Below are 57,671 nucleotides of genomic sequence, written 5' to 3' on the forward strand. Positions count from 1 at the left end.
ACAAAGATCAATACGCCCTAGGACCTGATAAATTTAGTACACTGTTTTCAGCGTGTATTAACCTAAATGTGTAATTATTGGCTTATTGAATACTCTTGTTCTTATTTATAAGTGAAAAGGATTTACTATGGCCATTCAAAAAAAGCTAAAAGAAAAAACACGTAATTTTATTGACTCTAAGCATATGCTTAGCGGTATTACAGTGGCGTCGTTTTTAGAGTCAACCATAGTTCCTATTCCACTTGAAGCAGTGCTTGTGCCTCTTATGCAGGCTCGTCGAGAAAAGCTATGGCTTATAGCATTAATGGCGACCTTGGGCTGCATAGTAGGCGCATTGTTTGGTTATGCGTTGGGTTATTATTTATTTGATGCGGTTGGCGATTGGATTATTAATACGTTTTCGAGCCCGGAGCAATTTGAAAACGTTAAACAGCAAATGCAAGATCAAGGTTTTTGGTTTGTAATAACACTAGGCATAGTGCCTATTCCGTTTCAAATAGCGATGCTTGCTGCAGGCGCGACTAAGTACTCTATTTGGCTGTTTTTGTTGGCCTCAGGTATCGCGCGTTCTATTCGTTATTTTGGTCTGGCTATTGTTGTTTATTATGCAGGTAATGAAGCTGAGCGAATCATTAGTAAACATAAAACTAAGGCAATGGTTTTAATAACCTTACTTGTGTTAGGAGTTTGGGGATTAAGCTTGGTGATTTAAGCTCATTATTAAAGGTTATTAACCACCTTATTCTAATAAGCCTTTTTGGTAATGTGCTATAGTTTTTTAATATAGTATCGAAAAGCTTAGGGTTAATATGATTGAAACTGTAAAGCTCACTATCAGGCTTTCTAATTTTTTTAAAATGAGCTGGAAAAATAAAACTGTAAGCCTATTTTTATTAGCTTATATTGCTATTTTTTCAGCCTACTCCCTAACTAACTTTCCTCCCTTACAAGTTCAAAACAATGTGTACGGTTTTACAACTGATTTTATTAATTTAATTGTTCTTATTTTTTTATTTTGGATGGTTCAGTGCTCCAAACTTTCAAAGCTTGCATATACATTTTCGACTCTCGGATTAATGCTCTGGTCCATGGGTAATACAGCTGATTTAATCGATGAGATAGTGATACAGCCTTACTGGGTAAGTATTTATTTTGAAGATTTATGCAGAACCAGCGGTATGCTTTTAACTTCCTATGGTTTATTTAAAACGATGCGCTTTGTACAAAGTATTAATAATCGATTAGCGCGTGAGCTAATTATTGATGATTTAACCAAGGTACATAACAGACGTTATTTTTATCAGCACGCTAAAGATACTCAGCACTCACCTTACGTTATTTTAATTATCGATATAGACCACTTTAAAGCAATTAATGATGAATTTGGTCATGATATTGGTGATGTAGTGCTTAAAGAACTAGCAACTAAATACGACAATGCTTTTACGCACCAAAACAAGTTTGCTCGTCTCGGTGGTGAAGAGTTTGGTGGCTACTTGCCTACAAATAATATGACGCAAGCGTGTGATTTTTCGCAGCAATTAATTGATCTTGCGCACACCATAAATGTTCAAAATTCTCGCCACTTAACAGTAAGTATAGGTGTTGCAATGCAAACGCCTAATGAGCCTTTAGATAAAGTAATGAAGCGCGCTGATCAAGCTTTATATTTAGCTAAGAAGAGTGGCCGAGATCGTTTTGAAATTGCCCCGTAAGCGTTTTTAATTATATAAAAACACGTCCTTATTGTTTGCACATTTACTACACTTTTTAACGTTTTCGTAAGGAAATGTCAGTGAGGGTAATGCTTTGTAAATCATGAAATTAAAATAGAATGTTTGGGTCATAATGGGGATATTAATAATAAGGAATAACCTTAATGACCAACTCCCTTTTAAAAGCTGCATTACCCTTAAGTCTAATTACTATTTTGTCGGGCTGCGGCTCTGATGATAGCTCAAGCTCTACAGGTTACATCCAATTGTATAACGGCTCTTACAATAGCCCATACACACGTTTGTTTGTTGAAGAAACAGAGCGTTCAGGCGCTGATTTTGCCGATGTAACTACTCGCCATAACTACAGCACAGGCACTTATGATGTAAGTTTTGAGTACCTAGATGCTAACGACAGCTATATAACAATTAGCGACCAAGAAATTTCTATTAAAGGTGACAAAACACAGTTAGTAGTAATGAGCGGCAATTTTGATGAGCCTACATTTACAGAGCTTAGCGTACCTATTACAAGCGATACGGGTGAGTTTAACTTAGGGTTTTATAATATTGCAGGGGAGGATACTAACTACGATATTTACTTAGCAACTGATGATGGCGTATTTGAAAGCGCGACACTTTTTTCATCGGCTCAATATTTAAGTGAGTTAGATCTGCAAAGCGTTGATGAAGGTTATTACACTATTTACATAACCGAAGCGGGCAGCAGTGATGTTGTGTACGAGTCGTCATCTGTTTATTTATACGATGAAGCAAGTTATGTAGCAATGATCCGCCCAAGTTACGCTACAGAAGAAGGCGGTATTACGCTTGATGTAGTAACCGATAATAACTACGTTACTGAGCTTAAACATCAATCTGCCCTGGGGCAATTACGTTTTATAAATACGGTTGATGACTACTCGCCAGTAAGTTTTTCTGCTACACGCGGTACAACTGTAAACACAACAAATACAGTTGCTAGTGACTCTTATACAGATTATGTTGAACTTTCGCCTAATAGTTACAGCGTAGCGATGTACGACGAAGAAGGTACAAAACTAGCTGATAACTTTTTAATGACGCTAGAGCGTGAGCAAAGTGCGGTGGGTATTTTTTATAACGACGCAGATAACGGTTTACGTATGATGAGCGTTGAAGAAAACCTAACACCAAGTAGTTACAGCCATACGGTATCGGTTGTAAACCTAATTGAAAGCTACGCAGGGCAATCGGTTTCAGATGTTGATGTGTACTTTACACTTAACGGCGAAACAGTAGACGACACCAGTAACGTAGTCGATGGCCTAGATAAGTATGACCAAGAAGAGCAGGTTGTAGATAACGAAATTTACACGGTTTATGTTGTATATGAAGATAATGGTCAGCAAATTGTGCTTATTCAACAAAGCGATATGGACTTTACACAAGAGGGTAACTACATATTGATTTTAGAGCATGATGAAACAACAAGCTCAGGTTATAAAATGACCCTAGAGCGCACTATTACCGATAGTGTTGAATAAATCTAAACATATTAAGTAGCATAAAGCCTAAGCACTTTAAGTACTTAGGCTTTTTTATTGAACAAAATTTACCTACTCATTAATAATTAGGTACACTCAGGGCATAATAATTAATAAGAGTGTGCCATGGATGATTTAGTTGGGTTAGCCGTCATAGTAATACTGGTTGTAGTTGCCGGTGCTATTTGCGGCTTAATAGCGCTAGTGCAGTTAAATGGATTAAAACAAGAAGTTGCTGTTTTAAGAGCCAAAATAACACATCTACAAACACATAAATCGATATCGCAAAGTGAACCTCAAAGTGAAGCATCTACGGCTCAGGCAGCGCTTTCAAGGTCTGAGCCAATTGCTCATAAAACACAGCCAAACTTAACGTCCCAAAGCGTGTCGCCACCTGTAATAAATCAGCCATCAGCGCCTCCTAAAAAAGCCAAACCAGCTGAAGCATCAGCCATAGAATTACTATTTAATAAATTACGCGCAGGGTTTGAGCAAAACTGGATGACCTGGATAGGCGCAATAGCGCTTGCGTTTGGGGGCATATTTTTAGCTAAATATAGCCTAGAAGCGGGGTTACTATCGCCTGTAATGAGGCTGAGTTTAGGCGGCTTATTTGGGCTTGGCCTAATTGCAGCCGCGGCTTATTTACACCATAAACGCATTGTATTTGAAGGCTTTAATAATTACATACCCGCAGCGCTTGCAAGCGGCGGGTTTATTACCTGTTTTGCTTTAACGCTTTTAGCTTACAGCAGTTACGACATGCTGAGCCCTACCGTGGCATTTTTTGCGTTAGCTATTATAGCAATTAGTGCAAGCGCGATGGCGCTTAGGTTAGGCCCGCTATTGGCCGTGCTTGGTATTATTGGCGCTTACAGCGTACCAATATGGGTTAGCACTGGCAGTGGTAACTTGTTTGCATTATTTATGTATGTTGGCTTTGTAAGTTTGTCAGCCGCGTTAGTTGCACATAAAGTACAGCGAGCTTGGTTGTGGTATTTATTATGGGCAGGGCACATTGGTTGGTATTTAGTTGGTTTTACGCTACTTAAAGTTAATACCGTTTGGTTAATGGGAACGTTTGCTCTACTGAGTATTATTGGGTTAATTGCTATACCGCGATTGGGCTTAAAATTGAATGTTATAGAGCACCGCCCGCACAGTTTAAAACGTTTAATTAAAGTGCTTCCAGATCATGCATTATTACTCGCCTTTATAGCGCCCTTAATATTTACCATGTTAATAAGTCACTTTGATATGCAGTGGCAAGCAATCGGCGTGTTAAGTATTGTATTGGTGTTGTTTTTAGTCCTTAAAAATAGCCGTTGGGATATTTGGCAGGGCGTAGCGTTAGTTATTTCAACGCTATTAGTGATAGGCGCTGAACGCACGCATCTTTCGCCAAATCTATTTGATGACGCCCTCTTTATATTCAAAAATGAGTATGGTTTGGGTTTATTACTCGGATTGTTACTTACTGCTTTTGGGCTTTATTACGGTAAAAAACAGATTAAGCGTTTAGCGTTTCATATTACGGGGGCATTTAGTGTATTTGTAATGATAGCGACTTTATATACGCTTATTCCTAATTCCGCGTTAAGTACTGCATATCCACTTTGGGCCGTTGTATTGTTTGTAGTGGCAGCTATTTTAATAAAGCTCGCGCAACATAATACAACGCTATTTCAGCGTTTTACTTATTGGGTAGGCGCTAATGCCAATATTACGTTAGCAATTACCATGCTACTAAGTGACAGCGGCCTAACCATTGCTCTTGCTGTACAAGTATTACTTATAAGCGTACTTATTAAACGCTATAGCGTGCCTATGCCACATTGGCCTATAAAAGCCTTGGTTGCTGCGTTATTACTGCGCCTTACGCTTTCACCTTGGACGCCAAGTTACGATGCACTCACGGTATTTGGTTTGCATTGGAGCATAGTGGTTTACCCGTTATGCATTGCGTTATTTTTTGCCGCAGCTAGGTGCTTTAAAGCATCTCAATTAAAAGTATGGTTAGAAGGTGCAGCCCTTCATTGTTTAGCGCTTTTTATTACAACCGAAACAAGTTATCAGTTAGTAGGGCATTATCCGCAATTTGATTCACTTAACTTTTACGAACAAATACTCCTTACCTGTAACTGGCTGGCATTAGGGTGTGTGTATTTACACAGAGCAAAACTTGCCGGTAGTTTAGCTAAGTTATACCAAGTGGCGGGCTTTGCACTTGTAGGGTTAGCAGGGCTTTTTGCTATTAAAACACTGCTTGACGACAACCCATTATTTGAATCACTTTACATAGGTGAGCTGCCAATATTTAACTGGTTATTACTATTGTGGTTAGTACCTGCAGGATTAACGCTTTGGCTGGCCAAGCTTGTAAAACCAATAAACGCTAAAGCTACGCCATTTATATTGGCCGTTGCGGGTGGGTTTATATTATTGGCAATAAACAGCTTTATTCGCCAATACTGGCAAGGGCCTTATATTTACTTATCAAAAGGCGCAAATAATGCAGAGCTTTATAGCTACTCTGTTATTTGGTTAGTAATGGGGGCGGGTACTGTTATTTTTGGTCATTTAAAAAACCAGTTATTAATACAAAAAATAGGCTTAGGCTTACTAGCTGCAGTTATTGTTAAAGTGTTTTTAATTGATATGGCTAACTTGGAGGGCTTACTTAAAGCGCTTTCGTTTATTGGATTAGGACTTTCGTTGGTGGGGTTAAGTTGGTTATTCCAAAAGCTTAGAAGCCGAGTAAATCCAGTTTAACTTTTGAACACTTTATAAAGCAAAGCCCAGTGAAGATACTGGGCTTTTTGTTTTACGCTATTACTTGATAGCTTTTAACTTGATCACTTTTTACTCGCTTATTATGTACTGTGATTAAGCAGTGCTTTTAGTTTGCCCGGTTTAATTGGCTTACTTAAATAATGAATATTAGCGGCTTTGGTTTCTTGTTTAAGCTCGGTGTCGCGTACTGCGGTAATTAAAATAGCAGGTACTTGGCTTTGCCAAATTTCGCGCAGGGTTTTAATTAGCGTTATGCCATCGCAGTCATTGCCTAATTGGTAGTCCATTAAAATAACATCGGGTGCACCGTTTTGCTTAGCGTGCGCCAGTACATTATTTACATTATCAAATAGCGTGTAATTAGCTTGCCACTTTTTAAGTAAGCTTGCCATTGCAGCTAGGTTTTCAGGGTCGTCGTCTACGGCAACAATATTAATTGCTGCACGGTTTTCTATTAGGCTGTTTGTCGTACTTTTTTGTTGTACAAACTGCTCGTCACCATAAGGTACTTCAATGCTAAAACGGCTACCTTTATTGGGCTCAGAATGCACATCAAGCGGCAAACTTAATAAGTCAGCCATACGTTTTACAACACCTAAGCCTAAGCCTACGCCTTTGTTATCGCCCGACTCAACACGGTAAAAGTCGTTAAATATTTTAGCTTGCTCAACTTCGCTAATACCTGGGCCTGTATCCCATACTTCTATTCGTAAATTGTGTTTACGGTTTCTACAGGCAATTAATACACGGCCATTATCGGTGTATTTAACTGCGTTAGAGACCAAGTTTTGAATAATTCGGCGCAAATAGGTTATATCGCTGTGCACAATTTGCTGGTGTGAACGTACACTAAGTTTAAGCCCTTTATCACTTGATAAAATAGCGTATTCACTTTGCAGTGGCGCTAAAATATCTTCGATATAAAAGTGGCGAGGGGTTGGCGTCATAGCGCCTTGTTCTAGCTTGGCTATTTCAAGTAGTGCCGACATTAGATGCACGGTTGAATCGAGACTGTCGCCTAATTTTTCAAAGCTGTTTTGGTTAGTGCTGTCGAGTTGCTTTTCGTCAATGGCAGCAAGGTATAAACGTGCTGCGTTTAACGGCTGTAAAATATCGTGGCTCGCCAGTGCTAAAAAGCGCGTTTTACTGTCGTTGGCTTGCTCTGCTTCTCGTTTGGCTAAAGTAAGTGCTTGCTCGGTTTGTACACGGCTATCTATTTGAGCTTGTAAGTCTCTATTAATGGTTTGCACTTCTTGAGTTCGCGCTTCTATGCGGTTTTCAAGATCCATGTTTACTTCTTCAAGCGCATTTTGCGTACTTATGTGATTGGTAATATCCGAAAAGCTGGTAACAAATCCGCCATCGGGCAGCGGGTTACCAATCATTTCGTATACTTGGCCATTACGACGGTGGCGAATAAAGTGATGTGAGCTGCCGTATTTTAAATGCTGCACACGTTTTTCTACTTGGCGTTCTATTTCGCCAGGGCCACATTCACCACGGTTAGCGTTGTATCTAATAATATCTTCTATGGGTTGGCCTACTTCTAAAAATCCTTCAGGGTAGCCGAACATTTCGCTGTAGCGCTTATTCCAAGCTACTAGCTTTAAATCTTTATCAACAACTGAAATACCATGGCTTAAATTTTCGAGTGAGGTAAATAACAGATTTTGATTAAATTGCAGCGCTTGTGTGGTTTCGTCAAAAAAGTTTACAACTTCTTCAAACGCCATACGCTTACCCGACGATACCGTATGTATTAATGCTTGCGCTGACGATGCGCCAAGCACGCCTGTTAACGCGCGTTCGCAGTAGGCTATAAATTCAGGCTCTGGGTGTGCGTTGTTATCGCTCAAGTGATGGGCGAGCGCGTAATGCGCCAATACTTGTTGGCTGCGCTGAATACCTAAAAAGGTTTGCAGTAGTATTTTAAAGTCGTAAACAGTGGCTTTTACGTCTTTATTTAAACGCCTTGATAAAATAGCCTGATCTTTTGGATTAACAAATGCAGCTGCCTGAATCTTATCAATTAAGCGCTCTTCAGCCCCAAGTGAAAAACTAATATAACACCCAATATTGGCAAACAAAGCTATCAAGGTTCCACGCGTTATAAGCGTTTGTTGTAGCTCGCTATCAAGCGTTGCTCCGGCATCGAGTATTGGCAGCATTAAAAAGAGTACCCAGCAAATAAAGCCCGCTACTAAACCTGCATAAACCCCATAAGCATGGCCTTTTCGCCAGTATAAACCACCCACAATAGCGGGTAATAATTGAGTAACAAGTGAAAAAGCAACTAAGCCCATACTTGCCAGTGCGCTGCTATGGCCAAACCATTGCTGATAGAAATAGGCCAAAATTAATATGCCTGCAATAGCAAAGCGCCTTACAAGTAAAATTCGAGACTTATAACTGGTAGTAATTAAGTTGCGTTTAAATTTACGACGTAGCATTAGGGGTAATACCACATCGTTTGAAATCATCGTGCTTAATGTAAGCGTTGCTACCACTATCATTGCGGTGGCGGCCGATAAACCACCTATAAATACAAAGGTGGTTAAAAAGGCGTTGTCGTTAATTAACGGTAGGGCAAGTACAAAGCTATCTGGCGAATAGCCGCTGCCAATATCAGGATGAATAGCCGCAGTAGCAATAGGTAAAATCATTGCGGCAGTTAATAATAAATACAGCGGAAAAGCCCAGCGAGCGGTAAGTAAGTGGCGTTTGTTTTGGTTGTCGACCACGGTTACATGAAACTGGCGTGGTAAACATATAATAGCGGCCGCAGCCATTAAGGACTGGCCAATAAAGTTAAAGCTAAAAAAGTTAAAGTCGCTCCAATGGGCCCAAATCGACTCGGTTACTTTATTTGAAGTAGGCTCTGGCATATTAAATAAGGTGTAAACAGCAAGTCCTGCTACAGCAATAAGTGCAATAAGTTTAATCATCGATTCAAACGCGACAGCAAGCATTAACCCAGAGCGATACTCTGTTACGTCCACTTTGCGGGTACCAAAAAATATTGCAAATAAGGCCATAATTAATGTGGCAGAAAGCGCGAGCATATCGCCTGATATTTTATTACTGTTTTGCAAAAGTAAAAAGCTGGTACTAAGCGCTTTTAATTGCAGTGCAATGTAGGGAATAGTCGCGAGTAAGGCGATTACAGTAACCATAATCGCGGTAGTTTGGCGTTTGCCGTAACGAGCTGAAATAAAGTCAGCAATAGTGGTTATGTTTTGTTTTTTGCTTACCAGTACCAGCTTACGTAAAAACCCTTGGCCGAATAAAAACAGCAGCGCAGGGCCCAATAATATTGGCAAATAACTCCAACTGCTGGTGGCGGCTGTACCCACTGAGCCGTAGTAAGTCCAAGAGGTACAGTAAATCCCAAGTGAGAGTGAATACACAAAAGGGTGATGGCTAATACGCTTTGCCAAAGGGGTTGTTTTATCGCCCCAATTGGCGAGCCAAAACAGCACACCTATATAACTTAAAGCAACAATAATGAGTACGGCAGTCATGTTGTTATTAAACCTTATTATTTTAAATAGTCCCTCAACCCTATGAGGGATTAACACAATACCAGAACTGAGGTTAAGTGTGAGGCTTGAATTTAAAATAAAACTTTCATTTTATTTCTATCTTATTGAATATTAATAACAAAAATAAAATCATCTCAAGCATTAGACTAATGTCGCATTAATAAACAACTTACCAATTTAATAGTAAAGCCAATTCAAAAAATTAAGCTAACCAATTGAAATAAAATGAAAATGTATAAAGTACGTTTGAATGATAAATACAGTTTACGTAAACGTTAACAGGCTGTTACGACTATGGTCTCAATTCAATATGTAACCAGCGTTGCTAAATTGGTAAGCGAAGATAAAAAACCACTCATCGCGATATTGCGGTGCTTAAAGGGGAAAACAAAAATGGCTTTTAAAGATGAAGAACAAGCAAAAGCTTATTGGGCAGAAAACATTTCGCTGTTATTTAAACTATTAGCAGTGTGGTTTATCGTGTCTTTCGGCTTTGGCATATTACTGGTTGATGTACTTAATGAAGTGCGTTTTTTTGGGTTTAAACTTGGCTTCTGGTTCGCCCAGCAAGGCGCGATTTATACCTTTGTTGCTTTGATTTTTGTGTACGTTTTCAAAATGAATACGTTAGATAAAAAATACGGCGTAGACGAATAGGAGCTAAGCAATGGATGTTCAAACACTCACGTTTATAATTGTTGGTTTAAGCTTTGCGCTTTATATCGGCATAGCAATTTGGGCCCGTGCGGGTTCAACTAAAGAGTTTTATGTAGCAGGTGGCGGCGTACCTCCTCTTGCTAATGGTATGGCAACGGCTGCTGATTGGATGAGCGCCGCGTCGTTTATTTCAATGGCGGGTATTATTTCGTTTGCAGGTTACGATGGCAGCGTTTACTTAATGGGGTGGACTGGTGGTTATGTACTATTAGCCATGTGTTTAGCGCCTTACTTACGTAAATTCGGCAAGTTTACCGTGCCTGACTTTATTGGCGACCGTTACTATTCACGCACCGCACGTTTAGTGGCAATTGTATGTGCCATATTCATTTGCTTTACTTACATTGCAGGGCAAATGCGTGGCGTAGGCGTGGTATTTTCACGCTTTTTAGAAGTAGAAATTGAAACCGGTGTTTACATTGGTATGGTGATTGTATTCTTTTATGCGGTACTTGGCGGCATGAAAGGCATTACCTACACACAAGTAGCGCAGTATTGTGTACTTGTATTTGCCTACCTTGTACCAGCCATTTTTATCTCGATGATGATGACGGGTCACTTCTTCCCACAAACCGGTTTTGGTGCCACATTAATTGGCAGCGATGGCGTGTACGTACTTGATAAACTAGACGGCTTAAGCGCTGAACTTGGTTTTGCGCAATATACCGAAGGCTCTAAGAGCATGATTGACGTGTTCGCTATTACTGGCGCGTTAATGGTAGGTACTGCTGGTTTACCACATGTAATTGTTCGCTTTTTCACTGTACCTCGCGTAAAAGACACGCGTATTTCTGCAGCATGGACACTTGTGTTCATCGCGATTGTTTATACTACAGCACCTGCGGTTGCAGCCTTTGCTCGCGTAAACATGGTTGATACTATTAATGGTAAAGACGGTAGCGGTACAGCTTACGCAGAAGCACCAGGATGGATTAAAAACTGGGAACGCACAGGTTTAATTACATTTGATGATAAAAACGGCGATGGCAAAATGTTCTACACGGCGGGTAAAATCACCGATCCGAACAGTGCTAACGAAGTAAACGTAGACCGCGACATTATGGTATTAGCAAATCCAGAGATTGCTAACTTACCAGCGTGGGTAATCGCACTTGTAGCTGCTGGTGGTATTGCCGCTGCACTTTCTACAACAGCAGGTTTACTATTGGTTATTTCGACCTCCGTTTCGCACGATTTACTCAAGCGAACCCTCAAGCCCGATATTACCGACAAGCAAGAGTTACTTGCAGCGAGGTTGGCAGCCATGGTCGCTATTGTTATCTCCGCGTACTTTGGTATTAACCCGCCTGGATTTGTGGCATCGGTAGTGGCATTTGCATTCGGCTTGGCGGCAGCGAGTTTCTTCCCAGCAATTATTATGGGTATATTCTCTAAAACAATGAACCGCGAAGGCGCCATTGCAGGCATGGTAACGGGTATTGGCTTTACCGCTGCGTATATCATTTTCTTCAAGTTTGTTAGCCCAGAGCTAAATAGCCCTGAAAACTGGTTCTTAGGTATTTCGCCTGAAGGTATTGGCTTAATTGGTATGATTATTAACTTTGCTGTTGCTGCAATTGTTCTTAAGTTTACTAAACCTACACCAGTTGAAATTCAAGAAATGGTTGAAAGCATTCGTAACCCTAAAGGGTCTGCAGAAGCACACGACCACTAGGCTACAATTTATAGATATAGTTTAGAAAACATAAAGCACCAAAAGCCCGACTTTAGTCGGGCTTTTTATTTGTTTAATAAATAAGTACATTAGATTGGTACATCACCATTTAAAGAGCGAATACAATGAGTGTAGAACAACAAGAAATAGCCCAATACGTTTGTTTGCAAGCACCTTTTACTATGCTTGATAGCAGCGCATACGAATATTTTGTAAATCATCTTGATATTATTTACCTCACCCGCGAAAACCAGACTCAGTGGTTACAAAGTGAAAACCCTAAACTGTTTTTAATTCGCTCTGGTTTGTATGACCTAGTTGATGGTAAGGGCGATGTTGTTACACGCTTAGCGCAAGGTGACTACTTTGGTTTTCCGTCGCTGTTAACCGGTGAGGCAATTCAAAATAGGTTGGAAGTACAAAAAGAGGGCATAGTGTATATGCTCTCTCAAACGCACTTTGATTTTTTACGCAGAGAATATAAATCGTTTGAGCAATACTTTGTACGCGCTCATGCTAACCGGTTGTTGTCATCGCATTATAAAAGTAAAAACGATAGTTGGTCTGAACGTAAAATATCAGAGCTGATGACCCGCACCGCCATTACGCTTTCGCCCGATGCAAGTATTAGGCAAAGCGCTAAAAAAATGAAAGAGCATGGTGTGTCGTCAATAATGATAACGCAGCACGCGCACTTAGTAGGGGTGGTAACCGACCGTGATTTACGTAATCGAGTACTTGCCGACGAGGTAGATCCACAAGACGCAGTAAGCAGTATTATGACCGCCAAACCTAAGTTTATATTTGAAAATAACCGGGTGTTTTCGGCGCTGCACTTAATGCTTAAATACAATATTCATCATTTGCCCGTGCTTGACGAAAACCATAACCCTATAGGGATGATAACCAGCACCGATTTACTGCGCCAACAAAAAAGCGACCCCGTACAGCTTATTGGGCGCATATATAAAGCGCATACTGTTACTGATTTAAAACGCTACGCTAAAGAAATTCCCGAACTTTTGCGTGGTTTTTCGTACAACATTGACGACATATCGCTAATTGGTAAATTACTCAGTGGTTTAACCGATGCGCTTACATCGCGCCTTATTCACTTATTTCAAGAAGAGCATGGCGCAGCGCCAACCAGCTTTAGTTTTATTTGCTTTGGCTCGCAAGCACGCGAAGAACAAACCCTGCATTCAGATCAAGACAACGGCTTGTTACTCCCTAACGACTTAACCACCGAGCAACACGCTTACTTTAAAAGTATGGGGGAGTTTGTATGTGAGAATTTAGTTGAGTGCGGCATTAGGCGTTGCCCAGGTAATATTATGGCAAGCAGCGATGAGTGCCGAATGAGCGTAAACGACTGGAGCGAGCGCTTTTTTAAATGGATAAAAAGCCCTACTCCTAATGCAATGCTCAACTGTAAAATATTTTTTGACCTGCGATTTATTGAAGGCTCAAATGCTTTATACACCGCTTTTTGCGAGCAACTAATTCGTATATCGCGTAACGACTTATTCTATGCCGCAATGGCAACCGATATAAGCAGCAACAGCGTGCCAATTGGTTTATTTAATAAATTTAAAACCGAAAAAACAGATCAAAATAATAAATACATAGATTTAAAAAAACGCGGTGTCGTAATTATAAATGACATAGTGCGGTTATACGCTTTAAAAGCGGGTATTAGGTGCGCCAACACGCAAGAGCGATTAGACGCACTACTAAAACATAAACTGATCAGCAAAGAAGATATATACAACCTAAAAGACTGCTGGCGGTTCTTAACGCAGCTTCGCTTGAGTACACAAATAAACGAAGAGGGCTTACCGAGTAATTGTATTAATCCTAATAAATTAAACTCACTAGAGCGCCATCAACTAAAAGAAGCGTTTTACCTTGTTAAACAAGCGCAGCAAGCCGCCGCGTTTAAGTTTGCTCGCGGCAGTTTATAATGATGGATTACTAACATGGTAAAAAAGCTGCTCACTCGGTATTTAAAGCGCCGTAAATTACTAGGCAAAAATGCCTTACAACAACGTTATTTGGTGATTGATTTAGAGCTCACTGGGCTTGATGCAAAACAGCACGAAATTGTATCGGTAGCGTGGGTGATAATAGATAACCAATGTATAAAAATGAGCGAGTCGCAGCACCTTATAAATAAAGACGTAAAAAGCCTTGAGCAAAGTCCTGTTTTTCATGGGATTAGCGACGATGCTATAACAAAAGGACAGAGCTTGTGCAGTATATTAACGCAATTGAGCTGCCATTTTAGCGACTGTATTTTAGTGTTTCATAATGCCATGCTCGACTGGGGATTTTTAAAAATAGCGCTTAAAAATGCCAATATAACGATACGTCCCAAACTCATAATCGACACACTCCATATTGAACAAAAGCGCTTACTTCATCATTCAACTGAAATAAAACAAGATGATTTAACCCTTAATGCCTGCCGCACACGTTATGAGTTACCAAGCTATCATTGCCACCATGCACTGACCGATGCACAAGCCACCGCCGAGTTACTGCTAGCCCAGTGCCATCAAATAAGCCGTGGCAAAGAGTTAAAAGTAGCCGAGTTGATGTAGGTTGGATAGAGGACAGCGAAACCCAACGATAAAATGCCTTATCGGCTAACACCGAGGCTAATGATAGGCAGTTTACTTTTATTGTTATTCGTATGATTATAGGTACTTGTATATTTATTATTTAATATTAAAAATATAAATTTCATAAATAGAAAACGCAGATGGAATAGCGAAGATGAATAAATACGAAAAAGTTGATTTAGCTTATAATTTTCTTGTTGAAAAAGAAAAAGAGAGTGAAGCGTTTACTGTACTTCAATTAATGGAAGCAACGGAGTGGAAGGCTGACACATGTAGAACATATTTATCTAAACGCTGGTATCAATATCTAGAAAAAGATGGAGAGCAGTATTCAAGTTCCGGAATAGCTTTTTTAAGTAAAAATGAATTTAGAGCGGTTCATAGCCAAAAGTTACAACAAGTAATTGATCATTCAGTAAAAGGAATATTACTTCACAAGGCTAAAGAGTTCGCGTTGCTTGCCGTATCAACTTATAACAATCCCTATACTGAATTTAAAACTTATGGGTTTATAGTAAATATAGTAATTGCTTACACATCACTTATGCATGCCATATTTGAGAAGAAAGGAATTGATTATTTCCATAAAGATGCAAATGGAAGAACGATTTTTATCGATGGTGAAGAAAAGTCATGGGAATTGAGAGATTGCATCGATGGGTATTGGCAGGGATTTGAAGCTCCAGAAAAAGCGAATATAAAATTTCTGATCGGGTTAAGAAATAAAATAGAACATCGAAGCTTACCTGCTATTGATTTAGCCGTGAGTGGTGAATGTCAGTCAGCATTAAGTAATTTCGAAACAATACTAGTTGAAGAGTTTGGAGATGAGCATGCTTTAACTGCAAGTCTTGCGATTGCAATGCAATTAACAAGAATTTCCGAACAAGCTCAGATAGATGCTTTGAAACAGCTTCAAAAAGATAATTACAAAGTTGTTCGCCGATATATGGAAACATATCGAAATGATCTAAACGATGATGTAGTTCAAAGTCAAAAATATAGGGTTCGAGCCTTTTTGGTTCCTAAACTAGGAAATCATGCAAAGTCAGCAGATATGGCTATAGAGTTTATTAACGTAAATAAGTTAAGTGAGCAAGAGTTAGAAAACTACGAACAAGGTGTTGCATTTATCAAAGGGGTCGAAAATCCTTTTAAGTTAAGACCAAGTAAAGTTGTAGATCTTGTTTCTAAAAAAATCCCTTTCTTTAATATAGCTTTACATACTAAATGTTGGAAATTTTATGATGCAAGACCACGTGGTGAGCAAAGAGGTTTTAAAGGTGAATTTTCAGGTTTTGTAGAAGGTTTTGAAGGTTATTTGTATTCATTGTATTGGAGTAAATTTTTAATAGAAGAATTAAAAAAACCAGAAGTCCTATCACTCGTTAAACAACAAGCGATTTGATAATAAATTATTGCTATTCAAGGAACGATCATGAAACTCATCACTAGTATTTTCTTAACCTTATTCCCACTCATCACTTTTGCTAATTCAAGCTTAGCCACAAATCGCCATATTGCAGTTCAAGGTACTGCAGAGGTGCTTGCCAATCCTGATATCGCTAAAATACTATTTCAAATTATAAGTATTAAAAACGAACCTTTAGCAGCTAAGAACGATCTTGATAATAAAGTTAATTTACTAATTGACGGACTAAATCAATTTGAAATAACTGCCGATGATGTAGTTGCTTCAAGTGTTAAAGTTGAAAAAACGGGTATGGATTACATTGAAACAGGGCATCAGGCTCCCGCAGAATACGCAGCTATAAGGACCTTTGAAGTAACACTAAAAAATATTGAAAGAGTGAATGATTTAAGTGATTTTTTATTGAATTTAAAAGTAAATGCGATTCAAAATACTGAGTTTTTATCTTCAAAAGCTGAGCTGTTACAAGCACAAGCCACACAACAAGCACTTAATAACGCAAAAGAAAAAGCAAATGTACTTGCTAAGTCCTTTGGTACAAAAGTGGGTGAAGTACGAACTATTAGCTCAACTCAAAAAAGCGTTTACAGTGGCTTTGGTGCAGCGGTTAAAAAAATAGATAGAGTAAATCCAATGAGCGATTCATTTCCTAAAGCTCGCAAAAATTATTTACAACAAACGATAAGCTTTAAATCATCAATAAACGTGGTATTTGATTTAGAGGTAGATGAATAAGTTAAAATTTTCATTTCAAATACATTTTCATAATGTAAGCTGGCTTTAAATTTTTGATTAATTTGAAAGTAGCCATATTATGAGCGATAAAAATAACACGTTAAAAGCACAAACTGAGGCAAAAATAGCAGCAGGGCGTAAAGGTAATCCTGATTTTATGAAAGGTGTTGATGAAACGATTGCACAGGCAAAAGCGTTTCAACAAGGTGCTAATGCACTTGATTTAAACCAAATCGCACCAAGTTTTGAGTTACCAAATCAACATGGTCAATCGGTGCAGTTAACCGAGTTACTTGCTAAAGGGCCTGTAGTTGTTGCTTTTTATCGTGGAAGTTGGTGTCCGTACTGCAATTTACAGCTCAAAGCGCTTCAAGCACGCTTACCTGAAATTCACGCATTAGGCGCACAATTGGTGGCTATTAGCCCGCAAGTACCCGATGGCTCACTTAGTGATGATGAAATAAGTAAAATGGATTTTTTAGTGCTGAGTGATCAAAATGCCGATGTAGCAGCAAGCTACGGCGTAGCATGGCAAGTACCTACATTTTTACTAGAGCATATGCGAGTAGACCGAGGCCTAAATTTAGAGTCGGTTAACAATGGCAATAGTAGTGTTTTACCGATCCCTGCCACCTTTGTTTTAGATAAACAAGGTAAAGTGACTTGGCGTTATGTTGATGTTGATTATCGTACTCGTTCTGAGCCAGAAGATATAATTAGCGCATTAAAAAATTTAGTATAAAAAACTTAATTTAAAAAGTCAGAACCATCAAAGAGCTTGCAATGCGTAAGCTCTTTAACCTTAATTTAAAGTTTCTAATGCTTCCCTCTTATAATCAGATGCAAGGTCGATTACAATACAGACATCTAAAAGGCGTATTGCCTTTATCTGCACGCTAAAAGAGTGGATTTTATATTTCATGGCAATCAAACTTGCAATTAATGGTTTTGGTCGTATTGGTCGAAATATTGTCCGCGCGTTATACGAGTCTGGTTTGAGCGACGATATAAAAATTGTTGCGATTAACGAACTTGCTGATCCTGAAGCTATTGCTCATTTATTAAAATACGACACATCCCACGGTCGTTTTTCTTTTCCTGTAAAACTTGGTGAAGACACCATTAGTGTTGCAGGCGATACCATTGCACTTTTTTGTGAAGAAAACCCAATTGAATTACCTTGGCAAACGCTCGATGTAGACGTTGTACTTGAATGTACGGGTGTTTATCACTCGCGTGAACATGCGCAGTTACATATTACCGCAGGCGCTAAAAAGGTGTTGTTTTCGCATCCGGCCGATAACGATGTTGATGCTACGATTGTGTATGGCATTAACGACGATGAGCTTAAAAACGAACACACAATTGTTTCTAACGGCTCGTGTACAACTAACTGTGTTGTGCCGGTTATTAAAGTATTAGATGATGCATTTGGTATTGAGTCGGGCGCTATTACAACTATTCATGCGTCGATGAACGATCAACAAGTGATTGATGGTTATCATCATGATTTACGCCGTACTCGCGCTGCAAGCCAATCAATTATTCCAGTTGATACAAAGCTCGCCCGTGGTATAGACCGTATTTTACCTAAATTTAAAGGCCGTTTTGAAGCCATCGCCGTACGTGTTCCTACTATAAATGTAACGGCAATGGATTTAAGTGTAACGGTTAATACTGATGTAGATTTAAACGCAGTAAATAACGCACTTAAAGCACAAGCAAAAGACCGCTTAGAAGGTATTTTAAGTTATACCGAAGAGCCGCTTGTGTCGGTTGATTTTAATCACGACCCACATTCTTGTATTATTGATGGCACACAAACACGTGTTAGTCACAAACGACTGATAAAGTTATTAGTATGGTGTGATAACGAATGGGGTTTTGCTAATCGCATGCTCGACACAGCGCGTGCTATGATGGCAGTGAATAAGTAATTTATTAATATAATAATTTTAAACGTATTTTTCAGGTTCAGTATCGTTAACTAAGGAGATGTTCATGTCGGTCATAAAAATGGCAGATTTAGATTTAAACGGCAAACGCGTATTAATTCGTGAAGATTTAAATGTACCAGTTAAAGCAGGTAAAGTGACGTCAGATGCGCGTATTCGTGCAGCACTACCTACTATTAAATTAGCGCTTGAGATGGGTGCTAAAGTAATGGTTATGTCACACCTTGGCCGTCCTACGGAAGGGGAATATGATGAAGCGTTTTCGCTAGCACCTGTCGCTGATTACTTAAACGATGCCCTTGAGCAAACTGTACGTTTAGAAAAAGATTATCTAAACGGTGTTGATATTGCTGATAACGAAGTTGTTGTTTTTGAAAATGTGCGCTTTAACAAAGGCGAGAAGAAAAACGACGAAGCGTTATCTAAGCAACTTGCAGCACTGTGTGATGTATATGTAATGGATGCATTTGGTACGGCTCACCGTGCACAAGCATCTACGCATGGCGTTGGCTTATTTGCTGATGTGGCATGTGCAGGTCCATTGTTATCAGCTGAACTAGAAGCGTTAGGCAAAGCACTTGATAACCCAGCTCGTCCATTAGTGGCGATTGTTGGTGGTTCTAAAGTTTCAACTAAGCTAACCGTTTTAGATTCACTTTCTAAAATTGTTGACCAATTAGTTACCGGTGGCGGTATTGCAAATACCTTTATTGCTGCATCAGGTAGCCCAGTTGGTAAATCGCTTTACGAACCAGATTTAATGGATGAAGCTAACCGCTTATGTGCAGCAGCGATTGCTAATAATGGTGAAATTCCGGTACCGACTGACGTAGTTGTTGGTAATGAGTTTTCTGAATCTGCTGTAGCTACGCTTAAAGATGTAAGCGAAGTAACAAGCAACGATATGATTTTTGATATTGGTCCTGATACAGCGAGCAAGCTTGCAAAAATTATTGCAAATGCGGGCACTGTTGTATGGAATGGCCCTGTTGGCGTGTTCGAGTTTGACCAATTTGGTAATGGCACACGTGCTATTGCACAAGCAATTGCTAACTCAAATGCGTTTTCAATTGCGGGTGGTGGTGATACCTTAGCCGCAATTGATAAATACGGCATTGCCGATAAAGTTTCTTATATTTCTACTGGTGGTGGTGCGTTCTTAGAGTTTTTAGAAGGCAAAAAACTTCCAGCAGTTGAAATGCTAGAGTCGCGCGCTAAGTAATTTTAGTAGCGTAAGGTGAGGGGGTAATAGCCCTCACCGACAATTAATTATTAAATACCTCTCACCCTAATTTAATAGTTAATTTAGACGGAATATTACTGCAAAGCAGTGGTTTTTCGTGGCGTTGTTATAACGCCAAACTAACACATCCGTTCAAACTAGATGGTAGGGAACTACTGTCGATAAATTGGAGAATACCCAATGGCTTTAATCAGTATGCGACAACTTTTAGATCATGCAGCAGAGCATGGTTACGGCGTACCTGCTTTTAACGTTAACAATCAAGAGCAAATGCGCGCAATAATGGAAGCGGCTGACAAAACAAACAGCCCAGTAATCGTTCAGGGATCAGCTGGCGCACGTGCTTATGCTGGTGCTCCATTTATTCGTCATATGATTTTAGCAGCCGTTGAAGAATGGCCACATATCCCCGTTGTTATGCACCAAGATCACGGCACATCGCCAGGTGTATGTCAGCGTTCAATTCAGCTTGGTTTTTCATCAGTAATGATGGATGGCTCGTTAATGAGCGACGGCAAAACTCCTTCAAGCTACGAATACAATGTAGAAGTAACGCGCGAAACTGTTGCTATGGCTCATGCTTGTGGCGTATCGGTTGAAGGCGAGCTAGGTGTACTTGGTTCACTGGAAACCGGTGAAGCTGGCGAAGAAGATGGTGTTGGCGCAGAAGGGTTACTAACCACTGAGCAAATGCTAACAGACCCTGAAGAAGCGGCTGACTTTGTAAATAAAACACATGTTGATGCACTTGCAATTGCCTGTGGTACTTCACACGGTGCTTATAAATTCACTCGCCCACCAACAGATGACATTTTAGCGATTGACCGCATTAAAGCGATTCATGCACGTATTCCTAACACGCATTTAGTGATGCATGGTTCATCTTCAGTTCCTCAAGAATGGTTAGAAATTATTAATCAGTATGGTGGCGAAATTCCAGAAACTTATGGTGTGCCAGTTGAACAGATTGTTGAAGGCATTAAGTTTGGTGTTCGTAAGGTAAATATTGATACCGATTTACGTTTAGCATCTACCGGTGCAATTCGCCGTCATATGGCGTTAAACCCATCTAACTTCGATCCACGTAAATACCTAGCTGAGGCAACTAAAGCAATGACAGAGATTTGTGTTGCACGCTATAACTCGTTTGGCACTTCTGGTCAGGCTAGTAAAATTAAGCCAATTTCACTTGATGAAATGCACCTTAAATACTTAAGCGGCGAGCTAGACCCTAAAATTAGATAATAGATCAATTTATAATTGATCGTTATTAGGGCCTGTTTATCTTTCGAGGTTAAATTTGCAGCAGTATGTTTGGTATTTAGGCAAGGCAGAGCCTATGCAGTGTGGTTATTCCCCATAAATAGGCGATAACGTGGAATAAATGCCAAACATGCGCTGCCCGAAGGGTTCTGCCTAGGGGCAATTTACTCTTTGTTGCTCGGTTTTTACTTAGCCCGCTAGGTTACAAACCTCACGCCGCGATTAAATCGCCCCTAGATTGAACAAATTTTAATCCTGAAAGGTCAACAGGCCCTAAGCCAGTAACTTTGTTGCTGGCTTTTTTAATGTCAGCCTTTTTATATTGCAGGTTACGGCCTCTATTGATCAGATCGCTGTACTATCAACGCCGTACTTTGGGATCACGCATTTACTAACATAGCCTTTTCGGATCATTACTTTACTAAGCCAAATACACTTTTTCGCTATTTTAGGCTCTGAGATAATTTGATCGTTATTTATTTGTATAAACAATCAACAACTTATGGCTTTGACTAGGTACAACTCTGATCTGAGAGTGGATCGGCTTGGTAAAAATCTGATCCTTTATTTGGGGCTTAGTAAAATTTAGATCTATTTTTAAACGTATTGATTGTTACACAGGCGGGTTTATTAATTTTAAAATGGCTTTAAAGTTACTTTTAAACGATCGATCTGTAAAAAAGTCTTGGTTAGTAAAACAATGATCCCAGTTAATTTTGTATTATTTAATGATTCAACTAGCGACAAAAAGCAGATAATTTCAAAAATTAGCTATTTTATAAATTTATCGTAAATCTCTTTTTATTACGTTAAATATTAAAAAGGTTTTAAAAATATGACGTTAATGAGGTTTTTTGTCACTAATTTGTGTTTTTTTTACCATCATTTTAATTTACACGTTACACTTTCATAAAAATGTCATACTTAGTCATAATAATGAAAACTAATTCGATAGCGTAAGAGATAAATTGGAATGTCACGTAAAGTACTAGTCGTAGATGACGAAGCTCCTATCAGGGAGATGTTGGTTTTTGTTTTAGAGCAAAATGGATTTCAAGCAATTGAAGCAGAAGATTACGACTCTGCTATTGCAGCTATGGTTGAACCTTACCCAGATATGGTTTTACTTGATTGGATGTTACCAGGTGGAAGCGGTATTCAAATTGCTAAAAAGTTTAAGCAAAACGAACACACCCGCCAAATCCCAATTATTATGCTTACAGCCCGTGGCGAAGAAGAAGACAAAGTACGCGGTCTTGAAGTAGGTGCTGACGATTACGTAACTAAGCCGTTTTCTCCTAAAGAGCTTATGGCGCGTATTAAAGCGGTTATTCGCCGTGTATCGCCAACCTCATTAGAAGAAGCTATTGAAGTACATGGCCTGCGTTTAGACCCTATTTCGCATCGTGTTACCTCAGAAGGTAACGAGCTTGATATGGGGCCAACCGAATTTAGATTACTGCACTTTTTTATGACTCACCCAGAGCGTGTTTATAGCCGTGAACAACTGCTTGATCATGTATGGGGAACTAATGTTTACGTAGAAGATCGCACGGTTGATGTGCACATTCGTCGTCTGCGTAAAGCAATTGGCCCACTTGGACATGACCGTTTGGTGCAAACTGTACGTGGTGCTGGATATCGTTTTTCAAGTAAGCTGTGATCAGCTTAAAGCTTAGCTAATGTATGAAATACGCATGTATTACTACTCTAAGGTAAAGTGAGTGTATGTATCGAGTTGTTAATAAGCAGGCGTTAGTAAAGCGCCTGTTTATCTATTTTTTACCCTTACTATTAATTGGTGTGCTGGTTGGCGCGCCATTTTTGCTTTTATTTTTAGGATCTTTTTCCCTCCTTATTTGGCACTACCATCAACTTTATCGTTTGAGCGATTGGCTACTTAATCAACGTAGCTTTAATCCACCTGAGGGCGAGGGTGCATGGGAGCAAGTGTTTGAAGGTATTTATCATCTACAGCACCGTAATCGTAAAAAACGTAATGAGCTTGCTGATTTAATTCGTCGCTTTCGCGATGGAGCTGAAGCAGTACCTGATGCGGTAGTGGTACTGCAAAACGATTTAAGTATTGTGTGGTGTAATCAATTAGCCCTTAAAGTGCTTGGTTTGCAGTGGCCAACCGATCATGGTCAGCGTCTTGATAATTTAATTCGCGAACCTAAGTTTGCTAAATACATGCACAAAGGTGAATTTGACGACGCGCTTGAGCTGGATAACGGCCATAGCATTGAGCAAGTACTAGAATTTAGGGTAATGCCTTATGCAAGCACGCAACTTATGGTTGTTGTGCGTGATGTAACGCGCTTAAAACAGCTAGAACAGATGCGTAAAGACTTTGTAGCCAATGTGTCACACGAACTACGTACACCGCTTACAGTGGTTACTGGCTATCTTGAGATGATGGATGGCGACATGATGCCGCCGCCAGCAATGTGGAACAAAGCGCAAAATACTATGCTTGAACAATGCAAGCGCATGGATAGCTTAGTCAGCCAATTATTATCGCTTTCGCGTATTGAAGGTGCACGGCGCCAAGACAACGATAAAGCTATAAATGTGCCGCAATTACTTGGTTATATTCACACTGAGGCAAACTCAATTAATCAAGACAAAGGCCATGAGCTTATTTTTAATATTGATAAAACCCTCGATATTAAAGGCTCTGAGGATGAACTGCGTAGTGCGTTTTCTAATTTAGTATTTAACGCCATTCATTACACTAAACCCGGTGGCAAAGTGGAAGTATGTTGGCAGCGCAAAAACAATAAAGCGTGTTTTAGTGTTACCGATAATGGTGATGGTATTGCGCCAGAGCATATTAACCGTTTAACTGAGCGTTTTTATCGTGTTGATAAAGCCCGCAGCAGAACAACAGGTGGCTCAGGTTTAGGGCTTGCGATTACAAAACATGTACTAACGCGCCACGATAGTAAATTAAATATTAGCAGTGAAGTTAACAAAGGTTCGTGTTTTTCTTTCGAATTTTCAATAGATAAGACAGTTTCGCTAGCTAAGTAATTAGGCTGAAAAGCAAAGTCATAAAAGTGTCATTTAAGAGTAATGTAACTGTCATGTACTCACTTTAGAGTGGGCAGCAGTTAGAAAATGGGACGAACAAACCGGAGAACCCTACATGAAATTTAAAAACTTAGTTGCCGCAATGGGTGTGGCTGTTACAACTTTCGTATCTGCACAAGCAGTTGCTTTAGATCAAGATATTCCTGAGTATCAAAAAATTAGTGGTGTTTCAGGTAACTTCTCATCAGTAGGTTCTGACACTTTAGCCAACATGATGACGTTCTGGGCTGAAGAGTACAAACGTATTTACCCAAATGTAAATATTCAAATTCAAGCGGCAGGTTCTTCTACTGCGCCACCGGCACTTACCGAAGGTACAGCTAACCTAGGTCCAATGAGCCGTAAAATGAAATCAAAAGAAATCGAAGCGTTCGAAAAACGTTACGGTTATAAGCCAACAGAAGTTCGCGTAGCTATTGATGCACTTGCTGTATTTGTACATAAAGATAACCCAATTGAAGGTCTTCGTATTGACCAAGTAGATGCTATTTTTTCATCTACTCGTAAATGTGGCGCACCAGAGCAAGTTAATCGTTGGAGCGATGTCGGCCTAACAGGTGATTGGGCTGCTAAAGACGTTCAGCTTTATGGACGTAACTCAGTGTCAGGTACTTATGGCTACTTTAAAAAGAAAGCACTGTGTAAAGGTGATTTCCGTAATAATGTAAATGAGCAACCTGGTTCTGCATCGGTAGTACAGTCAATTTCATCTTCATTAAATGCAATTGGTTACTCTGGTATTGGCTATAAAACATCGGGCGTGCGTACTGTGCCGCTTGCTAAAAAAGGCGATAACTTTGTTGATGCAACACTTGATAACGTTGCGCAAGGTAAATACCCGCTATCGCGCTTTTTATATGTTTATGTGAATAAACACCCGAATAAGCCACTATCACCTATGGAAGAACAATTTTTAAGAATGGTACTTTCAAAAGATGGTCAGCAAATTGTAGAAAAAGATGGTTATGTACCACTTTCTGCAAAGCTAGTAAAAACAGAACTTAAAAAGCTTGGTTTGAACTAATACCAATTGCATTAAATTAGTGAGTTATTATAGCGATAAGAAAATAGCGCAATAACAAGGCTAAAATTATGATACATAGTTGTTCTATATAAATAATTTTTAACGTAGTTAGTGAGTTATTTAATACGCTAGAATGGTCATGTTTTTAATAAAATTGGTATGATAAACCATAGGCAATAAAAAACCGCTCACTGAGCGGTTTTTTTGTGCCTAAAACTAAAAATTTTAAGGAATTAAATATTACCTAATTTTTCGGCTTGTACTTTACATTGATTATAGCTCTCAACACATTTTCCAGAGCATACTTGTTGCTTTAAGCCCTCAGCAGTTGTTTGCTGCTCACATGTACTTTCGCATTGGTAATTTTGTTGAGCACACTGATTCATTTCAGGGTTTTCAACTTGGTTTTGGCAACCTACTAATAGTGCAAAAGTAAGGGCGACTACGCTTGTTTTTATTAAAGTGTGCATGCTTCTTATCCTTAAAATGGAGTCGCAATAATATTAAATTTCGACTTGAATATTGTCGATCAATCTAACACCACCAAAATAGGCTGCGGCTAAAATAACAAATTGAGTATCTTCGATTGTAGCAGTTTTTAATGTATCTCGTTGAGCAATCTCAAAATAGTCTGGCTTTAGGCCAGCTTGCTCTAAGCTCTGTTTAGCTAAGCTTTCAAGTTTTACGAAGTCTTTTTCGCCGCTTTTAAGTTGCTCAGCGCATGTATTAAGTGCTTTAAATAATACGGTTGCAGTCGCTTTTTGCTCATCAGATAAGTAACCATTACGCGAGCTCATAGCAAGGCCAGAAACTTCTCGCATTGTAGGTACACCAATAACTTCGACCGGAATTGATAGGTCGCGCGCCATGGTTTTAATTACTTGCAGTTGCTGAAAATCCTTTTCACCAAAGCAGGCGTAATCGGGTTGTACAAGATTAAATAATTTTGTAACTACCGTGGCAACACCTCTAAAGTGACCAGGGCGTGAGCCACCACAGTAACCTAATGAAATATCAGGCACATCTACAAAGCTCTGTGCGCCAAGTCCATTTGGATAAATTGTCTCTACACTTGGGGTAAATACAATATCAGTGCCTAGTTCTGCAAGGCCTTGTTTATCTTCGTTTAGTGTACGAGGATAGTTATCTAAATCTTCGTTAGCACCAAATTGCATTGGGTTAACAAAAATACTCACAACGACTTTATCGGCTAAGTTTTTTGCTTTTTCTACTAGCGAAAAATGCCCACGGTGCAAGTTGCCCATTGTTGGCACAAGTGCCACGCTAAGACCCGCTTGGCGCCATGCTTTAATTTGACTACGTAACGATCTGATTTCAGTAATTGACTGCATTATTTAAACTCGTGTTCAGCGCTTGGAAACGCGCCATTTTTAACGTCTGTACAATACTTTTGAACGGCTGCAGGCATATTGCCTGTTTCGAGCAAAAAGTTTTTAGAAAATTTAGGAATGTAACCTGCTGAAATACCAACAAGGTCATGCATTACCAGTATTTGGCCGTCAGTTAAACTGCCCGCACCAATACCAATTGTTGGGATGCTTAGGGCGTCTGTAATGCGTTTTGCCAATGCACTTGGAATACATTCAAGTACTAATAATTGTGCGCCAGCAGCTTCAAGTGCTTTCGCGTCATCAATCATTTTTTGTGCTTTGTCTTCTTCGCGACCTTGTATTTTAAAGCCACCAAATACATGTACTGACTGTGGTGTAAGGCCTAAATGCCCGCAAACTGGAATACCTTGTTGAGTAAGCGTTTTAATGCTCTCGTAAAGCCATTCTCCGCCTTCAAGTTTAATCATGTTTGCGCCAGCGCGCATAAGCTCAGCTGCATTTTTACAAGTATCACTTACGCTTGAGTAGGTCATAAAAGGTAAGTCAGCAATTACAAATAATTCGCGGCTACCAGCGCGTACACAGCGGGTATGATATGCAATATCTTGATTGGTTACGCCAAGGGTGTCATCGCCGCCTTGTAGTACCATGCCCAAAGAGTCGCCCACTAAAATAACTTCAACGCCGTTATCATGAAATAACTTTGCAAAACTAGCGTCGTAGGCTGTCAATGCAGTAATTTTGTTATTTTCTGCTTTCATTTTATTTAAAGTAGAAACGGTTATTTTAGACATAATATCCTCGCAGGCAAAAGCCTAGGTTAATTACAGAGGTAATTGTTGTAAGTCGTTGAGCGGTAAATTATTTGCAATGGTTTTTAATGCAATGCCGCTAGGTAAAATAAGTTCAGGTGCAAGCTCTAATAGTGGATAAACCACAAACTCGCGATTATTCAAACCATAATGAGGCACAGTTAAGCGCACCGTATTTATAATTTGATCATCAAATAATAGAGTATCTATATCAAGAGTGCGTGGACCCCAACGCTCAGCCTTTCTTACTCGACCATGCTCAAGTTCAATGCTTTGTGTTAAATCAAGTAATTGCTCTGGCTCAAGGGTCGTTTTAATGCACGCTACTGCATTGATATAGTCTGGTTGATCTTGTGGGCCCATAGGCTTACTTGCATAGTAATGCGATACGTTTATAAATTCACAATTAGGCAGCTTTTTAAGCGCGATTACCGCGTTATCAAGCTGCTCTTTTGGTGAGTTTAGGTTGGCACCTAAACCCAAATAAACACAGTGCATGTTATTACTCAGCTGGCTTTTTAGTAGGTCGACGGCGCTTTCGCGGCTTAGGACCACCTTGGTGGCCTAAGTTTTTAACCATCTCTTTTTGGCCGTTTATATCTTGGCTTAAGTATTGTGTCCACCACTGGGCAAGCTCAGTATGCTGTGTTTCGCCCGCGTCTACGCGTAAGAGTAAAAAGTCGTAGGCGGCTTTAAAGCGAGGTTGCTGCGTTAGTCTGTAAGCACGTTGGCCTGCGCGTTTATCCAAACGATGCTGAATATGCCAAATATCGCGAGCACCTAAAGTAAAGCGTTTAGGAACCGCAATGTGTTGTGAGTTATCGCTTAGTACTTTATTCATTGCTTGTGCGAAAGCATCGTATTCTGCAAGTTGCTCTTGGCTTTGAATCTTTTTAGTACGTTCAAGCAGCGGGAACCAAAGTAGTGCGGCAAAAATAAACGCTGGTGTTACTTTTTTATCGGCATTAATACGTTTGTCGGTATTTTGAAACATTTGCTGAATAAGCGTGTGTTCTAAGCCACTTGGGTTTTTATCTAAGATTTTATCAAGCTCAGGAAACAGTGAGCGGAATAAGCCGTATTTACGCAGCATTAAAAAGTTAGCTTCGGCCTTGCCATTTAAAAACAGCTTAAGAATTTCTTCAAATAAACGTGCTGGCGGAATGTTATCAAGCAAACTTGCAAGCTCACTAATTGGCTTTTCACTTTTAGGCGCAATGCTCATATCAAGTTTAGTAGCAAAGCGAACTGCACGTAACATACGAACAGGGTCTTCGCGGTAACGCGTTTCAGGGTCGCCGATTAGCTCAATTTGTTTAGCTTTAATTGCCGCTAAGCCGTTGGCGTAATCGTGAATACTAAAATCTTTGATTGAGTAATAAAGTGCATTGATTGAAAAGTCGCGGCGTTCTGCATCTTCTTCAATACTGCCAAATACGTTGTCACGTAGTAATTGGCCTTCATCGCTTGATTGGCTTATTTGATTTTTGTCTTCTTGCGCTTCGTGGTGGCCACGCATAGTCGCCACTTCAATAATTTCACGGCCAAATACAATATGTGCTAAACGAAAGCGACGACCAATAAGGCGACAGTTTCTAAATAGTTTTTTTACTTGATCTGGCGTGGCATTAGTAACTACGTCAAAATCTTTTGGCTGTTGGCCTAACAATATATCGCGAATACAACCACCAACAAGGTAGGCATCGTAGCCACCGTCTTTTAAGCGGTATAATACTTTGATTGCATTTGGGCTAAATTGTTTGCGAGAAATACCATGCTCACCACGAGTGACAACAATAGGTTCACTGCTTACAGAAGCGCTTTGTGCACTTGTATTCGGGCCGATTATTTGTCGGCAAAATTGAAAAAGCTTGGAAATAATAGTCTGTCTCCTAGAAGGTGTGATTGACTCTGCATCGCAATCAAAAGTTACAGCAAATGGGGCGGTTATAGCCCAGTACAAGCTGTTTGACGTAATTAGCATATATTTAGGCGGCTATCATATACCAGCAGGGTTTAAAAATTAAGTTGATGTGTTGAAATTAAGCCGTTTTTAGCTATTTTATTTACTTAAATGTGTAAATTGGACTTTCTGACTACGTGGATGCTGAGAAATTTGTATTTCGGATACTTGTGGTACCTGTTTTAAGCTAAAGTTTTTAATTCCCCAAGCGATTAATTGTTCAATATTTAAATCGATTAAATCAGCTATAACAGGCAATCCTAAAAATTCAAATGCACTAATTAAAGCAGGCTTTGGATTTTGTTTGCTAATGGCAGGAGCATAATTTTGTTTAGACAATTTGAAACCAGGCTTGGCAACCGCTAAAGGTAAATGAGCAAATTCAGGCACAGGGCTATCGAGTTGTTTAAACAAACTAATTTGCCGAGCGGTTGGCTCAATTAAATCAGCACCTCTTACAATTCGATTAATCCCTTGATCAATATCATCGACGACCACAACAAGTTGATATGCAAATAAGTCATCGCTGCGTTTAATTAAGTAATCTTCATGGGAAAGGGCGCTATTTACCGTTATATCACCCTGAATTAAATCATTAAATTGAGTCGTTGGATGTTGCTGAACTAAGCGAAGCGCACCGCATTGAGTATTATGATTAAGTGCTTGGCAATGCCCCTGATAAATACCGCCAATAGCTTTTATTTGTTTGCGAGTACAGGTGCAACCATAAACAAGGTTTTGTTTTAAAAGTGAGTGGGTAATATCTTGGTATAAAGGCAGACGCTGCGTTTGATATACAACAGGTTCGTCCCAGTGAAGGGCGTAGGCATGTAAGGTATTAAGAATATCGGAGTCGGCGTTTTTAACCACGCGCGTAGTGTCAATGTCTTCTATACGAACTAACCAATCTCCTTGGTTAGCTTTTGCATCTAGATAACTACCCACAGCCGCTACAAGTGAGCCAAAATGTAATGGCCCAGAAGGAGACGGTGCAAAACGACCGCGATATTTACGCATAGGCGCAGTAACGGCTGTAGGAGACATAACTAATTAATAAGTATTAATTAGCCGCGTCCAGATTGCTTTTCTTTGATTTCTGCAAGTGTTTTGCAGTCTACGCATAAATCGGCAGTAGGACGTGCTTCTAAGCGACGTATGCCAATTTCGATGCCACAAGACTCACAAAAGCCAAAATCATCTTCTTTAATCAAATTAATTGTTTTTTCAATTTTTTTGATTAATTTACGTTCGCGGTCACGAGTACGAAGTTCTAAAGAGAACTCTTCTTCTTGTGCAGCGCGGTCAACTGGGTCAGGAAAGTTAGCAGCTTCGTCTTGCATGTGTGATTTAGTACGATCAACTTCGTTACGTAAGTCATTACGCCAAGTTTCTAAAATCGCTCTAAAATGAGCACGTTGTGCATCATTCATGTACTCTTCGCCTGGTTTTTCTTGGTATGGTTCTAAACCGGCTTGAGCCAATAAACCATGTTTCTTTTGGTCTGGCATAACTCTCTCCTAAATCCTTAATTTAATGCCTCAGCATTAGCCGGCGGTATAAATAACAGAATCTTATACCCTAGGCAAATTTATTTTTAATTAATCGAATTAGCTTCAACCATGCTTACTGAGTAAAAAGTGTATTAATAGTTTATTTACACTTTTAATTAATTCACATATTCGCTTTCTAAAACTTGCCTTGTTATGTGGGCAAAAGCTTTAAAAACAAGTTAATTTTTATAATTCACTTTGTATAACTTTTTTTAATTTGAGTACTTTGCTTATTTTGCAGATTACGCTTAGTTCAATCCCTTGGTTTAATACATTATTGTGCAAATACTATTTTTTTATGAAGTAAAACTTCATTAGCAGAAATAGTGGCTTTGTATGCTAATACTTCAACGCCGGCTATTATTGCTTGGCTTAATAGCGTGGCGTATTTTTTATCAATATGCGCAGCTGCACTCACGGTATTTATTCCTTCATGTAAAACAGCGAACAGTAATACTGCTCGGTGGCCTTGTTCGATCATTTCTATTAGTTCGCGGATATGTTTTTGTCCACGCAGTGTTTGCGCATCAGGAAAGTAGCCTTGCCCGCTTTGTGGTGCATCTTCGCTTAATAATGTGACTGATTTAACTTCTACGTAGCAATCAGGCTTATTTTCGTCTGTGAGTAAAAAGTCGATTCTGCTGTTTTCGCTGCCGTACTTTACTTCGCTTTGCAATTGACTGTAGTCGAGTAGCTCGCTTATCACATTATTGTTTATTGCTTCTTCTACTACTTTATTAGCCACCGCTGTATTTACACAAATAAGCTGCGATAGGTTATTTTGCGTAAGCTCTAATGAATGCGAGTATTTTCGTTTTGCGTTATCGCTTGTTGAATAAAAAGCAGCAAAACCAGGCTCTGCACATCCCGTCATTTTACCTGTATTAGCACAGTGGGCGGTAAATTCGCTGCCATCACTTAGTTGTAAATCAGCTAAAAAGCGTTTGTAGCGCTTTAATAAGGTGGCAGGTTGCAGAGTTGGCGTGTACTTCATGATAACTTCCAAAGCGTAAATACTGCACAGCAGTGTGGTTTATGTTATTTACCTCAAGCTGTTGGGAACTTAAGCGCTCTATAGTAAACTCGGTGGCACATTTAAGTGCAAGGGTATTCTAACATGAGTGAAAAATTTGTTGTTCAACTAAGCGAACAAGCAGCAGCGAGTCATTGGGGCGATAATGCGTCATTGTCTTTTAATGAGCGCGGTGCAACTGTTCATTTGTCTGAGCAAGAAACATTGAAAAATGTTCAAAAAGCTGGTCGTACTATTGCAATCCAAGGTATTAAAAACGTTGAATTAGCAGGTGATGCTTGGTGTACAGAAAGCCAGTGGGCTTTTTATCAAGGCTTTGTAACACCAAAATCGTTAAACGGTGTTGAGTTTGTTGATAACGCACAATCAGATATTAAAGAACTTGCTCACTTAAAAACGTCAGCAATTTGGGCACGTGAAATGGTTAACGGGACAGCCGATGACATTTACCCAGAGAGCCTAGCCGAAAAAGCAGCTGAGTTTATTCAATCATTAGCGCCTGAACACGTAAGTTACCAAATCATTAAAGGTGATGCGTTACTAGAACAACAGTGGATTGGTATTCATGCTGTTGGTCGCGGTAGTGTTCGCCCACCAGTATTGCTTGAGCTTGATTACAACCCAACAGGCGACGAAAATGCACCAGTAAGTGCAGCGCTTGTAGGTAAAGGTATTACGTTTGACTCAGGTGGTTACTCAATCAAATCAAGCGAAGGTATGCTTGGTATGAAGTGCGACATGGGCGGTGCTGCAACAGTAACTGCAGGTTTAGCATTGGCTATTAACCGTGGTATTGAAAAACGTATTAAACTGTTTTTATGTTGTGCTGAGAACTTAATTTCGGGTCATGCATACAAATTAGGTGACATTCTTACTTATAAAAATGGCACGACAGTTGAAATTGTAAACACCGATGCTGAAGGTCGCTTAGTACTTGCAGATGGCTTAATGGCCGCAGGTGAGACTGGCGCTCCACTTATTATTGATGCAGCAACACTAACTGGTGCAGCGCTTGTTGCTGTTGGCCAAGAGTACAATGCATTATTTGCACTTGATAAAGAACTTGTACGTGAAGTTGAGAGTTTTGCATCTCAAGAAATGGAAGCTGCTTGGCCACTTCCTCTTGAAAAATGGCATCAACAAAACTGCCCATCTCCTTATGCTGATACGGCGAATAGCCGTGCACAAAAAGGTGGCGGTTATGGCGGTGCATCGAATGCTGCAGGCTTTTTATCACGCTTTGTGCCAAACGATGGCAAAGGCTGGGTACACATAGATTTAGCGGCTGCATTTAACATGGGCAGTACAAGTCAATGGGCAGCGGGTGCAACAACTCAAGGTATGCGTACAGTTGCTCGTACTTTACAAGAAAAAGCATAATATTTACTAAATTACGCTTTTTACGCTAAAATATAGGCACCCTTGGGTGCCTATTTTTTAATTTACAGGCAAGCAATTTTATTTCATTTACGGTAAAATCAGTCGCCAATACCTGTTTGAGTTTAATTTTTGCTTAACTCTAAGCTGCGCTCAAATCTTATATCCACCACTGGGGTTTCTAATTATGTCAGATAAGTGCTACATCACAGCTCAACAGCTGCTTGAAGATTCGTTCCGCGTAGCGGCACAAGTATACCAAGATGGCTTTCGTCCTGATTTTATTATTGGTATTTGGCGAGGTGGTGCACCGATCGGTATTGCTGTTCAAGAATATTACGATTACAAAGGCATTGAGACTGATCACATTGCAGTACGTACATCGTCTTATTACGGTATTGGTAAACAGTCGAAAGAAATTAAAGTACACGGCTTACATTACATTGTAGAGAACGCAAATGCAGGTGATTCATTATTAATTGTTGATGATGTATTTGACTCAGGTCGTAGTATTGTTGCATTAAAAGAAAAGCTTTCAGAGCTTATGCGCTTAAACTTGCCACGTGATATTCGTATTGCATGCCCGTACTACAAGCCAAAAAACTCAAAAGTAGACACTGTTCCAGATTATTATATTCATGAATCTGAAGAGTGGTTAGTGTTTCCGCATGAACTATCGGGTTTAACACCGGATGAAATTATTGCTGGTAAATCTGATCTTGCGAAAATTCATGACATTTTGCTAGAGAAGTAATTAGTAATTTGCATAAATAAAAAAAGGCCGTTAAGGCCTTTTTTTATTTTAAAGCTGAGCAAAGCTATCTACGTATTCACTTAGTTTTGGTATATCGACTGCTTGCAAGCCATCGTTACTTCTAAGTACCAAGCCTTTTTCTACGAGTTCTGTAACAACACGTCTGTAAGCTCGCTCAGTGGTAGCAAAACGTTCGGCTTCAGCATTTACAGTTGGGTAGGCTCTAAGTAGCGTAGGGTTGTTGTTCTCGGCCCTTAGTAAGCAATCTTTAGCTATGTTATAGCTAAGTGGTAGTAATAACTTATCTAAATTGATTTTTTGGTTTTCCTGAAACTTAGCCGCAATAGTTTGTGCTGTGTATAAGCTTAGTTCTGGTTTTTCAAGCAGTAGAGCACGCCAATGCCTTAATTCAATAAGGTTATAAGTGACATCGCTAAAGCACGTTACCGTATATATACACGGATTATTATTTAGCGCTTCTATTTCACCAATAAGGGTGTTGTTACAATCCAATTGTCCTAACAGCAGGCGTCGTCCATTACCTACGTCGTAACTAAACGACACAGTGCCACTGCGTACAAGCACAAGCTTGCTTAAAGGCTGATCTTGATGGATCAGAACTTCTTTTTTTGATTGTTGATAGCTACTACCGGCAAAGGTTAAAAGCTGATCAACAAGGTAACTAGAAAAATGGTATTGAAACATCAATGTGCTCTTCGGACATTTGTCCTATTTATTACATCTTAATGACGATAGCATTAAGACACTAAGAATTTACGCTAACTTGCTACTAATATTATTAGCTTTGCTAAGAGTATTATTTTACCTTCATTTCCCGTGTAATGATTTAAGAATTTGCTGGTATTTTCCGGCAAACTTTTTCAGGTTTTTTAAGCAGGTTAGCTTTTTTATTTTGTTGTAACTTTGCAATACTTACAAGTGCCATAAGATAGCAGTACATGTAATGCTAACCTAAAGGCTAGGAGAGAACAATTGAGTTGGGAATATTTAGGTTATATTGCATCAGCTTTATTGGTTGCATCGTTAACAATGACAGATGTAGTAAAACTGCGTTGGTACAACATGTTTGGTTGTATTGTATTTACTGCATACGGTGTTGCCATTGGCGCAGTGCCTGTTATTTTTACCAACGGCTTATTGTCGCTTGTAAATTTATATCACATTATAAAAATATATCGCCAACCTAAAGTTGAAGACGCTAAAAGCTAAAATAAGTTATCTGCACAAAGTAAGTTAATGGTTTTAATTAAAATCAAAAATTTCAGCTTTTGTGCAGTCCAGCTTGAAGCGTATATAGATAATCTCATATCACTCTACATAACTTACCTCTGAACCATGCTGTATTCTCCTACTTAAAAGATGATTACCTTAGGTTTTAATACGTCGATCGTTAGCTAAATACTGTTCGCGGTTTAGATATAAATAAGTGCTTCTAAATTTCATAAAAAAATCCGATAGCAGTAAACTGCTATCGGATTTTTATCTGTTATACCAACCTACTTACATATGCTATTTAATTCATTAAATTGCTTAAATATTTATGCAGGTAGGCACTATGGTATTTACGCTTTTTCTAAATCTTCAACGTCACCTAAACCTGCAGTTAGCTCTTCAAGTAATTGCTTTATTTCTTCAGAAGCTAAAATAAAGTCAGCATCAAGTTTTAAAGCCATATCTTCTTTAGGAATATCTGCGTTTTCTTCTTTTAGAGTTTCAGAGTAGCTTAAACGTTTGATAGAGCCATCGTTTTGCAGCATAAACTTAAGACGCTCTTGCCAATCAAGTGCAAGTTTAGTTACGCGTTTACCACTTTCTAAATGCGATTTAACTTCATCACACGATAGATCATGACCTTTAAGCTTTACTTGTGCGCCGCTGTCGTCTGCTTCTTCAAGTTCAGCGTCTGAGCCAATAGCAAAACCTTCTGGTGTACTAAAGTTAGTTAACCAATCAGTTAAAAATACATCTAGGTCGTAGTTAGCAAACGCAGGTACAACCGGAAGCGTTCCCAACGATTTACGAAGTAGTGCTAGTAGCTCTTCTGCTTTATTAAAGCTGCCACTATTTACAACAACCCAACCGTTTTCTTGGTCAATAAAGGCAAATTGTAAGCTCGACTTTTTAAATGCTTGAGGTAGAAGAGTATGAAGAATGTTTTCTTTTAATTCGTCTTTTTCTTTCTTTTTAACTGGGCGGTTTTCTTCAGCTTCTATCAGATCAACTTTCTCAGCAACTAGTTCATTAATAACAGAAGCAGGGAGTACTTTTTCTTCGCGTTTAGCGCAAACTAGAATACTTTTTTGAGAAAAATGCGATAGCGTATCGCCATGTTTTCCAAACGCTTTTGTCCAACCAAATGTTGCAAGCTCTTGACCAGTACATGGGCGAAATAAATCTTGCTCTAATGCTTTATCAAAGTCTTCTTGAGTATATGAAACGTCTTGCTTAAAGCGGTAACAAATAAGGTTACTAAACCACATAGGGGAATTGATCCATTTGAAAAATTTGTACAATCATAGCAATAAAAACAGCATCTCGAAATGACTGATTTGTTACTAGGGCGTGTTGAACTTTATGGATTGAAATTTGTTCAATCTAGGGGCGATTAAATCGCGGCGCGAGGTTTGTAACCTAGTGGAATAAGTAAAAACCGAGCAACAAAGAGTTAATCGTCCCTAGAAAGAACCCAAAGGGCAGCGCATGTTTGGTATTTATGCTGCGTTGTCGCCTATTTATGGGGAATAACCACACTACATAGGCTCTGTCTTGCCTAAAAACCAAACATATTGCTGTAAATTCAACCACCAAAGAACAACACGCCCTAATAATTTAATGCATATACTTTTATTCATATTTATCAAAAATAGGCAGTGGCTTAGCCATGTTCTTCGGAAATTGAATATAGTAACGCAGACCTTTGCCCGGTTCACTCGTTGCATCAATAGAGCCACTAAGGGTTTGCTTGACCAAATTAAGCATTATATGGGTGCCTAATCCGCTACCGCCTTCATCGCGTTTGGTAGTAAAAAATGGGTCAAATAATTTTTTTAATTGCTCGTTAGTAACACCGTTACCGTCATCTTTGTAATCAATAGTTAAGTTGGTGTCATCAGCGCTTATTTTAATATCCATTACACCGTTGCTTTTACCTTCAAAGCCATGAATAAGTGAGTTCATAATTAGGTTAGTAAAAATTTGGCTTATAGCCCCAGCAGGTAGATTTAAAACTAAATCATCAGGACATTCTAATTTTATAGTATGGGATGTCTTTTTTAGTTTTGGGTGCAGTGAGCGTATTACTTCGTTAGTGTAATCTTTAAAGTTAATGGTTCTTACTGCTTCACTGGCTTGATCGACCGCTATTTGTTTAAAGCTAGCTATAAGCTCCGAAGCTCTATCTAAGTTAGTGGTTAGTAAGCTTGTGCTTTGTTTTGCTTCGTTAATGAATTCTTCTAGTGCTTTTGGCGAAAGTGTTTTTTCGGTATAAGCATTTTCGAGTTTATTTAAGCGTTCTTGTAAAAATGATATTGCCGTTACACCTATCCCAATAGGGGTGTTTATATCGTGTGTAATACCTGCTACAAGTCCGCCTAGCGCAGCCATTTTTTCTGTGCCTAGTAAACGTTCCTGTGCAAGGCTTAACTCTTCTATATAGCGCTGAGATTCAGTTTGCTTTGTAATTAACTCTAGCTCTGTGCTGCGGCGTAAGTCTACTTCTTCGGTGAGGACAATTTTTTGCTTTTCGAGTTCGTATTTTTGCTGCTGTAAATCCATCATTGCTTGGCTTAAATTGGATGTTTTACGGGCTACGTCTTGTTCAAGTTGTATGTTGTGTTGATCAAGCTTTTCGTTACTTATAATGAGTTCTTTTTGGGTGTGTTCAAGCTCTTTTCTATACTGAACCACTTTATCTATTAGTTTGTTAAATGACTGCTCCATCACTTTTAGTTCATTATGTTCTTCTGTTTCTATTTCTATATGTTGACCTTCTAGCTCGTCTAGTTCTAAATTTTCTAGTTGCTCAGTGAGTTCTGCTAAAGGGTCTGTAAGAAGTTTTCTAAATGCCATTAAAAATAAGATGATCAAAAAGGTGGTTTTAATCATCGCATTACCAATCAAAAAGTAGATTGATACCATAATGCGGCTAAAAACAACTTCTCGACTTGAGAATAAGGTAACGTCACCAACTTGAGTAGCACGACCTGAAAATTCAAAAATAAGTGGAAAGGTATAACCAAATAAACCCGATTTTGCGTCTTCTAAAATAACCTCTTCTTGTACTAACTGTTGGTTATATAGCTTGTGTATATCAAGAGATCGCCCTAGCTGTGAAATAATTTCGCCGCTGTCGTCTCGAACAATAATCCCTTCAATCATGGGAATGGCGAGTAAACCTTCTGCTGTTGTAATTGTTTGCTTGGTATTAAGCTCCCAAATTGCACGTGTTAAGCTGCGACTAAAGGTTTTTTGTAAGGTACTAAGTTCATCGCGAATATAGTCTTTAGTATTGACGTATTCAGCAAGCACTTGTCCACAGGTCACTACAAAGGTAAGCAAAAAATAGACGGATAAAACGCTAGTCAGTAGCTTCTTAGAAAGACTTTTTTGTAACATGAGTGACTTGTTTATCCTTTATTATTTTTGTAACGTTACGATAGTAATTTAAAAGTTAGTCAATAAACCTCTAAAAATAAATAAAAAAGTTAAAATTTAATAAGATAAATCCAAAAAGTGAGCGTGTAGTATCAAAGTATTTAAACCAAGGTATAAATTAATAAATTCGTTATCTGTTATGTATTGTAGGCTTAATTAGTATTTGCTTTGGTTAATTATATCTTAAACGGATTTATTCTATATTTATCATTGTATTAAATTATTAATGCGCTGAGTGCTTGGAGGCGTGTTAAAGTGTCTAAAATGCAATGGAAGGCATTAGTTTAATAACCTTTTAATAACTTTGATGGTTGTGTAGTAGTAAACATGATGAAATTTTCGATATTAGTCTGTGACGATTCTGCAGTTGCCCGTAAACAAGTCGTGCGGTGTTTAAATGAATGTATAGACGCTCAAATACAACAAGCTACAAATGGAGCGCACGCTCTAGAACTTTTACGAGCACAAAGCTTTGATTTATTGTGCTTAGATCTCACCATGCCCGAAGTTGATGGTATACAAGTACTCGAGACTATAAAAATAGAAAAAATAGAGTGCTTTGTTTTAGTTATTTCTGCCGATATACAAGAGAAAATGAAGCAACGAGTCGCACAACTTGGCGCAATAGACTTTATCGATAAACCTATCAATAAATCTAACTTAAACGAAATATTGCATAAATTTGGCATTCATTAGGTTTTTTCATGTTAAAAAAGGCTGTTTTATCTTTTAATTTAGGGTTGACAGCATAGCCTTTGTTAAGGCAGTCTTAACATATGAAAACAATTAATCGCGTACTGACCATTATTATTACAACCATCATTCTTACTGGATAGTGGCATAGGTCGGTGCAACAAATTTAAAGGCCTGTGTTCACTTAGAACACAGGCCTTTTTTCGTTTTATGGGATGAGGAACATAAACAATGCGAGTTTTAAAATTTGGTGGGTCTTCGCTTGCCGACTATGCATGCTTACAACAGGTAGCTCAGCTAGTTAAAGCACAATTAAAAGATGAAATGCTTTTGGTACTTTCTGCTCCAGGTGGAATGACCGATTCGCTAGTTGCACTTGCAAGTGCTGCAGAACAAGGCTCTGACTTTTCGCAGCAATGGCAAGCATTAGTTAGCCGCTGTGAAGGTTTGAAAGCTGACGTTGAAAAAAGTGGTGTAGTAGTTACAAGTTGGCCAAACTTAGGCGAGCTTAAAAATAAACTAGATGGCGTATCACTTATACAATGTTGCCCTGATCAAGTTCGCGCATTTGTAATTAGCTTTGGAGAGCGCGTTAGTGTTTCTTTAATGCAGGCTTTATTGAACTCGCACGATGCAAGATACTTAGAAGCAACAAGCTGTATCGCTTCAACTGGCGGTTATATCGACGCCGAGGCTGATTTAGTAACAAGTAAAGCGCGCTTTCAAGCTGTGCTTAAAGAAAGCCCTGCAACTATCTATATCATGCCTGGTTTTACAGCGAGTAATGACAAAGGTGAACTTACAACGCTTGGCCGTAATGGCTCAGACTACTCAGCAGCAATTGCAGCAGCATGTTTAGAAGCTGAAATTTGCCAAATTTGGACAGACGTTGATGGTGTATACAGTGCTGATCCTCGTTATATTAAAAAAGCGACTAAAGTAGATTTTTTATCTTATAAAGAAGCGATGGAGCTTTCTTACTTTGGTGCAAAAGTACTTCATCCTAAAACAATTTTGCCGTGTGCTAAAGCCGGTGTGCCGTGCGAAATTAAAAATACGCATAACCCAGACGCACAAGGCTCATTAATTGGTAACGATTATTCATCAGATGAGCCAGTAAAAGCGCTTTCGAGCCTACAAGACCTTGCAATGCTAACTGTCTCAGGGCCAGGCATGAAAGGCAAAGTAGGTATGGCGTCTAAGGTATTTAACGCGCTTGCTCACGATAACGTATCAATTGTATTGATCACGCAGTCATCATGCGAATTCAGCATTAGCTTTTGTGTACACGAAACAGACCTAGCACTTGCACTTGATGCGCTACAAACCGCATTTGAACTTGAATTACAAGCAGGGCTTATTGAGCCTGTACAAGTGCAGCGCAATTTAGCCATTGTTACTTTAGTGGGCGACAACATGCGCGCGCACCGTGGCTTAGCGGCTAAGTTTTTTGCATCGCTTGCACAAGCGCAAGTAAATATCGTGGCAATTGCACAGGATTCTACAGAAAGTGCTATTTCAGCAGTAATTGATGGTGAACTTTGTAACGACGCCGTAAAAATATGCCATGAAAACTTTTTCACGCATGTGCCGTCAATTGATGTGTTTTTACTAGGTTGTGGCTTAGTAGGGCAAGAGCTTATTAATCAGCTTGAACGTCAACAAGCGTGGCTTGAAAAGCGTAATATTAAACTCAACTTGTATGGTGTTGCTAACTCTCGCCAATTACACCTTGATAGTGAAGGTATTGCTTTTGGTGATTGGCAGCAAAAATTGGCCTCATCTGAGCAGGCGTTTGATTTAAAACTAGTAGAGCAGTTTGTTAAGCAAAATCATTTAGTAAACCCTGTGCTTGTTGATTGTACGTCGTCGGATGCACTTGCTGCGCAGTATGTAGACTTTTTAAATGCAGGTTTTCATGTGGTTGCTGCCAATAAAAAAGCAACAACAAGCTCATACACGTATTACCAAGATTTAATTGCAGCAACACAAAAAAATAATCGTAAATTTTTATACGAAACAAACGTTGGTGCAGGCTTACCAGTAATCGACAACTTACAGTCATTATTTGGTGCCGGTGATGAGTTATTAGAGTTTAGCGGTATTTTATCAGGTTCACTTTCGTATATGTTTGGCGCACTTCAAGATGGTTTATCACTTTCTGAGGCAACTATTAAAGCCAAAGAAAGTGGCTTTACTGAGCCAGATCCTCGTGATGATTTATCGGGTACCGATGTCGCACGTAAGTTATTGATCATCGCTCGCGAAGCCGGTATGAAATTAGAGCTAAGCGATATTGAAGTTGAGTCAGTATTACCACCAGGTTTTGCACAAGGTGATAGCGTTGATGAGTTTATGGCAAAACTACCAAGCTTAGATGCTGATTTTAACGACCGTATCAAAAGCGCTGCGAGCGAGGGTAGGGTACTTCGCTATGTAGGCACAATTAAAGAAGGCCACTGTAAAGTAGGTATTGAAGCGGTAGATGCAAAGCATGCGCTTAGTGTCATTCGTGATGGTGAAAACGCACTGGCTATTTTAAGCCAATACTACCAGCCACGTCCGTTTGTAATTCGTGGTTATGGCGCCGGCTCGGAAGTAACAGCCGCGGGTGTATTTGCTGATATTTTAAAAACGTTGTCGCGCTAGGAGCTCGTTATGATTGAAGTATATGCTCCGGCGTCTATTGGTAATTTTGCAGTGGGCTTTGATGCCCTTGGCGCAGCGCTTGCGCCAATTGATGGCAGTTTGTTAGGTGATGTAGCCGTTGTAAGCGCCGCACCAAGCGATGAGTTTATTTGCACTGGCGAATACGCTCATAAGTTACCCAGTGATGCTAATGAAAATTTAGCGTACCAGTGTTTAGTGCATTTTAGAGCGCATGTTGCGCCTACTATGCCAAGCGTAAAGCTCGAGCTTAAAAAGAACTTACCAATTGGCTCAGGGCTTGGCTCTAGTGCATGTTCGGTCGTGGCTACCTTTGCTGCCCTTGATAAGTTTGCAAAAACTAATTTAAGTCAGGTTGAGCTTATTGAGCTTATGGCTGACTTTGAGGCTGTGGTAAGCGGTGGTCGCCATTACGACAACATTACGCCATGTTATTTAGGTGGTTTGCAATTAACCGGTGATTTAATCCCTGATAAATCGATTGCACTGCCTGTTGATAAAAGTTGGTACTACGTTGCTGCGTTTCCTGGTTTTTCACTCAACACTGCAAAAGCGCGCTCGGTTTTACCAAAAGAGTTGAGCATGCATGCAAGTGTTGAATTTGCTCAGCGTTTGTCGGCATTTAGTAGCTTACTGTTAACTAGCCGTTTTGACGATGCGCTAAGCATAATGAAAGATGAAATAGCAGAACCTTACCGCGCACCGCTCATTAAAGGCTTTAGTGAAGCCAAAGCAAGCTTGCCAGCACTGGGCGCTGAAATAGTCAGTATTTCGGGCGCAGGGCCCACCTTGTTTAGCGTATGTAAAACACTTGAAGCTGCACAGCAATGCGCGCAGTGGTTAGAAACCAATTACATTAACGAGCAAGGCTTTTGCCACATTTGTAAATTAGATAACGACGGCACGCGTCAATTAACAGTTTTATAGGATAGTTAGTCATGCAATTACATAATTTAAAAGATAGCTCACAAAAAGTGTCGTTCGTTGAAGCCGTAAAAACAGGTTTGGGTCGTAACCAAGGTGTATTTTTCCCAGAATCACTGGCCCCATTGTCTGATGTTGATGCATTGCTTGATATGGACTTTGTTACGCGCAGCGGCAAAATATTATCGCACCTAATTGGTGATGAGCTACCAAGCGATACTGTGGCGCAAATGGTTAAAAATGCATTTAACTTTCCAGTTAAGCTGGTGGAAGTTGAAGAGAACACATACTGTTTAGAGCTGTTTCATGGTCCTACACTTGCGTTTAAAGACTTTGGTGGTCGCTTTATGGCAGAGTGTTTAACGCAGTTTAACAAAAACGAGAAAGTAACTATTTTAACAGCAACATCGGGCGATACCGGTGCAGCTGTAGCGCATGCTTTTTACAATAAACCAAATATCGATGTTGTTATTTTATACCCTAAAGGCAAAATTTCACTTGCTCAGCAAAAGCTATTTACTACGCTAGGTAACAATATTCATTGTTACGCAGTTGAGGGCAGCTTTGATGATTGCCAAGAGCTAGTTAAAAATGCCTTTTTAGATGAAGAAGTTAAATCAACACTTGGGCTTAACTCAGCTAATTCAATTAATATTAGCCGTTTAGTTGCTCAGGTTTGTTACTACTTTGAAGCCATCGCACAGCTACCAAAAGAAAAACGCGCAACAGCACATATATCAGTACCTAGTGGTAACTTTGGTAATGTGTGCGCCGCAATGATTGGTGCGGTTATTGGTTTACCTGTAGGTAAATTAAGCGCAACAACAAATCAAAATGATACTGTGCCGCGCTTTATGCTTGATAAAAACTGGACGCCAAACGCAACGCTTGAGTCGCTTTCAAATGCGATGGATGTAAGTAAGCCAAACAATTGGCCGCGTGTACAAACAATGTTAGATAATAACTGGTTTAGCTACGATAATTTTTATTCAACAAGCGTAAACGAGCAAGACACGCAAGCCGTGATGAAAAAAATTCAACAAACGGGCTATGTTGCAGAGCCTCATACTGCTATTGCTTACCAAGGTCTTGTTGAAAATCGTGCGCCGGGTACTGCGGGTATCTTTTTAGCGACAGCTCATCCTGCTAAGTTTAAAGAAAGCGTAGAGGGTATTCTAAATATTGAATTAGGTATGCCAAAACCACTTGCTGATGCACTAGCAAAACCATGCCTAGCAAGCGATATGAACGCCGATTACGACGCGTTACGTACCGAAATGCTCGCTAAACTAGGCTAAGTTAAATTACAAGGAAAAGCGGCTTGAGCCGCTTTTTTTATAACTTTATACGGATGAATACACTTAGTTATATTTACTAATTAAATGTAGTAAATATAATTCATTTAAAATTATTATGGCTTTATAAAAAAATATCATCTTAAAAGAGCTGTGAAATAGTTCCAATCCCTGTTTAAATATCCTCAACTTAAGAGCGTAGGCAAAGAGTCGTTTAAAGCGTACAATAAAGCCTCTAAAAAACACCATACACGTTGCCCTAGGAGACCCCAATGTTAGAACGTAGCATGAATATTTCGGATTTTGATCCAGAGTTATTTGACGCGATAACCAAAGAAACTGCTCGCCAAGAAGAGCATATCGAACTAATCGCTTCAGAAAACTACTGTAGCCCACGCGTACTAGAAGCGCAGGGTTCACAGCTTACAAACAAATACGCAGAAGGTTACCCTGGCAAACGTTATTATGGCGGTTGTGAGCATGTTGATGTTGTTGAGCAATTAGCAATTGACCGTGCTAACGAGTTATTTGGTTCTGACTACGCAAACGTACAGCCACATGCTGGTTCGCAAGCTAATGCAGCTGTTTTTCTAGCATTATTAGACGCTGGCGATACTGTATTAGGTATGAGCTTAGCTCATGGTGGTCACTTAACTCACGGTTCTCACGTAAGCTTCTCTGGTAAGCTTTACAATGCAATCCAATACGGACTAGATGAAGCAACGGGCGAAATTGATTACGCACAAGTTGAAGCACTAGCACTTGAGCACAAACCAAAAATGATTATTGGTGGTTTCTCAGCGTACTCAGGTATTGTTGATTGGGCTAAATTCCGTGAAATTGCTGACAAAATCGGTGCTTATCTGTTTGTTGACATGGCTCACGTTGCGGGTTTAATTGCGGCAGGTGTTTACCCAAGCCCTGTTCCTCATGCACACGTTGTAACTACAACTACGCATAAAACACTTGCAGGCCCTCGTGGTGGTTTGATTATTTCTGCATGTGGCGACGAAGCAATCTACAAAAAGCTTAACAGCGCTGTTTTCCCTGGTGGCCAAGGCGGTCCTTTATGTCATGTTATTGCAGCAAAAGCAGTGGCATTTAAAGAAGCACTTCAACCAGAGTTTAAAGTATACCAAACACAAGTTGTTAAAAACGCAAAAGCAATGGTTGCTGTAATGCAAGAGCGCGGCTACAAAATCGTTTCTGACAAAACTGAAAACCACTTATTTTTACTTGATTTAATCGATAAAGATATCACTGGTAAAGATGCAGATGCTGCCCTAGGCAACGCTAACATCACAGTTAATAAAAACTCAGTACCGAACGATCCACGCTCACCATTTGTAACATCTGGTTTGCGTATTGGTTCTCCTGCAATTACTCGTCGTGGTTTTACTGAAGTAGAATCAAAAGAGCTTGCTGGCTGGATTTGTGACGTACTAGATAACATCACTGATGAATCTGTACAGGCGCAAGTTAAAGAAAAAGTAAAAGCAATTTGTGCAAAATTACCTGTTTACGCTTAATTGCATAAGCAGTAGTAATTGAGAGCACATAAGCCCTAATTTTTGCTAAGATAAAAGACCGCTATTTAGCGGTCTTTTTTGTTTTAAAACGGAAGTACCGAGCTATGCATTGTCCATTTTGTACCGCAAAAGATACTAAAGTTATTGACTCACGCCTTGTTGGCGGAGGCCATCAAGTTCGCAGGCGTCGTGAGTGTAACGACTGCCACGAGCGCTTTACTACATTTGAAGGCGCTGAACTGGTTATGCCTCGTGTTATTAAACAAGACGGCAGCCGCGAACCATTTAACGAAGATAAACTTTTAAATGGCTTGAATCGCGCACTCGAAAAACGCCCAGTGAGCACCGAGCAAGTAGACGAAGTAGTGAATATAATAAAATCGCAACTACGCGCAACGGGTGAGCGAGAAATTTCAAGCCATTTGGTGGGTGAATGCATTATGGAAGCCCTCAAAAAGCTCGATAAAGTAGCGTACGTAAGATTTGCCTCTGTTTATCGCTCGTTTGAAGATATACGCGAATTTGGCGAAGAAATTGCCCGCTTAGGGGAGTAATACCAATTTTATTAAAAACATGATCATTCTATCGCATTAAATAGCGCACTCACTGCGTTAAAAATTATTCATATAGAACAACTATATGTCATAATTTTCGCCTTGTTATTGCGCTATTTTCTTAGCGCTATAATAGACCACTTATTTAACGCAATTGGTATAATAAATGCTGAACCAAGTTCCTTTTACCGAACATGATGAAATGTATATGGCACGCGCCATAGAGCTTGCCAAAAAAGGCCGTTTTACTACCACGCCTAACCCTAATGTTGGCTGTGTATTAGTTAAAAATAATCAAATAATTGGTGAGGGTTTTCATCAATTAGCTGGTCAAGGTCATGCTGAAGTAAATGCACTGGCAATAGCTGGCAATAATGCAAAAGGTGCAACGGCTTATGTAACGCTTGAACCGTGTAGTCATTATGGGCGTACGCCACCGTGTGCTGAAGGCTTAAAAAAGGCGGGCGTTGTAAAAGTAATCGCCGCTATGGTTGATACAAACCCACAAGTTGCAGGCAAAGGCCTTAAAATACTGAGCGATGCCGGTATTGAAGTTGCTTATGGATTACTTGAATCACAATCTCGCGCACTTAACGTTGGCTTTTTTAAGCGAATGGAACAAGGCTTACCTTATGTGACCTGTAAAATGGCAGCAAGCATAGATGGTAAAACAGCGCTTAAAAATGGGCAAAGTAAGTGGATCACAAGTCCCGCTGCTCGCCAAGACGTACAATTATATCGAGCGCAAAGCTGCGCTATTTTAACCGGTGCCGATACCGTGTTAGTAGACGATGCTAAACTTAATGTGCGACTAAGCGAGTTGCCTTGCACGCTACCTACCGATTTACCGCTTCGCCAGCCCGTGCGTGTTATAATTGATTCACAGAATCGTTTAAAGCCCAACCTTGCTTTATTTAAAATCCAAAGTGATGTAATAATATTTACGACTAAGGTTGATAAATCACTGCAATGGCCGCATTTTGTAAAGCATATTGAAGTAAGTGAAAGTAACGGCAAAGTTGATTTACAGGCTGTTTTAGAAAAGCTTGGGCAACTGCAGTTTAATAATGTTTGGCTTGAGAGCGGAGCAACACTTGCTGGTAAAATGACAGAGCTTGATTTAGTTGACGAGTTTGTTTTTTATTTGGCGCCTAAATTAATGGGCCATGATGCAAAAAGTTTAGTTAATTTTCCTGAATTGACGAGTATGCAAAACACCGTTGATTTAACATTTAATGAATGTGCGCGCATTGGTGACGATTTACGTATCACCGCGTTAAAAACTCATTAAAATCACTTAATAAAAAAGAGTAGCGCTATGTTTACTGGGATAATAGAAGCCACAGGCAAAATTGCTTTATTACAAAAAAAACAAGGCGACTTAGCCATTCGTATCCAAAGTGCTGACCTTGATATGGAAGACGTAAAGCTAGGCGACAGCATTGCAACCAATGGCGTTTGCTTAACCGTAGTTGATAAACATATTGACGGTTTTAGTGCTGATTTATCTAACGAGACGATCGGTTTAACCGGTTTTGCTCACTATGCTTTAGGGCAAACGGTGAATCTTGAAAAAGCCATGCAACCTGTTTCGCGTTTAGGCGGTCATTTAGTATCTGGCCATGTTGATGGCATAGCAACTATTACAAGCATTACAGCAAACGCTCGAGCAACAGAATATTGGCTTACAACTGACGAAAATTTAATGAAATACATCCCGTACAAAGGTTCGGTATGTATTGATGGTATAAGCCTGACAGTAAACGCTGTAGAAGGTAATAAATTCAAATTAACAATTGTCCCACATACGAGTGAGCAAACCACAATTGCTCACTTTAAAGTAGGCACTCAAGTTAATTTAGAAGTCGATCAAATTGCACGTTATTTAGAGCGCCTTATAAAAGGTGCAGAGCAACCAACGGGCTCTGATATTTCGATGAGCTTACTCGCTAAAGCGGGTTTTATTAAATAACGAAACTGATAACTTATACGAGCAAATTTATGAATTTACACAGCGCACAAGAAATCATCGACGATATTAAAGCCGGTAAGATGGTTATTTTAATGGATGATGAAGATAGAGAGAATGAAGGCGATTTAATTATTGCCGCAGAGCATATTAGTGCACAAGCTATTAATTTTATGGCCACTCATGGCCGTGGCTTAATTTGTTTAACTATGACGCAAGAGCGTTGTGAGCAACTTGATTTACCTTTAATGGTTAAAAATAATGGTGCTGCATTTTCGACTAACTTTACAATGTCGATAGAAGCATCAAAGGGTGTTACTACAGGTATTTCAGCAGCAGATAGAGCGCGTACAGTGCAAGCGGCTATAGCTAAAGGCGCAGTACCAAGTGATATCGTGCAGCCTGGTCATATTTTTCCAATTATGGCACAACCTGGCGGCGTATTAACTCGCGCAGGACATACTGAAGCTGGCTGTGATTTAGCGCGTTTAGCTGGGCTTGAAGCATCATCTGTTATTGTTGAAATACTTAATGCCGATGGCACCATGGCGCGTCGCCCTGATTTAGAAGTTTTTGCGAAAGAACATGATATTAAAATGGGCACTATTGCTGATTTAATCGAATACCGTAACTTAAATGAAACAACAATTGAGCAAGTTGCAAAATGTAAGTTACCAACTATTCACGGTGAATTTGATTTAGTTACTTACAAAGACACAATTGACGGCCAATTACATTACGTATTGCTTAAAGGCGATATAAAAGAGCAAGAACCGACAAATGTACGTGTACATTTGCAAAGTACCTTTAACGATATCCTACTTTCAGATAGAAGTGCTGACCGTAGTTGGGGCCTTTCAGAAGCAATGGCTTATATCGCTAAAAATGAAGGTGCTTTAGTTATTTTAGGTAAGCAAGAAAGCACTGAAGAATTAGAGGCAACTGTAAAAGCATTCGCAGCAGCTGATGCTGGCGAAAGCGTTACGCCTCGTAAATTCAAAGGTACATCTCGTACTGTTGGCGTAGGCTCGCAAATACTTGCAGATCTTGGAATTAAACAAATGCGATTAATGAGTCGCCCTAAAAAGTACCATGCACTTTCGGGCTTTCATTTAGAAGTTGTTGATTATGTTGAGCCACAATAAGCATCACGCTTAAACTAGGCTATTATTTTATTTTTATGGTATGATGCGCAGCAATTTTTGCGCAATCGCAACCGCTTGAACTTATTTTTAGGGTTATCAAATGAAAATTATTGAAGGTAGTAAGTACGCTCCTGGCAAAAAGTTTGCCATTGTCATTTCTCGTTTTAATGACTTTATCGGTAGCAGCCTCCTTGCAGGTGCTGTTGATGAGCTAAAACGCACTGGTGGCGTATCTGATGACGACATTACCGTTATTTATGTACCAGGCGCGGTAGAATTACCTTTAGCGGCTAAACGCGTTGCGGCAAAAAAAGAGTATGATGCAATCATCGCATTAGGCGTAGTGATCAGAGGTGGTACACCACACTTTGACCTAGTTGCTGGCGAATCAAACAAAGGTCTTGCGCAAGTATCACTTGAGTATGATATCCCGGTTGCATTTGGCGTATTAACCACAGAAAGCATTGAACAAGCAATTGAGCGTGCTGGCACCAAAATGGGCAATAAAGGCGGCGAAGCTGCTTTAGGCGCGCTTGAAATGGTTAATGTGTTAGATAAAATTTAAGTTTAAGGAATTTTTGTGAAACCAGCAGCAAGACGTAAAGCACGTATCTTAGCACTCCAAGCCGTTTATTCTTGGCAAATAAGTGGCAATTTAATTGCCGATATCGAACAACAAATGTTGATCGAAACAGACGTTACTAAAATTGATGTTGAATACTTTAAAGATTTAGCGACGGGTGTTGCTGTAAATTATAAGCAACTAGACGAAGCTGTATCACCACATTTAACACGTCCGTTTAATGACTTAGATATGGTTGAGCGCGCAATTTTACGTTTAAGCAGCTATGAGCTTAAGTTCCGTGAAGATGTACCTTATAAAGTTGCTATCAACGAAGGTATTGAGCTGGCCAAAATATTTGGCGCTGAAGACAGCCATAAATTTGTAAACGGTGTACTTGATAAAGCTGTTAAGCATTTACGCAAGTAAGTAAACCGTTAAAGAGGGGAGCCGGCATAGGCCGGCTTTTTTGTGTATGAAGGAATTTGAATTAATTAACCGCTACTTTAAAGGTCGCGGGATCACCCGTCGTGATGTAAACCTAGGTATAGGGGATGATTGCGCTTTAGTAACCGTTCCACAAAACTGCCAACTTGCCGTTACAACAGATACTCTTGTTGCTGGCGTACACTTTTTTGATGATATTTCCCCTCGTGCATTAGGTCACAGAGCGCTTGCTGTTAATTTAAGTGATTTAGCGGCAATGGGCGCTGAGCCAACATGGGTTTCAGTTGCGTTAACCTTGCCAAGTATTGACCCACAGTGGATTGAAGAGTTTACTGAAGGCATGCATGAAATTGCAGAATACTTTAATGTGCAAATTATAGGTGGCGATACCACGCAAGGCCCATTAACTATCACTATTTGTGCAAAAGGGACTGTACCAGAAGGTACTGCACTTCGCCGTAGTGGTGCGAAAGTGGGTGATTGGATTTATGTTACAGGTCCGCTAGGTGACGCTGGACTTGCAATTGAGTCTCGCAAACAAGGTATAAGTATTGAGCCAGAACATTTAAAGTACTTAAATAAGCGCTTTGACTTTCCAACACCGCGTGTTGCTGCAGGACAGGTATTGCGAGGTCTTGCATCATCGGCTATTGATGTATCGGATGGTTTAATCGCTGATTTAAGTCATATACTTGATATGTCGCAAGTAAATGCAGTTGTGAATATTGAAAGTATTCCGACTTCAGATGCAATGCAAGCAAGCCTTGATTTTAATCAGCAGCTGCCATTTATTCTCAGTTACGGTGATGATTACGAATTAATTTTTACTGTACCTGATAGCAATAAAAGTATGCTAGATATAAAACTGCGTCAATATGGTGTAGATGCAACATGCATAGGCCAAATTAAAAGTGGCGATGGTCAAATTGAACTTTTACACAACGGTGAAAAGTTTGATTTTAAGCAGCAAGGTTTTGAGCATTTTGCAAAGGAGCTGGTTTGAACAAAAACCGAAAGTTTAATTTAAAGCGCCCACATCAGTTTTTTGGTTTGGGTTTTGGTACTGGGTTAGCCCCTAAAGCACCTGGTACATTTGGCACTTTTGCTGCACTGCCATTCATTTTTATGACTATGTATTATCCGCTATGGTTGCAAATTGTGTTTGCCGTAGTGATCAGTATATTTGGTATATGGGCCTGCGGTAAAACGGCTGATGATTTAGGCGTGCACGACCATCCTGCTATTGTATGGGATGAAGTGGCAGGCTATTACATTACAATGATTGGTGCAGCACTTAGCTGGCAAACATTACTCGTTGGTTTTTTGTTATTTCGCTTTTTTGATATAGCAAAACCTGGCCCAATCCGTATGCTAGACAAACGAGTACATGGTGGTTTAGGTATTATGGCTGATGATATACTTGCGGGCGTTTTTTCGCTTATATGCTTACAGGCGCTAATAAAAGTGGGCTTACTACCCTTTTAATTTTTTATATTTGATTTGTTTAACTAGGTGGCAGCAATATGATGCGATTTTTACTGGTTTGTGTACTGATGTTGTGCGCGACACCAAGTTGGGCTTCAATTAGTGATTACGTAGTTAAGCAATGGAATATAAAAGATGGTCTACCTTCGCAATCACTTAAAAGCGTAGTACAAGACCAGCAAGGCTATATGTGGTTGGGTACTCAGTTTGGCTTAAGCCGTTTTGATGGCACAACGTTTACAAACTACAACACGCAAAATAGCCCGTTCTTGCCTAGTAATGGTATTAATAAACTTTTAGTCGATTCTAGTGGCTTGTTGTGGGTAGGTACTAAAAGTGGCTTGGTAGTTATTAATCCTGCCACATTTGCAGCACAAGAGTTTAATATTAAAGGTCCAGTAAGAGATATTCTTGAGGACTCTAAAGGCAGCATATGGATTGCGGCTAATGGTTTATACTATGTAGATAGAGGGCAAGTTGATTTACGCACTCAAGTAAATGGTCCCCTACCTATTGTTAATGCTACCGTAATTACCCAAATTGTTGGCTCTGTTAGCCAAATGGCACTCTCTCCTGAAGGTATTTGGCTGGTTAATGATCGTCATTTATTACGCCTTACTAAAAACTCATCAGATTTCTCTAAACTACGTTTAGAGCTTACCGCTAAAATATCGTTACCAGAGCGCTTAGCGCAAACCATAGTGCACGATTTATCATTCTTAAACGGTAATTTGTATATAGCCTCTGAGCTAGGTGCATACTTTTTAGATTTAGATGACGAACTAAGACCTTTTCCTTTACCTAATGCAAATAACTCAGCCGTTTATAAGTTTATGAGTGATACCGATGGTGGCTTATGGGTTTCGACTTATGGACGTTTATTATTTAGAGATAAAACCGGTGAGTGGCAATGGGTAGAGCCAAGCCAACTTGATCAAAGCATATGGTTTGCTGATATTTTTAGAGATGATAAAAATAACGTTTGGTTAGCAAGTTTTAGTGAAGGCTTATGGCTTGCCCATGAAGGGCGGGTAGAAAGGCATTCAGCAGTTTCAGATATGACCGAGTCTGTTATGGCTATCAGCCAAGCTCCTGATGGAAAACTGTGGGTTGCTAACAAAAGCGGCATTGGTTATTTCGATTTAGATAAAAGTTTTATTAATTTAGTTCCAAGTAGTAAATATGGATACGCGTCAGTACACGATCTACAATTCGATGGTGAACGATTATATATAGCCACGGGGCGCGGCTTATTTGTTTTTGAAAACAAGACACTCTATACCATCCCTGGTCGAGCGCTTCGCGATAACCCGGTATTTGCAATAAGTCGCTCTAGTAAAGGCGGTTTTTGGATTGGTACCGGACGCGGTTTATATCGATTAAATTATGCTGGTTTAACGCCTTTTGCATATAACGCTTTTTTAGGTAGTAAGTTTATTACCTACGTATTGGATAAAACAAACTTTGGTGTGATTGGTACTAGTAAAGGCGCATATTACTTTACAGACCGCGGCATTGAAAAAATTGGTGACCAAACAACACTTGAAAGTGCATACGTAACTAGCGTGTTACATATAGATGGCGTGGGTATTTTGATCGGCTCTCTTAACGATGGGCTTTTTTACAGAAGTACGCAAGGGCAGTGGCGTCAACTCGATGCAGCTAATGGTTTACCGTATGGGTCTATATTTAGCCTAGAATATGATGAAAAGTTAAAGCATGTTTGGGTAAGCACCATGAAAGGTGTTTACAGAATGCCTGTAGAGCAATTTAAAACAGAAATAAAAAGCTTAAAAGTTGAAGAAGTCATTTCATCTTTTGACCGTCAACTCGATGGTAAAGCGAATCAATGTTGTAGTGGACTTGGGCATGATGCGGTAGCAGACACCGGTAATTCTATTTGGTACCCAAGCTTACAAGGTGTTGTTGAAATACCTAAAAACGTAGAGCTATTTGGTGTGCTTGCATTAAAGCCAACAATAGAAACAATAACAACGCCACTTCGTCATTTAACTACCGCTGCGCTTGGTAAAAAACCATCATTAGAAACAGACGAGCGTGATATAACGCTAACTTACACAGCTATTGATTACTATGCACCAAACAGTATTGAATTTAGATATAAACTAAGTGGCTTAGATAGTGATTGGCGCTATGCTAATACGCGACGTGAAGCTATTTATACTAACTTGCCTCCAGGCTCGTTTTTGTTTCAATTAGAAGCTAAGCGCCAAGGTGAAGACTGGACTAAAGCGCAAGAAGTAGAATATGGTTTTGTAGTGCCTGAGCGATTTGATGAAACTATTTACTTTAGGCTTTTAATTACCAGTGGCTTTATTTTGCTTTTCTACCTTATTTTTTGGGTGTTTAGAGCGCAAGAGCGTAGAAAACAAGAAGCATTAGAGGGCTTGATCACCGAGCGTACCTTAGAGCTTCGTCAAGCTAATGATAAATTAGGCCAAGTGAATTCACAGCTTAAATTAGTTAGTCACTCAGATGAGCTAACAGGGCTGCGTAGCCGTCGCTTTTTGTTTGATCAACTCCCTAAAGATATCGAACACTTTCAACGTAATTCACAATCGCTGCAGGCACAAGGCAAGTCACTGGTGCTGGTAATTATTAACTTTGATAACTTCAGCCGTATCAATGATGCCTATGGCCCAATTGCAGGTGATAGCTGCTTACAGCAAATGGCTGCATTATTAAATTCGCGTACGCAGGGTTCTGACTATGTGGCACGTTGGAGTGGTGATGAGTTTTTACTATTATTACGTGATTTTAAATGCAATAAAATAGACAGCTATGCTTCAGATCTTTGTAAAGTAATAGCGGCTAATTCATTCCAATTACCAAATGGAAAAACAACTAATATCACGGCATCAATTGGTTGGTCATTTTATCCATTACCACTTTTGGGTGGGCAGGTAATTAGCTGGGAGACATCTATTAACCTAGCAGATATTTCACTACACCAAGTTAAAAAGCGCGGTGGTGATGGTGTTGCAAATATTACGTTTGATGATCAGCTTGATGCATTTGAGTTTGAACAAAATTCTAACGTTGATCAACAATTAGGTATTTTACAAAGCAATGGCCTAGCTGATATTAAAGTGTGGATGCGCTGATCAGCAATATTTGATATTAAAAAAGGAGCCTAGGCTCCTTTTTTAATATGCTCAACTTTAGATGTATAGGAAGTTAATTAATAAACGCTTTAATAGCGGTTAATATTCCTTGCTCGCCTAACCCCATTTCATCGTGCATTTCATCTTGGGTGCCGTGTTTAATAAACTCATCAGGAATACCTAAGTTAAGGATATTAATATCAGCTTTTTGCGTTGCTAAGAATTCGTTAACTGCAGAGCCGGCACCGCCAGCAATCGCATTATCTTCAAGCGTAACAATTACATCGTGGCTAGTTGCAAGCTCATTTAAAAGTGCGGTATCAAGTGGTTTAATAAAACGCATATTAACAAGCGTTGCATCTAATTCATCTGCAGCAAGCTGTGCATTTTCAAGTAATGTACCGAACGATAAAATGGCAATTTTACTGCCTTTCTTAATTGTATCTGCCTTACCTATTTCAAGCAGTTGCATAGTGCTTTCAATGTCTGCAGTACCTGCACTACCGCGAGGGTAACGAACAGCAACTGGGCAATTTGCTTTATAGCCGGTGTACAGCATTTGACGGCACTCGTTGGTATCGCTTGGTGCCATAATTACCATATTTGGAATGCAGCGCATAAAGCTTAAATCGTACGCACCTTGGTGAGTTTCACCATCGGCTCCAACAATACCAGCGCGGTCAATGGCAAATAATACAGGTAAGTTTTGCAGTGCAACATCATGTATTAATTGGTCATACGCACGTTGTAAAAAGCTCGAGTAAATAGCAACTACAGGTTTTAAACCTTCACAGGCAAAACCAGCAGCTAAAGTAACAGCATGCTGCTCTGCAATGGCCACATCAAAGTATTGATCTGGAAACTCTTTAGAAAAACGTACCATGCCTGAACCTTCGCGCATTGCAGGCGTGATAGCCATTAACTTGCTGTCTTGTTCGGCCATATCGCATAACCAATCACCGAATACTTTTGAAAAAGTAGCAGCACTAGGTTTAGATTTAGGCAGGCTAGTTGTTCTCGGATCGAATTTTGGTACACCATGGTAGCCAATAGGATCGGCTTCAGCCGGTTTGTAGCCCTTACCTTTTTGCGTTTTTATATGTAAAAGCTGTGGACCTTTTAAGTTACGCATATTACGTAATGTATCTACAAGCATGTTTACATCGTGGCCATCAATAGGGCCGATGTAATTTAGACCTAATTCTTCAAAGAAGGTACCCGGGATCATCATACCTTTAATATGCTCTTCCATTTTACTGGCAAGTTGCTTTACCGGAGGCACACCTGAGAGTAACTTTTTACTACCTTCACGAATGTTAGTATAAAAGCTACCTGATAAAATTCGAGCAAAGTGATTTGTTAATGCGCCAACATTTTCAGATATCGACATTTCGTTATCATTTAAAATAATAAGCATGTCTGATTTTACATCGCCTAAATGATTCATCGCTTCAAATGCCATGCCTGCGGTTATAGCTCCGTCACCAATAATGGCTACAGACTTTCGACCTTTACCTTCTTTTTGTGCAGCAATAGACATACCTAAAGCAGCTGAAATAGATGTGCTTGAATGGCCTACGCTAAACGTATCGTATTGGCTTTCATCGCGAAAAGGAAAAGGGTGCAAACCATCTTTTTGGCGAATAGTGTGCATTTGGTCGCGACGACCAGTAAGAATTTTATGCGGATAAGCTTGATGACCCACATCCCAAACTAGGCGATCGTCTGGAGTGTTATAAACATAATGCAGGGCAACGGTTAGTTCAACCGTCCCTAAACCAGACGCTAGATGACCGCTACTTTGCGATACTGAGTTGAGTAAATAATCGCGCAGCTCATTGCTAAATGCAGGGAGTTTGTCTTGCGCTAAGTCACGCAATTGGGCTGGCTCGTCAACCAAATTAAGTAATGGATACTTGCTACTATCAAGTGTCATGGTTTTATATATATCCTTCGCTAACATTAATTAATTCAAAGCTTTTACGAATAATTAATGTTGAGTAATAATGTCAGTGCTAATTGCAATACGTATGAGCAAAAATTAGTGGTCACGCTCAATTAGGTAATTTGCTAGCGACGCAAGAAGTGTTGTGTCAGCATCTATATTTGCTAACGCTTCATGGGCTTGTTGTATTAAATTTTGCGCCTTTTCTTTAGCGCCTAGCATACCTAATAACGCCGGATATGTCGCTTTATTCGCGGCAATATCGGAGCCTTGTGGCTTTCCTAAAATAACTGTATCGCCTTCAACATCTAAAATGTCGTCGTGTACTTGAAATGCTAGCCCTATAGCATACCCAAAAACACTTAAATTTTCTAAGGTTTGTTGATCAGCCTTTTCACTGCACAGTGCACCAAGTGTAATTGCGCAATTAATTAGAGCCCCGGTTTTTAGCTTATGTATTCGCTCAAGCTCTTGTA

General features: G+C 39.6%; 48 protein-coding genes (1 of these 48 running past the window's edge). 34 read left to right on the plus strand and 14 right to left on the minus strand.

All coding sequences use genetic code 11. The features are described from left to right. Nucleotides 1-127: 127 nt before the first annotated feature. The 4 genes from GQR39_RS17840 (at nucleotide 128) to GQR39_RS17855 (ending at nucleotide 6,013) form a co-directional block, all read left to right on the plus strand. On the plus strand, nucleotides 128-712 hold the full coding sequence (locus tag GQR39_RS17840; protein WP_165736249.1) for a VTT domain-containing protein: 585 nt from the start codon (nucleotides 128-130) through the stop codon (nucleotides 710-712). A 97-nt stretch (nucleotides 713-809) separates the two neighbouring features. Further along, nucleotides 810-1,715, plus strand: coding sequence for a GGDEF domain-containing protein (locus tag GQR39_RS17845; protein ID WP_206007895.1), 906 nt, complete (start codon nucleotides 810-812; stop codon nucleotides 1,713-1,715). Nucleotides 1,716-1,879: 164 nt separating this feature from the next. Continuing rightward, the gene (locus tag GQR39_RS17850) at nucleotides 1,880-3,241 is read left to right on the plus strand and encodes a hypothetical protein (protein WP_165736250.1); all 1,362 of its coding nucleotides are present in this window, start codon (nucleotides 1,880-1,882) and stop codon (nucleotides 3,239-3,241) included. 126 nt (nucleotides 3,242-3,367) lie between these two features. After that, on the plus strand, nucleotides 3,368-6,013 hold the full coding sequence (locus GQR39_RS17855; protein ID WP_165736251.1) for a DUF2339 domain-containing protein: 2,646 nt from the start codon (nucleotides 3,368-3,370) through the stop codon (nucleotides 6,011-6,013). A 101-nt stretch (nucleotides 6,014-6,114) separates the two neighbouring features. On the opposite strand, the gene GQR39_RS17860 is transcribed toward GQR39_RS17855, so the two are convergent. Beyond that, nucleotides 6,115-9,555 carry a PAS-domain containing protein gene (locus GQR39_RS17860; protein ID WP_165736252.1) on the minus strand — a complete coding sequence of 1,147 codons (3,441 nt, stop codon included), beginning with the start codon at nucleotides 9,553-9,555 and terminating at the stop codon, nucleotides 6,115-6,117. Nucleotides 9,556-9,969: 414 nt separating this feature from the next. On the opposite strand from GQR39_RS17860, the gene GQR39_RS17865 reads away from it, so the two are divergent. The 13 genes from GQR39_RS17865 (at nucleotide 9,970) to GQR39_RS17925 (ending at nucleotide 25,340) form a co-directional block, all read left to right on the plus strand. Next, the gene (locus GQR39_RS17865) at nucleotides 9,970-10,233 is read left to right on the plus strand and encodes a DUF4212 domain-containing protein (protein WP_007377498.1); all 264 of its coding nucleotides are present in this window, start codon (nucleotides 9,970-9,972) and stop codon (nucleotides 10,231-10,233) included. Nucleotides 10,234-10,243: 10 nt separating this feature from the next. Beyond that, nucleotides 10,244-11,968, plus strand: coding sequence for a sodium:solute symporter family protein (locus GQR39_RS17870; RefSeq protein WP_007587184.1), 1,725 nt, complete (start codon nucleotides 10,244-10,246; stop codon nucleotides 11,966-11,968). 125 nt (nucleotides 11,969-12,093) lie between these two features. Beyond that, nucleotides 12,094-13,932: a DUF294 nucleotidyltransferase-like domain-containing protein gene (locus GQR39_RS17875; RefSeq protein ID WP_165736253.1), complete on the plus strand. Its 1,839-nt coding sequence runs from the start codon at nucleotides 12,094-12,096 to the stop codon at nucleotides 13,930-13,932. A gap of 15 nt (nucleotides 13,933-13,947) precedes the next feature. After that, nucleotides 13,948-14,571: a 3'-5' exonuclease gene (locus tag GQR39_RS17880; protein WP_165736254.1), complete on the plus strand. Its 624-nt coding sequence runs from the start codon at nucleotides 13,948-13,950 to the stop codon at nucleotides 14,569-14,571. A 175-nt stretch (nucleotides 14,572-14,746) separates the two neighbouring features. Next, nucleotides 14,747-16,000 (plus strand): DUF3644 domain-containing protein, encoded by a 1,254-nt coding sequence (locus GQR39_RS17885; protein WP_165736255.1) that lies wholly within the window; start codon nucleotides 14,747-14,749, stop codon nucleotides 15,998-16,000. A gap of 30 nt (nucleotides 16,001-16,030) precedes the next feature. Then, nucleotides 16,031-16,759, plus strand: a complete 729-nt coding sequence (locus tag GQR39_RS17890; RefSeq protein WP_165736256.1) for an SIMPL domain-containing protein — start codon at nucleotides 16,031-16,033, stop codon at nucleotides 16,757-16,759. Between the two features lie 79 nt (nucleotides 16,760-16,838). Then, nucleotides 16,839-17,501, plus strand: a complete 663-nt coding sequence (locus GQR39_RS17895) for a peroxiredoxin-like family protein (RefSeq protein ID WP_165736257.1) — start codon at nucleotides 16,839-16,841, stop codon at nucleotides 17,499-17,501. A 178-nt stretch (nucleotides 17,502-17,679) separates the two neighbouring features. After that, nucleotides 17,680-18,696 (plus strand): erythrose-4-phosphate dehydrogenase, encoded by a 1,017-nt coding sequence (gene epd, locus GQR39_RS17900; protein ID WP_007587176.1) that lies wholly within the window; start codon nucleotides 17,680-17,682, stop codon nucleotides 18,694-18,696. 64 nt (nucleotides 18,697-18,760) lie between these two features. Next, the gene (locus GQR39_RS17905) at nucleotides 18,761-19,936 is read left to right on the plus strand and encodes a phosphoglycerate kinase (protein WP_165736258.1); all 1,176 of its coding nucleotides are present in this window, start codon (nucleotides 18,761-18,763) and stop codon (nucleotides 19,934-19,936) included. A 201-nt stretch (nucleotides 19,937-20,137) separates the two neighbouring features. Next, entirely contained in the window at nucleotides 20,138-21,202 is a 1,065-nt protein-coding gene (fba, locus tag GQR39_RS17910; RefSeq protein ID WP_007587174.1) for a class II fructose-bisphosphate aldolase, read from the plus strand. 991 nt (nucleotides 21,203-22,193) lie between these two features. Next, complete coding sequence (gene phoB / locus GQR39_RS17915; protein WP_006791869.1) at nucleotides 22,194-22,883, plus strand: phosphate regulon transcriptional regulator PhoB; 690 nt, start codon at nucleotides 22,194-22,196, stop codon at nucleotides 22,881-22,883. A gap of 65 nt (nucleotides 22,884-22,948) precedes the next feature. Then, nucleotides 22,949-24,256 carry a phosphate regulon sensor histidine kinase PhoR gene (phoR, locus tag GQR39_RS17920; protein WP_024608321.1) on the plus strand — a complete coding sequence of 436 codons (1,308 nt, stop codon included), beginning with the start codon at nucleotides 22,949-22,951 and terminating at the stop codon, nucleotides 24,254-24,256. Nucleotides 24,257-24,371: 115 nt separating this feature from the next. After that, nucleotides 24,372-25,340 (plus strand): phosphate ABC transporter substrate-binding protein PstS family protein, encoded by a 969-nt coding sequence (locus GQR39_RS17925; RefSeq protein WP_010554592.1) that lies wholly within the window; start codon nucleotides 24,372-24,374, stop codon nucleotides 25,338-25,340. 233 nt (nucleotides 25,341-25,573) lie between these two features. Here the strand turns inward: GQR39_RS17925 and GQR39_RS17930 are convergent, their stop codons facing one another. The 8 genes from GQR39_RS17930 to sfsA form a co-directional block, all read right to left on the minus strand. Next, nucleotides 25,574-25,810 (minus strand): hypothetical protein, encoded by a 237-nt coding sequence (locus GQR39_RS17930; protein WP_165722050.1) that lies wholly within the window; start codon nucleotides 25,808-25,810, stop codon nucleotides 25,574-25,576. A gap of 33 nt (nucleotides 25,811-25,843) precedes the next feature. Continuing rightward, nucleotides 25,844-26,692 carry a pantoate--beta-alanine ligase gene (gene panC, locus GQR39_RS17935; RefSeq protein ID WP_007587167.1) on the minus strand — a complete coding sequence of 283 codons (849 nt, stop codon included), beginning with the start codon at nucleotides 26,690-26,692 and terminating at the stop codon, nucleotides 25,844-25,846. Beyond that, the gene (gene panB / locus GQR39_RS17940; protein ID WP_007587166.1) at nucleotides 26,692-27,486 is read right to left on the minus strand and encodes a 3-methyl-2-oxobutanoate hydroxymethyltransferase; all 795 of its coding nucleotides are present in this window, start codon (nucleotides 27,484-27,486) and stop codon (nucleotides 26,692-26,694) included. The genes panC and panB overlap by 1 nt, the downstream gene beginning before the upstream one ends. Before the next feature lie 30 nt (nucleotides 27,487-27,516). After that, the gene (gene folK / locus GQR39_RS17945; RefSeq protein WP_165736259.1) at nucleotides 27,517-28,002 is read right to left on the minus strand and encodes a 2-amino-4-hydroxy-6-hydroxymethyldihydropteridine diphosphokinase; all 486 of its coding nucleotides are present in this window, start codon (nucleotides 28,000-28,002) and stop codon (nucleotides 27,517-27,519) included. 4 nt (nucleotides 28,003-28,006) lie between these two features. Beyond that, complete coding sequence (pcnB, locus tag GQR39_RS17950; RefSeq protein ID WP_206007896.1) at nucleotides 28,007-29,488, minus strand: polynucleotide adenylyltransferase PcnB; 1,482 nt, start codon at nucleotides 29,486-29,488, stop codon at nucleotides 28,007-28,009. A 78-nt stretch (nucleotides 29,489-29,566) separates the two neighbouring features. Next, complete coding sequence (gluQRS, locus tag GQR39_RS17955; RefSeq protein WP_165722049.1) at nucleotides 29,567-30,511, minus strand: tRNA glutamyl-Q(34) synthetase GluQRS; 945 nt, start codon at nucleotides 30,509-30,511, stop codon at nucleotides 29,567-29,569. 20 nt (nucleotides 30,512-30,531) lie between these two features. Further along, the gene (dksA, locus tag GQR39_RS17960) at nucleotides 30,532-30,975 is read right to left on the minus strand and encodes an RNA polymerase-binding protein DksA (protein WP_002962671.1); all 444 of its coding nucleotides are present in this window, start codon (nucleotides 30,973-30,975) and stop codon (nucleotides 30,532-30,534) included. Between the two features lie 316 nt (nucleotides 30,976-31,291). After that, nucleotides 31,292-32,011 carry a DNA/RNA nuclease SfsA gene (gene sfsA / locus GQR39_RS17965; RefSeq protein ID WP_165736260.1) on the minus strand — a complete coding sequence of 240 codons (720 nt, stop codon included), beginning with the start codon at nucleotides 32,009-32,011 and terminating at the stop codon, nucleotides 31,292-31,294. A 123-nt stretch (nucleotides 32,012-32,134) separates the two neighbouring features. Between sfsA and pepB the strand changes: the two genes are divergently transcribed. Both pepB and GQR39_RS17975 read left to right on the plus strand, forming a co-directional pair. Beyond that, complete coding sequence (gene pepB / locus GQR39_RS17970) at nucleotides 32,135-33,430, plus strand: aminopeptidase PepB (protein WP_024589754.1); 1,296 nt, start codon at nucleotides 32,135-32,137, stop codon at nucleotides 33,428-33,430. 184 nt (nucleotides 33,431-33,614) lie between these two features. Continuing rightward, nucleotides 33,615-34,181 (plus strand): phosphoribosyltransferase family protein, encoded by a 567-nt coding sequence (locus GQR39_RS17975; RefSeq protein ID WP_007377478.1) that lies wholly within the window; start codon nucleotides 33,615-33,617, stop codon nucleotides 34,179-34,181. 48 nt (nucleotides 34,182-34,229) lie between these two features. Here the strand turns inward: GQR39_RS17975 and GQR39_RS17980 are convergent, their stop codons facing one another. Further along, nucleotides 34,230-34,886 (minus strand): Crp/Fnr family transcriptional regulator, encoded by a 657-nt coding sequence (locus GQR39_RS17980; protein WP_002962665.1) that lies wholly within the window; start codon nucleotides 34,884-34,886, stop codon nucleotides 34,230-34,232. Between the two features lie 288 nt (nucleotides 34,887-35,174). Here GQR39_RS17980 and GQR39_RS17985 point away from each other — a divergent pair, with 288 nt between their 5' ends. Then, nucleotides 35,175-35,411, plus strand: coding sequence for a YgjV family protein (locus tag GQR39_RS17985; RefSeq protein ID WP_002962663.1), 237 nt, complete (start codon nucleotides 35,175-35,177; stop codon nucleotides 35,409-35,411). 353 nt (nucleotides 35,412-35,764) lie between these two features. Here GQR39_RS17985 and rdgC read toward each other — a convergent pair whose 3' ends face one another. Together rdgC and GQR39_RS17995 are read right to left on the minus strand one after the other, a co-directional pair. Continuing rightward, on the minus strand, nucleotides 35,765-36,682 hold the full coding sequence (gene rdgC, locus GQR39_RS17990) for a recombination-associated protein RdgC (RefSeq protein WP_007587156.1): 918 nt from the start codon (nucleotides 36,680-36,682) through the stop codon (nucleotides 35,765-35,767). A 364-nt stretch (nucleotides 36,683-37,046) separates the two neighbouring features. Continuing rightward, nucleotides 37,047-38,816: an ATP-binding protein gene (locus GQR39_RS17995; protein WP_024593692.1), complete on the minus strand. Its 1,770-nt coding sequence runs from the start codon at nucleotides 38,814-38,816 to the stop codon at nucleotides 37,047-37,049. 366 nt (nucleotides 38,817-39,182) lie between these two features. Between GQR39_RS17995 and GQR39_RS18000 the strand changes: the two genes are divergently transcribed. The 14 genes from GQR39_RS18000 (at nucleotide 39,183) to GQR39_RS18065 (ending at nucleotide 55,250) form a co-directional block, all read left to right on the plus strand. After that, nucleotides 39,183-39,551: a response regulator gene (locus tag GQR39_RS18000; protein WP_024589756.1), complete on the plus strand. Its 369-nt coding sequence runs from the start codon at nucleotides 39,183-39,185 to the stop codon at nucleotides 39,549-39,551. Between the two features lie 228 nt (nucleotides 39,552-39,779). After that, nucleotides 39,780-42,197, plus strand: a complete 2,418-nt coding sequence (thrA, locus tag GQR39_RS18005) for a bifunctional aspartate kinase/homoserine dehydrogenase I (protein WP_165722047.1) — start codon at nucleotides 39,780-39,782, stop codon at nucleotides 42,195-42,197. Nucleotides 42,198-42,206: 9 nt separating this feature from the next. Beyond that, nucleotides 42,207-43,142, plus strand: coding sequence for a homoserine kinase (gene thrB, locus GQR39_RS18010; protein WP_165736261.1), 936 nt, complete (start codon nucleotides 42,207-42,209; stop codon nucleotides 43,140-43,142). A gap of 11 nt (nucleotides 43,143-43,153) precedes the next feature. Continuing rightward, nucleotides 43,154-44,437, plus strand: coding sequence for a threonine synthase (gene thrC, locus GQR39_RS18015; protein WP_165736262.1), 1,284 nt, complete (start codon nucleotides 43,154-43,156; stop codon nucleotides 44,435-44,437). A gap of 269 nt (nucleotides 44,438-44,706) precedes the next feature. Continuing rightward, nucleotides 44,707-45,963 carry a serine hydroxymethyltransferase gene (gene glyA, locus GQR39_RS18020; protein WP_024593690.1) on the plus strand — a complete coding sequence of 419 codons (1,257 nt, stop codon included), beginning with the start codon at nucleotides 44,707-44,709 and terminating at the stop codon, nucleotides 45,961-45,963. A gap of 104 nt (nucleotides 45,964-46,067) precedes the next feature. Continuing rightward, complete coding sequence (nrdR, locus tag GQR39_RS18025; protein WP_002961761.1) at nucleotides 46,068-46,517, plus strand: transcriptional regulator NrdR; 450 nt, start codon at nucleotides 46,068-46,070, stop codon at nucleotides 46,515-46,517. Between the two features lie 166 nt (nucleotides 46,518-46,683). Further along, nucleotides 46,684-47,808: a bifunctional diaminohydroxyphosphoribosylaminopyrimidine deaminase/5-amino-6-(5-phosphoribosylamino)uracil reductase RibD gene (gene ribD, locus GQR39_RS18030; RefSeq protein WP_165736263.1), complete on the plus strand. Its 1,125-nt coding sequence runs from the start codon at nucleotides 46,684-46,686 to the stop codon at nucleotides 47,806-47,808. Nucleotides 47,809-47,835: 27 nt separating this feature from the next. Further along, nucleotides 47,836-48,489: a riboflavin synthase gene (locus GQR39_RS18035; RefSeq protein WP_024608327.1), complete on the plus strand. Its 654-nt coding sequence runs from the start codon at nucleotides 47,836-47,838 to the stop codon at nucleotides 48,487-48,489. 29 nt (nucleotides 48,490-48,518) lie between these two features. Continuing rightward, on the plus strand, nucleotides 48,519-49,631 hold the full coding sequence (gene ribBA, locus GQR39_RS18040) for a bifunctional 3,4-dihydroxy-2-butanone-4-phosphate synthase/GTP cyclohydrolase II (protein ID WP_024608328.1): 1,113 nt from the start codon (nucleotides 48,519-48,521) through the stop codon (nucleotides 49,629-49,631). 100 nt (nucleotides 49,632-49,731) lie between these two features. Further along, complete coding sequence (gene ribE, locus GQR39_RS18045; protein ID WP_007587130.1) at nucleotides 49,732-50,196, plus strand: 6,7-dimethyl-8-ribityllumazine synthase; 465 nt, start codon at nucleotides 49,732-49,734, stop codon at nucleotides 50,194-50,196. A 15-nt stretch (nucleotides 50,197-50,211) separates the two neighbouring features. After that, nucleotides 50,212-50,622, plus strand: a complete 411-nt coding sequence (nusB, locus tag GQR39_RS18050) for a transcription antitermination factor NusB (protein WP_007587129.1) — start codon at nucleotides 50,212-50,214, stop codon at nucleotides 50,620-50,622. 46 nt (nucleotides 50,623-50,668) lie between these two features. Further along, nucleotides 50,669-51,643 carry a thiamine-phosphate kinase gene (gene thiL, locus GQR39_RS18055; RefSeq protein WP_007587128.1) on the plus strand — a complete coding sequence of 325 codons (975 nt, stop codon included), beginning with the start codon at nucleotides 50,669-50,671 and terminating at the stop codon, nucleotides 51,641-51,643. Then, complete coding sequence (locus GQR39_RS18060; RefSeq protein ID WP_007587120.1) at nucleotides 51,640-52,125, plus strand: phosphatidylglycerophosphatase A; 486 nt, start codon at nucleotides 51,640-51,642, stop codon at nucleotides 52,123-52,125. Before thiL ends, GQR39_RS18060 begins: the two co-directional genes overlap by 4 nt. Before the next feature lie 38 nt (nucleotides 52,126-52,163). Then, complete coding sequence (locus tag GQR39_RS18065) at nucleotides 52,164-55,250, plus strand: ligand-binding sensor domain-containing diguanylate cyclase (RefSeq protein ID WP_165736264.1); 3,087 nt, start codon at nucleotides 52,164-52,166, stop codon at nucleotides 55,248-55,250. A gap of 73 nt (nucleotides 55,251-55,323) precedes the next feature. Here the strand turns inward: GQR39_RS18065 and dxs are convergent, their stop codons facing one another. Next, entirely contained in the window at nucleotides 55,324-57,186 is a 1,863-nt protein-coding gene (dxs, locus tag GQR39_RS18070; RefSeq protein ID WP_165736265.1) for a 1-deoxy-D-xylulose-5-phosphate synthase, read from the minus strand. 105 nt (nucleotides 57,187-57,291) lie between these two features. Then, nucleotides 57,292-57,671, minus strand: partial view of a (2E,6E)-farnesyl diphosphate synthase gene (gene ispA, locus GQR39_RS18075; RefSeq protein WP_007587115.1) — the 3' portion only. 508 nt of this gene lie beyond the right edge of the window; only the last 380 of its 888 coding nucleotides appear in the window; its start codon lies off the right edge, out of view; the stop codon is at nucleotides 57,292-57,294.

This window comes from Pseudoalteromonas sp. C8, from assembly GCF_011378685.1.
Classification (GTDB): Bacteria; Pseudomonadota; Gammaproteobacteria; order Enterobacterales; family Alteromonadaceae; genus Pseudoalteromonas; species Pseudoalteromonas arctica.

What these genes read in the sequence shown, in the direction of transcription:
- GQR39_RS17840 (WP_165736249.1), top strand. Translation starts at nt 128, where the DNA reads ATGGCCATTCAAAAAAAGCTAAAAGAAAAAACACGTAATTTTATTGAC.
- GQR39_RS17845 (WP_206007895.1), top strand. Translation starts at nt 810, where the DNA reads ATGATTGAAACTGTAAAGCTCACTATCAGGCTTTCTAATTTTTTTAAA.
- GQR39_RS17850 (WP_165736250.1), top strand. Translation starts at nt 1,880, where the DNA reads ATGACCAACTCCCTTTTAAAAGCTGCATTACCCTTAAGTCTAATTACT.
- GQR39_RS17855 (WP_165736251.1), top strand. Translation starts at nt 3,368, where the DNA reads ATGGATGATTTAGTTGGGTTAGCCGTCATAGTAATACTGGTTGTAGTT.
- GQR39_RS17860 (WP_165736252.1), bottom strand. Translation starts at nt 9,555, where the DNA reads ATGACTGCCGTACTCATTATTGTTGCTTTAAGTTATATAGGTGTGCTG.
- GQR39_RS17865 (WP_007377498.1), top strand. Translation starts at nt 9,970, where the DNA reads ATGGCTTTTAAAGATGAAGAACAAGCAAAAGCTTATTGGGCAGAAAAC.
- GQR39_RS17870 (WP_007587184.1), top strand. Translation starts at nt 10,244, where the DNA reads ATGGATGTTCAAACACTCACGTTTATAATTGTTGGTTTAAGCTTTGCG.
- GQR39_RS17875 (WP_165736253.1), top strand. Translation starts at nt 12,094, where the DNA reads ATGAGTGTAGAACAACAAGAAATAGCCCAATACGTTTGTTTGCAAGCA.
- GQR39_RS17880 (WP_165736254.1), top strand. Translation starts at nt 13,948, where the DNA reads ATGGTAAAAAAGCTGCTCACTCGGTATTTAAAGCGCCGTAAATTACTA.
- GQR39_RS17885 (WP_165736255.1), top strand. Translation starts at nt 14,747, where the DNA reads ATGAATAAATACGAAAAAGTTGATTTAGCTTATAATTTTCTTGTTGAA.
- GQR39_RS17890 (WP_165736256.1), top strand. Translation starts at nt 16,031, where the DNA reads ATGAAACTCATCACTAGTATTTTCTTAACCTTATTCCCACTCATCACT.
- GQR39_RS17895 (WP_165736257.1), top strand. Translation starts at nt 16,839, where the DNA reads ATGAGCGATAAAAATAACACGTTAAAAGCACAAACTGAGGCAAAAATA.
- epd (WP_007587176.1), top strand. Translation starts at nt 17,680, where the DNA reads ATGGCAATCAAACTTGCAATTAATGGTTTTGGTCGTATTGGTCGAAAT.
- GQR39_RS17905 (WP_165736258.1), top strand. Translation starts at nt 18,761, where the DNA reads ATGTCGGTCATAAAAATGGCAGATTTAGATTTAAACGGCAAACGCGTA.
- fba (WP_007587174.1), top strand. Translation starts at nt 20,138, where the DNA reads ATGGCTTTAATCAGTATGCGACAACTTTTAGATCATGCAGCAGAGCAT.
- phoB (WP_006791869.1), top strand. Translation starts at nt 22,194, where the DNA reads ATGTCACGTAAAGTACTAGTCGTAGATGACGAAGCTCCTATCAGGGAG.
- phoR (WP_024608321.1), top strand. Translation starts at nt 22,949, where the DNA reads ATGTATCGAGTTGTTAATAAGCAGGCGTTAGTAAAGCGCCTGTTTATC.
- GQR39_RS17925 (WP_010554592.1), top strand. Translation starts at nt 24,372, where the DNA reads ATGAAATTTAAAAACTTAGTTGCCGCAATGGGTGTGGCTGTTACAACT.
- GQR39_RS17930 (WP_165722050.1), bottom strand. Translation starts at nt 25,810, where the DNA reads ATGCACACTTTAATAAAAACAAGCGTAGTCGCCCTTACTTTTGCACTA.
- panC (WP_007587167.1), bottom strand. Translation starts at nt 26,692, where the DNA reads ATGCAGTCAATTACTGAAATCAGATCGTTACGTAGTCAAATTAAAGCA.
- panB (WP_007587166.1), bottom strand. Translation starts at nt 27,486, where the DNA reads ATGTCTAAAATAACCGTTTCTACTTTAAATAAAATGAAAGCAGAAAAT.
- folK (WP_165736259.1), bottom strand. Translation starts at nt 28,002, where the DNA reads ATGCACTGTGTTTATTTGGGTTTAGGTGCCAACCTAAACTCACCAAAA.
- pcnB (WP_206007896.1), bottom strand. Translation starts at nt 29,488, where the DNA reads ATGCTAATTACGTCAAACAGCTTGTACTGGGCTATAACCGCCCCATTT.
- gluQRS (WP_165722049.1), bottom strand. Translation starts at nt 30,511, where the DNA reads ATGTCTCCTACAGCCGTTACTGCGCCTATGCGTAAATATCGCGGTCGT.
- dksA (WP_002962671.1), bottom strand. Translation starts at nt 30,975, where the DNA reads ATGCCAGACCAAAAGAAACATGGTTTATTGGCTCAAGCCGGTTTAGAA.
- sfsA (WP_165736260.1), bottom strand. Translation starts at nt 32,011, where the DNA reads ATGAAGTACACGCCAACTCTGCAACCTGCCACCTTATTAAAGCGCTAC.
- pepB (WP_024589754.1), top strand. Translation starts at nt 32,135, where the DNA reads ATGAGTGAAAAATTTGTTGTTCAACTAAGCGAACAAGCAGCAGCGAGT.
- GQR39_RS17975 (WP_007377478.1), top strand. Translation starts at nt 33,615, where the DNA reads ATGTCAGATAAGTGCTACATCACAGCTCAACAGCTGCTTGAAGATTCG.
- GQR39_RS17980 (WP_002962665.1), bottom strand. Translation starts at nt 34,886, where the DNA reads ATGTTTCAATACCATTTTTCTAGTTACCTTGTTGATCAGCTTTTAACC.
- rdgC (WP_007587156.1), bottom strand. Translation starts at nt 36,682, where the DNA reads ATGTGGTTTAGTAACCTTATTTGTTACCGCTTTAAGCAAGACGTTTCA.
- GQR39_RS17995 (WP_024593692.1), bottom strand. Translation starts at nt 38,816, where the DNA reads ATGTTACAAAAAAGTCTTTCTAAGAAGCTACTGACTAGCGTTTTATCC.
- GQR39_RS18000 (WP_024589756.1), top strand. Translation starts at nt 39,183, where the DNA reads ATGATGAAATTTTCGATATTAGTCTGTGACGATTCTGCAGTTGCCCGT.
- thrA (WP_165722047.1), top strand. Translation starts at nt 39,780, where the DNA reads ATGCGAGTTTTAAAATTTGGTGGGTCTTCGCTTGCCGACTATGCATGC.
- thrB (WP_165736261.1), top strand. Translation starts at nt 42,207, where the DNA reads ATGATTGAAGTATATGCTCCGGCGTCTATTGGTAATTTTGCAGTGGGC.
- thrC (WP_165736262.1), top strand. Translation starts at nt 43,154, where the DNA reads ATGCAATTACATAATTTAAAAGATAGCTCACAAAAAGTGTCGTTCGTT.
- glyA (WP_024593690.1), top strand. Translation starts at nt 44,707, where the DNA reads ATGTTAGAACGTAGCATGAATATTTCGGATTTTGATCCAGAGTTATTT.
- nrdR (WP_002961761.1), top strand. Translation starts at nt 46,068, where the DNA reads ATGCATTGTCCATTTTGTACCGCAAAAGATACTAAAGTTATTGACTCA.
- ribD (WP_165736263.1), top strand. Translation starts at nt 46,684, where the DNA reads ATGCTGAACCAAGTTCCTTTTACCGAACATGATGAAATGTATATGGCA.
- GQR39_RS18035 (WP_024608327.1), top strand. Translation starts at nt 47,836, where the DNA reads ATGTTTACTGGGATAATAGAAGCCACAGGCAAAATTGCTTTATTACAA.
- ribBA (WP_024608328.1), top strand. Translation starts at nt 48,519, where the DNA reads ATGAATTTACACAGCGCACAAGAAATCATCGACGATATTAAAGCCGGT.
- ribE (WP_007587130.1), top strand. Translation starts at nt 49,732, where the DNA reads ATGAAAATTATTGAAGGTAGTAAGTACGCTCCTGGCAAAAAGTTTGCC.
- thiL (WP_007587128.1), top strand. Translation starts at nt 50,669, where the DNA reads ATGAAGGAATTTGAATTAATTAACCGCTACTTTAAAGGTCGCGGGATC.
- GQR39_RS18065 (WP_165736264.1), top strand. Translation starts at nt 52,164, where the DNA reads ATGATGCGATTTTTACTGGTTTGTGTACTGATGTTGTGCGCGACACCA.
- dxs (WP_165736265.1), bottom strand. Translation starts at nt 57,186, where the DNA reads ATGACACTTGATAGTAGCAAGTATCCATTACTTAATTTGGTTGACGAG.